62 protein-coding genes and 6 pseudogenes (1 of these 68 running past the window's edge) are annotated in these 56,384 nt (G+C 46.4%); 44 read left to right on the top strand and 24 right to left on the bottom strand.

What is annotated here, in order from left to right:
* Together K7397_RS12765 and K7397_RS12760 are read left to right on the top strand one after the other, a co-directional pair.
* Positions 1-348: the 3' portion of a GNAT family N-acetyltransferase gene (locus K7397_RS12765; protein ID WP_223068340.1), read on the top strand. The gene continues 99 nt to the left of window position 1, outside the view; only the last 348 of its 447 coding nucleotides appear in the window; its start codon lies beyond the left edge, outside the window; the stop codon is at positions 346-348.
* A gap of 91 nt (positions 349-439) precedes the next feature.
* A complete protein-coding gene (locus K7397_RS12760; RefSeq protein WP_237690895.1) occupies positions 440-1,087 on the top strand; it encodes an HAD family hydrolase in 648 nt (215 codons plus the stop codon).
* An 84-nt stretch (positions 1,088-1,171) separates the two neighbouring features.
* Here K7397_RS12760 and K7397_RS12755 read toward each other — a convergent pair whose 3' ends face one another.
* The 7 genes from K7397_RS12755 to K7397_RS12725 form a co-directional block, all read right to left on the bottom strand.
* Entirely contained in the window at positions 1,172-2,887 is a 1,716-nt protein-coding gene (locus K7397_RS12755; protein ID WP_223068339.1) for an adenine deaminase, read from the bottom strand.
* Between the two features lie 20 nt (positions 2,888-2,907).
* Positions 2,908-3,966: an ABC transporter ATP-binding protein gene (locus tag K7397_RS12750; protein ID WP_223068338.1), complete on the bottom strand. Its 1,059-nt coding sequence runs from the start codon at positions 3,964-3,966 to the stop codon at positions 2,908-2,910.
* Between the two features lie 15 nt (positions 3,967-3,981).
* Positions 3,982-4,770: an ABC transporter permease gene (locus K7397_RS12745; RefSeq protein WP_223068337.1), complete on the bottom strand. Its 789-nt coding sequence runs from the start codon at positions 4,768-4,770 to the stop codon at positions 3,982-3,984.
* A gap of 5 nt (positions 4,771-4,775) precedes the next feature.
* Positions 4,776-5,597, bottom strand: coding sequence for an ABC transporter permease (locus K7397_RS12740; RefSeq protein ID WP_223068336.1), 822 nt, complete (start codon positions 5,595-5,597; stop codon positions 4,776-4,778).
* 30 nt (positions 5,598-5,627) lie between these two features.
* A complete protein-coding gene (locus K7397_RS12735) occupies positions 5,628-6,560 on the bottom strand; it encodes a nucleoside hydrolase (protein WP_223068335.1) in 933 nt (310 codons plus the stop codon).
* A gap of 100 nt (positions 6,561-6,660) precedes the next feature.
* Positions 6,661-7,749 carry an ABC transporter substrate-binding protein gene (locus tag K7397_RS12730; protein WP_223068334.1) on the bottom strand — a complete coding sequence of 363 codons (1,089 nt, stop codon included), beginning with the start codon at positions 7,747-7,749 and terminating at the stop codon, positions 6,661-6,663.
* A gap of 289 nt (positions 7,750-8,038) precedes the next feature.
* Entirely contained in the window at positions 8,039-8,380 is a 342-nt protein-coding gene (locus K7397_RS12725; protein ID WP_223068333.1) for a DUF2294 domain-containing protein, read from the bottom strand.
* Positions 8,381-8,736: 356 nt separating this feature from the next.
* Here K7397_RS12725 and K7397_RS12720 point away from each other — a divergent pair, with 356 nt between their 5' ends.
* The 5 genes from K7397_RS12720 to K7397_RS22205 all read left to right on the top strand — a co-directional run bounded on the left by K7397_RS12720 (position 8,737) and on the right by K7397_RS22205 (position 11,042).
* A complete protein-coding gene (locus K7397_RS12720; RefSeq protein ID WP_223068332.1) occupies positions 8,737-9,324 on the top strand; it encodes a histidine phosphatase family protein in 588 nt (195 codons plus the stop codon).
* Entirely contained in the window at positions 9,321-9,713 is a 393-nt protein-coding gene (locus K7397_RS12715) for an ACT domain-containing protein (protein WP_223068331.1), read from the top strand. The genes K7397_RS12720 and K7397_RS12715 overlap by 4 nt, the downstream gene beginning before the upstream one ends.
* A 15-nt stretch (positions 9,714-9,728) precedes the next feature.
* Positions 9,729-10,055, top strand: coding sequence for a cupin domain-containing protein (locus K7397_RS12710; protein ID WP_237690887.1), 327 nt, complete (start codon positions 9,729-9,731; stop codon positions 10,053-10,055).
* A 118-nt stretch (positions 10,056-10,173) separates the two neighbouring features.
* Positions 10,174-10,935 (top strand): S66 peptidase family protein, encoded by a 762-nt coding sequence (locus K7397_RS12705; protein ID WP_223068330.1) that lies wholly within the window; start codon positions 10,174-10,176, stop codon positions 10,933-10,935.
* Positions 10,842-11,042: a S66 peptidase family protein gene (locus K7397_RS22205; protein ID WP_420488783.1), complete on the top strand. Its 201-nt coding sequence runs from the start codon at positions 10,842-10,844 to the stop codon at positions 11,040-11,042. The genes K7397_RS12705 and K7397_RS22205 overlap by 94 nt, the downstream gene beginning before the upstream one ends.
* Positions 11,043-11,096: 54 nt before the next feature.
* Here the strand turns inward: K7397_RS22205 and K7397_RS12700 are convergent, their stop codons facing one another.
* Positions 11,097-11,486 (bottom strand): tautomerase family protein, encoded by a 390-nt coding sequence (locus K7397_RS12700; protein ID WP_223068329.1) that lies wholly within the window; start codon positions 11,484-11,486, stop codon positions 11,097-11,099.
* A gap of 211 nt (positions 11,487-11,697) precedes the next feature.
* Here K7397_RS12700 and K7397_RS12695 point away from each other — a divergent pair, with 211 nt between their 5' ends.
* From K7397_RS12695 to K7397_RS12685, 3 genes are all read left to right on the top strand, one after another.
* Positions 11,698-12,711: an asparaginase gene (locus K7397_RS12695; protein ID WP_223068328.1), complete on the top strand. Its 1,014-nt coding sequence runs from the start codon at positions 11,698-11,700 to the stop codon at positions 12,709-12,711.
* Positions 12,712-12,910: 199 nt separating this feature from the next.
* Positions 12,911-13,837: an S-layer homology domain-containing protein gene (locus K7397_RS12690; protein ID WP_223068327.1), complete on the top strand. Its 927-nt coding sequence runs from the start codon at positions 12,911-12,913 to the stop codon at positions 13,835-13,837.
* Positions 13,838-13,894: 57 nt separating this feature from the next.
* On the top strand, positions 13,895-14,353 hold the full coding sequence (locus K7397_RS12685; RefSeq protein WP_223068326.1) for a DinB family protein: 459 nt from the start codon (positions 13,895-13,897) through the stop codon (positions 14,351-14,353).
* Between the two features lie 9 nt (positions 14,354-14,362).
* Here the strand turns inward: K7397_RS12685 and K7397_RS12680 are convergent, their stop codons facing one another.
* Both K7397_RS12680 and K7397_RS12675 read right to left on the bottom strand, forming a co-directional pair.
* Positions 14,363-15,622: an MFS transporter gene (locus tag K7397_RS12680; protein WP_223068325.1), complete on the bottom strand. Its 1,260-nt coding sequence runs from the start codon at positions 15,620-15,622 to the stop codon at positions 14,363-14,365.
* 27 nt (positions 15,623-15,649) lie between these two features.
* Positions 15,650-16,468 carry a MerR family transcriptional regulator gene (locus K7397_RS12675; RefSeq protein ID WP_223068324.1) on the bottom strand — a complete coding sequence of 273 codons (819 nt, stop codon included), beginning with the start codon at positions 16,466-16,468 and terminating at the stop codon, positions 15,650-15,652.
* 264 nt (positions 16,469-16,732) lie between these two features.
* Between K7397_RS12675 and K7397_RS12670 the strand changes: the two genes are divergently transcribed.
* The 9 genes from K7397_RS12670 to K7397_RS22035 all read left to right on the top strand — a co-directional run bounded on the left by K7397_RS12670 (position 16,733) and on the right by K7397_RS22035 (position 23,165).
* Positions 16,733-17,650 (top strand): ketopantoate reductase family protein, encoded by a 918-nt coding sequence (locus K7397_RS12670; protein WP_223068323.1) that lies wholly within the window; start codon positions 16,733-16,735, stop codon positions 17,648-17,650.
* Positions 17,651-17,680: 30 nt separating this feature from the next.
* Entirely contained in the window at positions 17,681-18,190 is a 510-nt protein-coding gene (locus K7397_RS12665) for a GNAT family N-acetyltransferase (RefSeq protein WP_223068372.1), read from the top strand.
* A 24-nt stretch (positions 18,191-18,214) separates the two neighbouring features.
* On the top strand, positions 18,215-18,775 hold the full coding sequence (locus tag K7397_RS12660) for a GNAT family N-acetyltransferase (RefSeq protein WP_223068322.1): 561 nt from the start codon (positions 18,215-18,217) through the stop codon (positions 18,773-18,775).
* Between the two features lie 17 nt (positions 18,776-18,792).
* Positions 18,793-19,278, top strand: coding sequence for a tetratricopeptide repeat protein (locus K7397_RS12655; protein WP_223068321.1), 486 nt, complete (start codon positions 18,793-18,795; stop codon positions 19,276-19,278).
* A gap of 516 nt (positions 19,279-19,794) precedes the next feature.
* A complete protein-coding gene (locus tag K7397_RS12650) occupies positions 19,795-19,980 on the top strand; it encodes a hypothetical protein (RefSeq protein WP_223068320.1) in 186 nt (61 codons plus the stop codon).
* Positions 19,981-20,022: 42 nt separating this feature from the next.
* Positions 20,023-20,952, top strand: a complete 930-nt coding sequence (locus K7397_RS12645) for a hypothetical protein (protein WP_223068319.1) — start codon at positions 20,023-20,025, stop codon at positions 20,950-20,952.
* Positions 20,953-21,757: 805 nt separating this feature from the next.
* Positions 21,758-21,922 carry a hypothetical protein gene (locus tag K7397_RS12640; protein WP_223068318.1) on the top strand — a complete coding sequence of 55 codons (165 nt, stop codon included), beginning with the start codon at positions 21,758-21,760 and terminating at the stop codon, positions 21,920-21,922.
* Positions 21,915-22,214, top strand: a complete 300-nt coding sequence (locus K7397_RS21535; protein WP_237690886.1) for a reverse transcriptase family protein — start codon at positions 21,915-21,917, stop codon at positions 22,212-22,214. Before K7397_RS12640 ends, K7397_RS21535 begins: the two co-directional genes overlap by 8 nt.
* Positions 22,215-22,259: 45 nt before the next feature.
* On the top strand, positions 22,260-23,165 hold the full coding sequence (locus K7397_RS22035) for a reverse transcriptase domain-containing protein (protein WP_337926723.1): 906 nt from the start codon (positions 22,260-22,262) through the stop codon (positions 23,163-23,165).
* A gap of 565 nt (positions 23,166-23,730) precedes the next feature.
* Here K7397_RS22035 and K7397_RS12630 read toward each other — a convergent pair.
* The 6 genes and pseudogenes from K7397_RS12630 to K7397_RS12610 form a co-directional block, all read right to left on the bottom strand.
* On the bottom strand, positions 23,731-23,880 hold the full coding sequence (locus K7397_RS12630) for a hypothetical protein (RefSeq protein WP_223068317.1): 150 nt from the start codon (positions 23,878-23,880) through the stop codon (positions 23,731-23,733).
* Between the two features lie 257 nt (positions 23,881-24,137).
* Complete coding sequence (locus K7397_RS12625; RefSeq protein ID WP_237690893.1) at positions 24,138-24,545, bottom strand: His/Gly/Thr/Pro-type tRNA ligase C-terminal domain-containing protein; 408 nt, start codon at positions 24,543-24,545, stop codon at positions 24,138-24,140.
* Positions 24,546-24,548: 3 nt separating this feature from the next.
* A pseudogene (locus tag K7397_RS21520) lies at positions 24,549-24,743 on the bottom strand (ATP phosphoribosyltransferase regulatory subunit); the annotation flags it as partial.
* A 498-nt stretch (positions 24,744-25,241) separates the two neighbouring features.
* Positions 25,242-25,718 carry a hypothetical protein gene (locus K7397_RS12620; protein WP_223068315.1) on the bottom strand — a complete coding sequence of 159 codons (477 nt, stop codon included), beginning with the start codon at positions 25,716-25,718 and terminating at the stop codon, positions 25,242-25,244.
* A gap of 130 nt (positions 25,719-25,848) precedes the next feature.
* Complete coding sequence (locus tag K7397_RS12615; protein ID WP_223068314.1) at positions 25,849-26,610, bottom strand: hypothetical protein; 762 nt, start codon at positions 26,608-26,610, stop codon at positions 25,849-25,851.
* On the bottom strand, positions 26,561-27,247 hold the full coding sequence (locus tag K7397_RS12610; RefSeq protein WP_223068313.1) for a hypothetical protein: 687 nt from the start codon (positions 27,245-27,247) through the stop codon (positions 26,561-26,563). The genes K7397_RS12615 and K7397_RS12610 overlap by 50 nt, the downstream gene beginning before the upstream one ends.
* A gap of 458 nt (positions 27,248-27,705) precedes the next feature.
* On the opposite strand from K7397_RS12610, the pseudogene K7397_RS12605 reads away from it, so the two are divergent.
* From K7397_RS12605 to K7397_RS21510, 3 genes and pseudogenes are all read left to right on the top strand, one after another.
* Positions 27,706-28,173: pseudogene (locus tag K7397_RS12605) on the top strand (Tn3 family transposase); the annotation flags it as partial.
* Positions 28,170-28,421 (top strand): hypothetical protein, encoded by a 252-nt coding sequence (locus tag K7397_RS21515; RefSeq protein ID WP_237690885.1) that lies wholly within the window; start codon positions 28,170-28,172, stop codon positions 28,419-28,421. The pseudogene K7397_RS12605 and the gene K7397_RS21515, both read left to right, overlap by 4 nt.
* Before the next feature lie 43 nt (positions 28,422-28,464).
* Positions 28,465-28,743: pseudogene (locus K7397_RS21510) on the top strand (tyrosine-type recombinase/integrase); the annotation flags it as partial.
* Positions 28,744-28,877: 134 nt separating this feature from the next.
* Here the strand turns inward: K7397_RS21510 and K7397_RS12595 are convergent.
* Positions 28,878-29,456, bottom strand: coding sequence for an ATP phosphoribosyltransferase regulatory subunit (locus K7397_RS12595; protein WP_337926719.1), 579 nt, complete (start codon positions 29,454-29,456; stop codon positions 28,878-28,880).
* 376 nt (positions 29,457-29,832) lie between these two features.
* On the opposite strand from K7397_RS12595, the gene glsA reads away from it, so the two are divergent.
* From glsA to K7397_RS12575, 4 genes are all read left to right on the top strand, one after another.
* On the top strand, positions 29,833-30,768 hold the full coding sequence (gene glsA, locus K7397_RS12590; protein ID WP_223068312.1) for a glutaminase A: 936 nt from the start codon (positions 29,833-29,835) through the stop codon (positions 30,766-30,768).
* Positions 30,769-30,861: 93 nt separating this feature from the next.
* Positions 30,862-31,587: a response regulator transcription factor gene (locus K7397_RS12585; RefSeq protein WP_223068311.1), complete on the top strand. Its 726-nt coding sequence runs from the start codon at positions 30,862-30,864 to the stop codon at positions 31,585-31,587.
* Positions 31,577-32,893, top strand: a complete 1,317-nt coding sequence (locus K7397_RS12580; RefSeq protein WP_223068310.1) for a HAMP domain-containing sensor histidine kinase — start codon at positions 31,577-31,579, stop codon at positions 32,891-32,893. The genes K7397_RS12585 and K7397_RS12580 overlap by 11 nt, the downstream gene beginning before the upstream one ends.
* A gap of 458 nt (positions 32,894-33,351) precedes the next feature.
* Positions 33,352-36,471 carry an MMPL family transporter gene (locus K7397_RS12575; protein ID WP_223068309.1) on the top strand — a complete coding sequence of 1,040 codons (3,120 nt, stop codon included), beginning with the start codon at positions 33,352-33,354 and terminating at the stop codon, positions 36,469-36,471.
* 71 nt (positions 36,472-36,542) lie between these two features.
* Here the strand turns inward: K7397_RS12575 and K7397_RS12570 are convergent, their stop codons facing one another.
* Positions 36,543-37,202 (bottom strand): TetR/AcrR family transcriptional regulator, encoded by a 660-nt coding sequence (locus tag K7397_RS12570; protein WP_223068308.1) that lies wholly within the window; start codon positions 37,200-37,202, stop codon positions 36,543-36,545.
* A 293-nt stretch (positions 37,203-37,495) separates the two neighbouring features.
* Here K7397_RS12570 and K7397_RS12565 point away from each other — a divergent pair, with 293 nt between their 5' ends.
* The gene (locus tag K7397_RS12565) at positions 37,496-38,335 is read left to right on the top strand and encodes an SDR family NAD(P)-dependent oxidoreductase (protein ID WP_223068307.1); all 840 of its coding nucleotides are present in this window, start codon (positions 37,496-37,498) and stop codon (positions 38,333-38,335) included.
* 11 nt (positions 38,336-38,346) lie between these two features.
* Positions 38,347-38,487, top strand: a pseudogene (locus K7397_RS12560) (acetyltransferase); the annotation flags it as partial.
* Positions 38,488-38,815: 328 nt separating this feature from the next.
* Here K7397_RS12560 and K7397_RS12555 read toward each other — a convergent pair.
* Together K7397_RS12555 and K7397_RS12550 are read right to left on the bottom strand one after the other, a co-directional pair.
* Positions 38,816-41,777 (bottom strand): annotated as a pseudogene (locus tag K7397_RS12555) (Tn3 family transposase).
* Positions 41,778-41,822: 45 nt separating this feature from the next.
* Entirely contained in the window at positions 41,823-42,677 is an 855-nt protein-coding gene (locus K7397_RS12550) for a tyrosine-type recombinase/integrase (RefSeq protein ID WP_223068306.1), read from the bottom strand.
* A 499-nt stretch (positions 42,678-43,176) separates the two neighbouring features.
* Here K7397_RS12550 and K7397_RS12545 point away from each other — a divergent pair, with 499 nt between their 5' ends.
* The 5 genes from K7397_RS12545 (at position 43,177) to K7397_RS12530 (ending at position 46,053) form a co-directional block, all read left to right on the top strand.
* Positions 43,177-43,788 carry a matrixin family metalloprotease gene (locus K7397_RS12545; RefSeq protein WP_223068305.1) on the top strand — a complete coding sequence of 204 codons (612 nt, stop codon included), beginning with the start codon at positions 43,177-43,179 and terminating at the stop codon, positions 43,786-43,788.
* Between the two features lie 19 nt (positions 43,789-43,807).
* Positions 43,808-44,476: a hypothetical protein gene (locus K7397_RS12540; protein WP_223068304.1), complete on the top strand. Its 669-nt coding sequence runs from the start codon at positions 43,808-43,810 to the stop codon at positions 44,474-44,476.
* 239 nt (positions 44,477-44,715) lie between these two features.
* Positions 44,716-45,048, top strand: coding sequence for a NisI/SpaI family lantibiotic immunity lipoprotein (locus K7397_RS12535; protein WP_223068303.1), 333 nt, complete (start codon positions 44,716-44,718; stop codon positions 45,046-45,048).
* A gap of 266 nt (positions 45,049-45,314) precedes the next feature.
* Entirely contained in the window at positions 45,315-45,449 is a 135-nt protein-coding gene (locus K7397_RS21870; protein WP_273545620.1) for a hypothetical protein, read from the top strand.
* A gap of 46 nt (positions 45,450-45,495) precedes the next feature.
* The gene (locus K7397_RS12530) at positions 45,496-46,053 is read left to right on the top strand and encodes a TraX family protein (protein ID WP_223068302.1); all 558 of its coding nucleotides are present in this window, start codon (positions 45,496-45,498) and stop codon (positions 46,051-46,053) included.
* A gap of 161 nt (positions 46,054-46,214) precedes the next feature.
* Here the strand turns inward: K7397_RS12530 and K7397_RS12525 are convergent, their stop codons facing one another.
* Entirely contained in the window at positions 46,215-46,421 is a 207-nt protein-coding gene (locus tag K7397_RS12525) for a DUF1657 domain-containing protein (protein ID WP_223068301.1), read from the bottom strand.
* 192 nt (positions 46,422-46,613) lie between these two features.
* On the opposite strand from K7397_RS12525, the gene K7397_RS12520 reads away from it, so the two are divergent.
* From K7397_RS12520 to spoVAD, 3 genes are read left to right on the top strand one after another with little or no spacing between them, the layout of a single operon-like run.
* The gene (locus K7397_RS12520; protein ID WP_223068300.1) at positions 46,614-47,474 is read left to right on the top strand and encodes a DUF421 domain-containing protein; all 861 of its coding nucleotides are present in this window, start codon (positions 46,614-46,616) and stop codon (positions 47,472-47,474) included.
* 10 nt (positions 47,475-47,484) lie between these two features.
* Entirely contained in the window at positions 47,485-47,958 is a 474-nt protein-coding gene (gene spoVAC, locus K7397_RS12515; protein ID WP_223068299.1) for a stage V sporulation protein AC, read from the top strand.
* 16 nt (positions 47,959-47,974) lie between these two features.
* Complete coding sequence (gene spoVAD, locus K7397_RS12510; RefSeq protein ID WP_223068298.1) at positions 47,975-48,985, top strand: stage V sporulation protein AD; 1,011 nt, start codon at positions 47,975-47,977, stop codon at positions 48,983-48,985.
* Positions 48,986-49,049: 64 nt separating this feature from the next.
* On the opposite strand, the gene K7397_RS12505 is transcribed toward spoVAD, so the two are convergent.
* The gene (locus K7397_RS12505) at positions 49,050-49,484 is read right to left on the bottom strand and encodes a DoxX family protein (protein ID WP_223068297.1); all 435 of its coding nucleotides are present in this window, start codon (positions 49,482-49,484) and stop codon (positions 49,050-49,052) included.
* A gap of 16 nt (positions 49,485-49,500) precedes the next feature.
* Positions 49,501-50,094 (bottom strand): TetR/AcrR family transcriptional regulator, encoded by a 594-nt coding sequence (locus K7397_RS12500; RefSeq protein ID WP_223068296.1) that lies wholly within the window; start codon positions 50,092-50,094, stop codon positions 49,501-49,503.
* A gap of 166 nt (positions 50,095-50,260) precedes the next feature.
* Between K7397_RS12500 and K7397_RS12495 the strand changes: the two genes are divergently transcribed.
* Positions 50,261-51,022: a MerR family transcriptional regulator gene (locus tag K7397_RS12495; protein WP_223068295.1), complete on the top strand. Its 762-nt coding sequence runs from the start codon at positions 50,261-50,263 to the stop codon at positions 51,020-51,022.
* A 152-nt stretch (positions 51,023-51,174) separates the two neighbouring features.
* On the opposite strand, the gene K7397_RS12490 is transcribed toward K7397_RS12495, so the two are convergent.
* On the bottom strand, positions 51,175-51,651 hold the full coding sequence (locus K7397_RS12490) for a hypothetical protein (protein WP_223068294.1): 477 nt from the start codon (positions 51,649-51,651) through the stop codon (positions 51,175-51,177).
* Positions 51,652-51,802: 151 nt separating this feature from the next.
* Between K7397_RS12490 and K7397_RS12485 the strand changes: the two genes are divergently transcribed.
* The 7 genes and pseudogenes from K7397_RS12485 (at position 51,803) to K7397_RS12455 (ending at position 56,213) form a co-directional block, all read left to right on the top strand.
* A complete protein-coding gene (locus tag K7397_RS12485) occupies positions 51,803-52,423 on the top strand; it encodes a class I SAM-dependent methyltransferase (protein WP_223068293.1) in 621 nt (206 codons plus the stop codon).
* A gap of 40 nt (positions 52,424-52,463) precedes the next feature.
* Positions 52,464-52,961, top strand: a complete 498-nt coding sequence (locus K7397_RS12480; RefSeq protein WP_420488781.1) for a GNAT family N-acetyltransferase — start codon at positions 52,464-52,466, stop codon at positions 52,959-52,961.
* 127 nt (positions 52,962-53,088) lie between these two features.
* Positions 53,089-53,727, top strand: coding sequence for a hypothetical protein (locus K7397_RS12475; RefSeq protein WP_223068292.1), 639 nt, complete (start codon positions 53,089-53,091; stop codon positions 53,725-53,727).
* Between the two features lie 252 nt (positions 53,728-53,979).
* A pseudogene (locus K7397_RS12470) lies at positions 53,980-55,065 on the top strand (tyrosine-type recombinase/integrase); the annotation flags it as partial.
* Positions 55,058-55,438, top strand: a complete 381-nt coding sequence (locus tag K7397_RS12465) for a DUF6262 family protein (RefSeq protein WP_223068291.1) — start codon at positions 55,058-55,060, stop codon at positions 55,436-55,438. The pseudogene K7397_RS12470 and the gene K7397_RS12465, both read left to right, overlap by 8 nt.
* A 136-nt stretch (positions 55,439-55,574) precedes the next feature.
* The gene (locus K7397_RS12460) at positions 55,575-55,775 is read left to right on the top strand and encodes a helix-turn-helix transcriptional regulator (RefSeq protein WP_223068290.1); all 201 of its coding nucleotides are present in this window, start codon (positions 55,575-55,577) and stop codon (positions 55,773-55,775) included.
* A 6-nt stretch (positions 55,776-55,781) separates the two neighbouring features.
* Complete coding sequence (locus K7397_RS12455; RefSeq protein ID WP_223068289.1) at positions 55,782-56,213, top strand: hypothetical protein; 432 nt, start codon at positions 55,782-55,784, stop codon at positions 56,211-56,213.
* Positions 56,214-56,384 lie beyond the last annotated feature (171 nt).

Genomic DNA, 56,384 nt, shown 5'->3' with positions numbered 1-56,384 from the left:
CAAAGACCGTCTGAACGGATTTTGAAATCGATTGAAACTTCGAAATGCTTCGGTGTGTACCATGATGACAGGCAAATAGGGTTTGCGCGAGTTGTCACGGATGAAGCCACAATTTTCTATTTATGTGATGTGTTTGTTTTGGAAGAATATCAAGGCTTGGGTATCGGAAAAAAATTAATCGAAGTCATTGTCAGCTCTGAAGAATATGCGGGAATGAAAGGAATTTTGGCTACTCGCGACGCGCATGGTTTATATGAGAAGTACGGGTTTGAAAAAGACCCGGAAAGTTATATGCGAAGAACAGCGTCAGGAAGCAAACCATCCTTGCCGGAAAATGAAAAAGGATGAGCGATACTCCTGGATACGACGCAAAAGCAGCGGGTTCCAGTGGAACGTGAATCTTAAATCATGATAAAGAGGAGAGAGCCGTTTGAGCAAGTTGATGTCATATACGCATATTTTATTTGATTTGGACGGTACATTGACGGATCCAAAGGTTGGCATAACCAAAGCGGTGCAATACGCATTATCGCAATTCAACATCATTGAGAATGATTTGGATAAGCTGGAACCGTTTATTGGACCGCCGCTTGCCAAATCTTTTGCCGAATACTATTCATTTTCGGAACAAGACGCTTGGACAGCCGTGGAGCATTACCGGGTTTATTACAGGGAAAGGGGAATGTATGAGAACGAAGTGTACAACGGCATCACGGAACTGTTAGCGCTTCTGCAATCCCAGGGGAAAGTTTTAATCGTAGCCACCTCAAAGCCTACGCTGTTTTCGAAGCAGATTCTTGAACACTTTGATCTGGACCAATACTTTACATATATTCACGGCAGCGAAATGGATGGTACAAGATCCGATAAGTCAGAGCTTATTGCGCATATTTTAGAAACGTACAATCTGGCCAAGGAACAGGCGATCATGATCGGCGATCGGAAGCACGATATGATTGGGGCCAGAAACAACAACATCGACACCATCGGGGTAGGCTATGGTTATGGCAGCGAGCTGGAGTTGAGAACAGAAAATCCTACCTATTACTACCGAACAGTAGAAGAACTCATAAAGGCATTCACGTGAAATTTCACAGCACGTAAAAGCCGCGCTTTCCAGACACCTCATCTGGTGCCAGAAGCGCGGCTTTTGACTTTATTTCATCGTTCTTTATTCGGCATCGATCAGCAGAGACACAATCTTGCCTTGGCCCACATCGATCAGGCCCTGGTCGGTAATCTTCAGCGCAGGGCTTACCGGCAGCGAATGGGTGCTGATCGACATGATCGGGTTGTAGTGTTTGTAGCCGAGCGACGTCATCGCCGAGCGGAGCTCCTGGACGCTTCGGCCTGCTTCTTCAAGCGGTGCTTCTGTCAGTATGCCGCCTACCGGCAGCTTCATCATGGCCAGCACCTGCCCATCCTCCACGACGCAGAAGCCGCCCTGGCTTCGGATCACCTCGTTGGCTGCAATCAGCATATCCTCAGGGTTTCGGCCGACCACGAGCAGGTTGTGGTTATCGTGCGAATAGGTTGTAGCCACAGCGCCGCGCTGGACCGTGTCACCGCCTATCAGTCCGTAAGCACGGTTCCCGTTCTTGCCGTAACGCTCGAACGTGGCGATCAGTCCGCAGCCGCTTTGCTGCCACTCCAGCTGTCCGTCCTTGACGTTTACGGGAACGTGACGTTCCTCGGTAAACGTGGAATTGTTCCGTACGAACATCACGCGGCCCGTATACTGTCCATCTTCTGAACTGACCTGAACGCGGAAATCGTCAAGCGAAAGCGGGTCAAGCCGCACGCTTGTGTAAAAATGCGCAGGGAACTGCTTCGAAGGCGCCAAGTGTTTGTACGGCTCGTTCTTGCTGTACGCCTTGCGGCCATTCTTGTATACCTCATCGATTTCCAGCTTCTCCAGATCGGACAGCAGCAGGAAATCGGCGATCTTATTCGGTGCGATGCTGCCCCGGTCGAGCAGCTTCATCCGCCGGGCTGACGTGAAGGTCGCGGCGTAAATGGCGTCTTCAGGCCTCATTCCCATAGAAATGGCTTTGCGAACGATATGGTTGAGATGCCCGGTTTCAACGAAAGCGTCTGTCATGACGTCGTCGGTGACAAAGCAGAAATGCTCGGCTACATCGTGTTCAAGCAAATAATCCATCACTTCGCGGGTCATCGATTTTTCCTGAATTTCTAGGAACATGCCTGCCGCAATGCGGGCCTCCATTCCTTGGACGCTCTGGTGAGTATGGTCCGAGTCGACACCGGCAGCAATGAGCTGATGCAGATCAAGATCGAGCAGCTTGGGGGTATGGCCCTCGATGGTCAGATCGGGGTAATTAGCGCGAATATGACGCAGAATGCGGTTCGTCTTGCAATCCGGATCACGGATGACATCGACATAGTTCATAATTTCGCCGAGGCAGATCATCCGCTCGGATTTGAGCAGCTCGTCCATATCTTCAATCTCAATCGAACCGCCTGTTGTCTCCATCGAGGTAGCCGGTACCGAGCTTGGAATCGCGTAAAACATGTCAGCCGTACATTCCTTGCTCGCTGCGATCATTTCCCGAACGCCTTCTACACCGAAGACGTTGGCCATTTCATGCGGTTCAGGAACGATCGTCGTCACACCGTTCTTGATCAGGCCGTAAGAGAAGGTAGCCGGGGTAATCATGGAGCTCTCGATATGCAGGTGGATGTCGACCAGTCCCGGGATCATCCAGCGACCGCCGGCGTCAATCACCTCACTGGCCGTAAACGTCTCTGTCCCGCGTTCTCCGATGTACAGAAATTTGCCGTCCGATACCGCAACATTAGCCTCTTCAAATCTTTTAAAGTAGCTGTTATATACTTTTGCGTTCACAATCAGTTGGTCTACATTCATCGTTTATCTCCTAATTATCCTTATTCTACCAATACCATTTTCTCTTTGGGGAAAATGAGGTTTATTCGTTGGCCGCTGAGATAGGGCGTATCCATTTCCTGGTTGACCGTGAATTCTCCGTATTCAGTCTCGACCGCATACTGGTAGCTTCGGCCCAGATACGTGCTGACCTTGATGATGCCCGGCAGCACATTGTCCGTCAAACGGTTCTCTTGCTCGGTAAGCGCGAGATCGTCAGGCCGGAATGCGCCTTTTCGTGCGTCTGGATGGGAAGTGCCCTGATGCTTGATCGCTTTGAATTTTTGCGATCCAAGCGTAAGCTCGATCTCCCCATCTGTGTCTTGGCGTTCCGAGAAGTGAAGGAAATTCTGAAATCCGATAAAACGGGCGACATACTCGGTCGCAGGGTATCTGAAGATCGTGGACGGAGCGTCAAGCTGCTCGATATTCCCCTGGTTCATGATCGCCACCCTGTCCGAGATCGAGAAGCATTCCTCCTGGTCGTGCGAAACGTATACAGTGGTAATTCCGAGCTCCTGCTGGATCCGCCGAATTTCTACCCGCATGCTGACACGCAGGTTGGCGTCCAGGTTGCTGAGCGGTTCATCGAACAGCAGCAGGTCGGGCTCAATGACGAGCGCGCGTGCGATCGCCACCCGTTGTCTCTGTCCTCCGGACAGCTCGCGCGGGAAACGCTTTTCAAAGCCGGCCAGACTTACGACCTCCAGAATGCGAAGCACGCGGCGTTTGACCTCGTCTTCCTTCATCTTGCGAAGGCGGAGCCCGAAAGCCACGTTTTCAAAAACGGACAGGTGAGGAAACAGCGCGTAGCTCTGAAACACAAATCCGAAATTGCGCTTATTGACCGGGACGCGGGTGTAATCCTTGCCGCCGAACATAAATTTGCCGTCTTTGGCGACAAGGAAGCCCGCAATCAGGCGCAGCGTCGTCGTCTTGCCGCAGCCGCTGGGACCGAGCAGTGAAACAAGCTGCCCTTGTTCGATGCTTAGATTGAAATCTTTCAGAATAAGCTGGTTGTCATACGCAACCGAAATATGATCCAAAGTCAAGAGCGACATCGTACCTAGCCTCCATTAACGTTTTGTAAAGTAGGACAGTCCCATCAGCCTTTCAATGACAAACATCAGCACCGCCGTCAGGATCATCAGCAGCATCGAGATGGCCGCGATGGTCGGGTCGAAATAATTTTCCACGTACGTCAGCATCTGGATCGGCAGCGTACTGATTCCGGGTCCTGTCATGAACAGAGAAATGTCGACGTTGTTGAACGACTCCAGAAACGCAATCAGCACCGCGGCAATGATGCCGGACCGGATGTTCGGCAGCACCACTTTAAAAAAGGTCCGCAGCGGACCTGCGCCAAGGCTGAGCGCTGCTTCTTCTATCGCAAAGTCGAAGCTGGACAGGCTGGACCCGATAACCCGGATGATAAAGGGCAGCATAATGACCGTATGCCCAATCAGCAGCCCCGTATAGATCGGCAGATGGTACACAACGATCAAATACTTGAGCATGGTGAAGCCGAGCACGATCCCCGGAATCAGAACAGGGGAGAGGAAAATGGCGTTAAGCGTATCCTTCCCGCGGAAGCTGAAGCGGCTGAGCGCGTAAGCGGCAGGCACTCCGAGCAGTAGCGCGAGCAGGTTGCCCAGCAGCGAGATGACGATCGAGGTTTTGAACGTCTGCGGGAACAGCTCCACCTTGAAAATATTCTGATACCACTGGAGAGAGAAGCCGCTCGGCGGAAACTTCAGCACGGTTCCGGGCTCGAACGAAGTTGCCGATATAATGAGAAGCGGGCCCAGCAGAAAAATATAGACCAGCAGACTGAACAAGCCGAGTCCGATGTGTTTATTCCGCATGTTGTCTACCCCTTCGGATTTAATTTATTGGACAGTTTGTTCATCAGACCGACTACCACAAAGGTGATGGCGATCATAATGGTGGCGATGACGGATGCCGAGAACCAATCGTTCAACGTCATCGCGTTCTGATACAAGAACGTCGAAATGACGCGCTGCTTGCCGCCGAGCAGAGCTGGGGTCGTATAAGCCGTCAAGCTGCCGACGAAGACAAGAATCCCGCCGATAATCAGGCCCGGCATCGCGAGCGGAAATACGACCTTGCGGAAAGCCTTCACCCGTGAAGCGCCGAGACTTTGGGCGGCTGTAATCAGATCGGAATCGATATTTTCCAGCACGCCAACCAGGGAGATGATCATCATCGGCAGGAAGAGATGCAGCATGCCGATCATCATCGCCACCGGCGTGTACAGAATTTCGAGCGGCTTGTCTACGATCCCGAGCCAGATGAGCGCGTTATTGATCAGGCCTTTTCGGCCGAGAATGACCATCCAGCTGAATGACCGAACGACCGGACTCGTAAGCAGCGGGAAAATCGCCAGCGCGAGCAGAACGCCTTTTCTGCGGGGCGCTTTTTGCGAAATGTAATAAGCCACCGGAAAACCCAGCAGCACGCTTAACAGGGTGCTTGCCACGCTGACCTCAAGTGTGGTCAGAAGAATTTTGAGAAAGTACGGGTCTTTGAAAAACTGCAGGTAGCCCGCAAATGTAAAGCTTCCTTCCTTAAAAAGAGTCGAGCCGATCGTCAGCACGATCGGTATGATCATGAACACCGCCAGAAACAACAGTCCCGGCAGCAGCAGCCAGTATAGGTACGTTTTCTTCATATTCAGCTCCTGTTCCACCTGATAAAGCGTCTAAGGGCGGTTTAAGGTATCGATGAACAGCCGCATAAATGCCTGTTCGTCCAAATCAAGGCACACATCCATGTTAGCCACCCGCTGCAGCCGGTTTTGGAAATCGCATACCGTTTGTCCGTCGCACAGCTCGCTCTTTGTTTCTACATCCACAAAGTGTGAAGCAGTGCCGACGATTGTACGGTCCAAAGCAACCGCAACCGCGAGCGGATCGTGCATGGCACAGGCACGGATGCCGTTTCTTTCCTCGTAGCGATTGACATAGATTTCTGTACTCTCCCGCACGTAGTTCCGGATTGCTTCATTGGTAAGGCTTGCAATATGTTCATCCCGCAGCAAAGCACGGCGGGTGACATCAAGACCGACCATCGTCAGCTTGGGGAACCCGGCCTGGAAAACGATCCGGGCTGCTTCGGGATCGGCAAAGATGTTGTACTCCGCCATCGGCGATACGTTGCCGAAGCTGGTGACCACGCCTCCCATGAAAATCACTTCATCCACTTGCTCGATAAGCTCCGGGCATTTGCGCAGCGCAAGCGCCAGATTGGTGAGCGGAGCCGTCATAATGAGCGTCACTTCGCCCGGATGGCGTTTAACGGTGTCAATGATGAAATCCGGCGCGAAGCCGTCATAGGGGCGCTTGGTCGGCCGCATGTCGGCAAGGGCGCCGCCGATTCCGTCACTGCCGTGAACGTGATGTTCAAACCGGGGCTGGCGCAGATAGGGCTGATTAGCCCCCCGGATAATCGGAATATCGTTCGCTCCGAGAAACTCGGCAATTTTGCATGTGTTGTCCGTCGCCTGCTGCAGCGATACATTTCCACTTACCGTCGTAATTCCCTCGATGTTAAATCTGCCGCTCTTAACCGCCAGCATAATGGCGATAGCGTCGTCGATTCCGGTGTCAACATCCATAATGATTCGTTTATTCATAAGGGCTCACGTCTCCATTTTTCAAAAAGAATAGAGTTGCATCCGCCGGGGTACGGCGGATGCAACGTGGAAGGGGTGTTCGATTATTCAAACGCATCCATTACTGGGCCAGTTCGCGGTTCCAGCGGTCTGTCCAATTTTTAATGTTTTCATTGACATATTTCATGTCAAGCTTAACAAGTTTATTGATGACATCTGCGCCGTATGTGACGCCTTCCGTTTCATCGCCAGCAAGCTGAACCTGCGTGTTTACCGGTGAATCGACTTTAGCCTTGGCTGATTTCTCCTGGACTTCCTTGCTCAGATGCCAGTTGATGAATTCCTCGGCCAGCTCTTTATTTTTGCTGCCTTTCACGATGTTGACCGTGTTCATGACCGCATACGCGCCTTCTTTAGGAGCGACGAATTTCGCGCCGGGAACAGCGGCTTTCAAATCTTTAAAGTACATTTCCATGATCGGTCCGCCGGCAATTTCTTGTTGGGAGAACATATTTACGAACTCGGAAGTCTTGCCGTAATATTTAACGACGCTAGGGTTGAGTTCCTTCAGCTTGGCAAATGCGGCGTCTTCATTGAGTGTTTGCTGACCTGCCACTTTGGAGGCGATGTCGATGATCATCGGTCCGGATGTAGTTGTAATGTTAGGCATGGTAACATTGTTCTTAAATTCCGGGCTCCACAAATCGCTCCACGATGTGACATCTTGTTTCACCATATCCGAATTATAGGCAATACCCAGACGGCCAATGGTGTAGGCTGGCCCGTATTGTTCCCCAAGCGGAGCCTTGGCGATATCGTAAATGTTATCGAGATTCGAGATTTTGCTGCGGTCAATCGTTTCGAACAGCCCTTCGTCAATGGCTTGCTGTGCATAGTAGTCGGACAGATACATAATGTCCACATCGGAGCTGCCCTGACGGATTTTGTTCAAGCGCTCGGCGTTGTTGCCGATCTCCGTTACGATTTTGACGTTGTGTGCTTTCTCGAAAGGCTCATACACTTCTTTCTTGAAAAAGTCTTCCGAGAATCCCCAGGTGGAAATGACGAGTTTGGTCGGTTCGCCCTTGGCATTGGAGTCGGAAGCAGATGCGGATGGGGATGCGCCGTTATCGGCTTTCCCGCCGCCGCAGCCGGCAAGTAGAACAGAAGCTAGTGTCATGGAGAGCAGTCCGCTCATCAGTTTTTTCATTGTTTTTTTTCTCCTTCTAAAAGTTTTGTGAAGCATAAGCTTTGGTTTTGTGAAGCATCAGGCGTTCTCTAATTGGTTCCAGTATGATCCAGCTTTTAACGCGAATTTCCTATTTCATGCACCCCCTGAATGGAATAGGAACATGCGTTCCTTTATAAAAAAAGAAAAGTATTCTTGTAAAAACAAGAACACTTTTCTTTGTAAACAAAGTAAAGCGACACCCGCTGCGATCGGTAAAGGTCTTCCTTTAAGATAGATCAAAAAGAAAAATCCTTCCTATTAGATTGTCTTAAGTATCGCGCAAAATAACGTTAGTGACTGCCCACTGCGTGGCCGCGTCATAGTCGCGCAGCACCGTTTCAATATCCAGCCCCATCTCTGAGAGCTTCTTGCGAAACTTTCTCTTGTAGAGGTGCGACATCCGGAAGTCCACTTCCAGCTTCAAGCCGGGCGCTTCATCTTCCAGTGCCGCCGAACGGGGAGAACGACGGTGTTTCGCATACAGGGTGGCGATATTTCCTTCTACGGTTACCCGCAGCAGAGTAGTGCCGAAACCGAACAGTTCCTTCGAAATTTCATTATAAATCTGGCACATCTTTTTCTTGCTTTCGTTACTGTCCAGAAGGGTCATACTACCACCATCCAGAATTCATCGGATCTTCGATAACGTTTGTTATTATATCTAATTTTTTGCGATTAGGCAACAAAATCATCTCGATTTCTACGAAATACATAATAGAAAACGAACGTATAATATGGATGTATATGTAAATGTACGGGTTTCCTTCACTATAGGATCCTGAAACGGGATCCGAATTAGCCGCTTCCGGCATACAAAATCAGTGCGGAGATTCTCTGCAGGTTGCATTGATTTTCAACCAAGGATTATGACATCGCCATATTATTTTAAATATTGACTTGCAAAAACCTGCCCGATTCTGGAAAATAAAGTTTCAGAAGGACACTTATCGCTGTGGAGATCTTTCAATGAAAACTACGATTTATATGGTAAGACATGCTGAGTCTCCTTTTAGATTCGGACAAGAGCAAACCAGAGGGCTCTCTGAAGAAGGATGGGCAGCTTCCATGAAGGTCGCCGATGTGCTGAGCGGAATTAAAGTGGATTATATCGCCTCCAGTTCTTATGCTAGAGCCGTGCAGACCTTGCAGTATTTAGCTGAGCAGAAAGGACTGCCGATCATCCAATATGAGGAGTTGCGAGAAAGGCCGATCAAAGGGCTGGAGCACGAGGCAGACTGGGCTGAAATACTGAAGGGCATAGAAGAATCTTTTGTAAACATCGACTTTGCGCTTGAAGGCGGGGAATCGACAAGAGAGGCTCAGGCCAGGTCCATCCCGGTTATCGAAACAATGCTGGAAGAATACCGGGGCAAGAACATCGTCATCGGAACTCACGGCAATATCATGACGATCATTTTGAATTATTATCATTCCGCTTTCGGATATGAATTCTGGAAGCGCAGCTCGATGCCGGACATCTATAAACTGACTTTTGATCAGAATCAACTGGAGAGCGTTGAAAGAATATGGGATGACGGAAAGGAGAAGCCATGAAACTATTATTGCTGGAAGAGAAATACGGTATTGTCAAATTAAGTCCAAACGAGGAAATCCCCCGGTGGGCTGCGGCTCCCGTTGGGGGATTGTTGTCGATCACCTATACACCTGACGAGTTGTCCATCGTATGCAAGGAAGAACAAATACCGGGAGAAGGACTGGAGCATATCGAAAAATCATGGAGCTGCTTTAAGGTTGAAGGGCCGCTTGATTTCAGTTTGACAGGCATTCTAAACATGTTAACCCGGCCTTTAGCCGAGCAAAATATAAGTATATTTGCTATCTCCACTTACGATACGGACTACTTGCTGGTCAAGACGGACAAGACGGAGCAGGCGATCCGGACGCTCGCCGATGAAGGCCATGAAATTTTACATAACCTATAGGAAGGTGGAAAAAGGATGCAACCAGCTAAAATGAACATTTATGAATGGACCAAGGGGATTCATGATTACGCCAATGTTGTGGTTGGCGAAGTGAACGATCATGTTGTCCGGGCTGCAGTCATATCGGGAGACTTTCATTGGCATAAGCATGAGGATTGTGATGAGCTGTTTCTAGTATTGGAAGGCGAGTTGTTTATTGATTTTGAAGATCAGGAGACCGTTTCTTTAAAGCCGGGCGATGTGTATACCGTTAAAGCCAATGTGCTGCATCGTACCCGATCGAATGGAAGAACGGTCAATTTGTGCTTTGAGAAGGCAGAGAATGACATAAACGGAGATTAGACCGAACTTTCAAAAACGTTAAGGAGCTCATCATGATGAAAGTTGCTTACTTGGGGCTGATTACTGTTTTATAAAAGAACGTGCCGGAAAACCGCCGCGTTAGGAAAGGAACTTTGCTATGGATCGAAGCTTTACACTTGCCCCAGGCAGCCAAGTGGGTTTGATCGCCTGTTCTGACGGGCTCAGGCCTGACTTCAAGCCTCAGCTGGATGAATTAATCCGTTGTTTGAACGGATTTGGAGTTAGACCCAAGTGCGCATCAACTTTAATGAGGAAAGACAGCTATTTTAGCGGCAGCCCGGCGGAACGCGCGCAGGAATTGAATAAACTGTTTTCGGACCCTGGCATTAGCGCGATTTTTGATATTTCCGGCGGCGATTCGGCGAATCAGATTCTGCCTTTTGTGGACTTTGAGGTGATCCGGGCAAGTCGGAAGCCGTTTTTCGGCTTGAGCGATTTGTCCGTCATCTTGAATGCTATTTATGCGGCAAGCCATGTGCCCGCCTTTCATTATCAGGTTATGAATCTGGTTTATGACGAGAGCGGGGAACAGAGGCGGCGGTTTTTCGGGACGTTGTTTGAGGAAAGCCGGGATTTGTACGATTTCAATTATCGCTGGATTCGTGGAGACCGGATGCAGGGGACTGTCATCGGAGGGAACATCCGCTGTTTTCTGAAGCTGGCGGGAACGCGTTTCATTCCAGATCCTGCGGAGACAATCATCTTTCTGGAGAGTTTGGGCGGACGAGCGGGCAGAATTGCATCTTTAGTGGGCAGCTCGGGCAGCTGGGCTATTTTGACAAGTGTAAAGGAATCATACTCGGCTCGTTCACCGAGCTGGAACAGCACGGGGAACTTCCGGTCGTACAGGAATATATAGAGGAAATGACCGCCGGAAACGAAATCCCTATTGTGAAAACGAACGAGCTGGGACACGGCAAAAACGGTAAATGTATTGTGATCGGGAGCAGGATTGAATTGGCGTAAAACTGCGGCAAAAAAATTAGGACAACCACAGGCGGCAGCCCTAATTTTATCTTTTCAAACGTCCACCTTGTAGTTTAACTGAAGTTCATCTCCAGGCAGCCCTCTTATTCCCCAATTGGATTTAGGCGTCTCAAAGATGGTGATTTCAATATCTTGCGGAGATATCTGTAATTCGCTGTGAATCCGTTCAAAAAGCAGGCGTATGAATTGTTTCTTCGATTCGGCCGAACGTCCTTCAAATATGCTGATTTCAATGATCGTATAGGCATCTGTTCGTCCGGGAGCGTAATAAAAATCGTCTTTATCCATTGCAAAAAAACGGTGAAACTTCTTATCTGGCGGGAAGTGGAAAGCTTCAACTACGCAAGAATGAATGATTTCCGAAAACCTTTCTTTTATGGGGTTCAGATGGTCCTTTAGACCAAAAATTTTGACTTGAGCCATGCTTCTCATCTCACCTTTCTCATCTCATCTCATTTTGACTAACGATTTTCTGTTTCACACTGATTTTAACATGATTTACCTGTAGGCGTATGCCTCTATTTTCTATTCGGTGTATAATCAAGGAACATACCGGAATTAAAAAAATATGCTGCAAAACTGTTTTCTTCCGAGAGACAATCTTACATAAGTCGGCAAAGGGGAAAATAAAATCATGTCCAAGGCGATTCAAGTATTTCGCGGTGATTATCTGGAAAGTACGCATGATATTCATGTGGCGGTGGTCGATTCAGGAGGCAAGCTGCTGTATTCGTACGGGGATCCGTACCGGCCAACATTTCCGCGTTCATCCATGAAGCCGTTCCAGGCGGTGCCCATTCTCGAAACCGGAACCGCGGAAAGCTTCGGCTACAGCATGGCGGACATAGCGCTCAGCTGCGCCTCCCACAGCGGGGAGCCTTTCCACCGGTCAGCTGTGCTTCATATTTTGTCACGGGCCCATCTTGGAGAATCGGCCCTGCAATGCGGAACGCACGTCCCCAGAGACAAGGAAAGCTACAAGCAGCTGATCCGGGAAGGCAAAGAGCTGACCCCTGTATTCAGCAACTGTTCCGGCAAGCATTCGGGCATGCTGGCGACAGCTGTTCACATGGGAGAGGACACTTCCACCTACCGGGAAGTGGCGCATCCCGTTCAGCAGCGAATCCTGCAGGTGATTTCGGACGTATGCGATATCCCGTTAGCGGATATTGAATTAAGCGTAGACGGTTGCGGAGTGCCGGTGCACCGGCTTCCGCTATACAATACCGCGCTTGGGTTTGCGCGATTGGCCCGGCCTGCTGGATATAGCGGCCCCGCTGAAAGAGCGAAAGCGCTGGACATGATCTGCAAAGCGATGATGCAGCATCCCGAAATGGTCGCGGGTACGCGCCGTCTGGACACGGATTTGATGCGCGCCTTTGGGGGCAATCTCGTATCGAAGGCAGGCGCTGAAGGCGTGCAGTGCCTGGGCGTCGTTGACCGGGGCATCGGCATCGCCATCAAAACGGAAGACGGAACCGCCAGAGCCGCCGGCGTTGCCGCGATGGAAGTGCTCAAACAGCTAGGCGTCGGTGACGCTTCCATATACGAAGCGCTAGAGACCTATGCCCACGCCCCGGTGTTCAATGCCCGAAACGATAAAATCGGCGTGATCGAGGCCAATTTCGTTCTGAATCCGGCTAAATAACAAGACAAGACCAGACCAGGGCCCTGATTTTTTGGATCGGGCTCTTTTTTATGCTTTTAACTCCTCTTTCGATTCTACTCTTCAAATCATGGAAAATGAATTGAGGGAAAATAGGCAAACTGCTAGAATAGGTTTGATCATTCTTCCCAAAATATAAGTTCGGCAGCAGGTATTCAAAAAATAGGAATGGGAGGCTCTTATGAAAAATAGTTTCGTTAGAAACTCCTCGGTAGCGGCAGCGGTGCTGCTTTCTTTAGCTCTAGCTGCCCAAATTGCTTCAGCGGCAGCGGTAACTTTCAAAGATGTTTCTGAAGCGCCTTGGGCACAAAAGTACATTGCGAAAATGGCTTTGGTGGGCATAATGATTGGAAACTCCGACGGTTCGTTTAAGCCGCAAAACTACGTTACGCATCAGGAAGCCGTCATGATGGCTATTAGGCTCATGGGCAAAGAGGATGAGGCGTTAACAGCGACTTCTGAAAGCCCGGCGTTAACGGCGGACACTTGGGCCATCCCTTATGTATCCTTGGCAATCAAAGACGGTCTGGTCCATGTTGACGAAGAGACTGCGGCCCAAGGAAAGTTATGGGGCCAGCAAGCCGCAAGCCGCGAATGGGCTACGCGGCTCATCATCCGCGCAATAGGACATGAAGCGGATGCCGAACGTTTGGCGGATGCCGTTACTCTTTTTACCGATGTCGGAGAGGATGGGACCGCATTGCGGGGATATATCAACGCGGCAGTCAGCCTTGGTATTGTTAAAGGCTTCACAGACAATACGTTCAAACCGGGTCAGCTTTTAACTCGCGCCCAAATAGCGTCGATTTTTAGCAATTCTCTTCCTTATGTGGCAGAGGAAGCTTCCGTGTCCTCCAAATGGAATGGTAACGTAACCTTCGGCATCTTAACAGCGATCAAGGGCGGCCAATTGACCGTCAAGCATGGAACCGCTTCTGAAACCCTTACTACTTCGGCGGATACTCAGTATTACGGCCCAAATTCCGCCAAGCCATTGACGATGAGTGCTCTTCAGACCGGCATCACCGTTACGATTATTCATAAGAATGGTGCCGCATATTTGATTGAGTCATTGCAGCCGCCGGCAGAAGGGGAGAACGGTCCGTAGGTTAGAGATTATTATTTTGATTGGGAAGGTAATTTTCTAAAAAAAGGCGGGATTGTTATGAAAAGTCAGTTCGTTCGGATGTTTGAGCACGCCGCTTGGGCCAATCAGCAGATTCTTCAGGCTTTACAGTCTATAAGCAGACAGCCGGAGAAGGTGGTAACTCTGTTTGCTCATGTGCTTTCTGCGGAAAAGGTGTGGTTAACCCGTTTATGCGAACAGGACAGCTCTAAAATGGCTATTTGGCCCGAGTTTAGTCTTGCGGAATGTGAAAAGCTGCTCGCAGAAAATCAGGCCGGCTATGCGGCGTTTTTGGAACAAATCACCGAACAGGACTTGATGAAATCCGTTGCTTACCGGAGCAGCAAGGGCCAGGAGTTTCATAACTCTATCCAGGATATTCTAACCCATGTCTCCCTGCATGGCAGCTATCACCGCGGCCAAATTTCCGCATGCCTTCGCAGCGAAGGTTTTGAACCGGTAAATACTGATTATATCGTCTTTACCTGGCAAACGTAATGATTTTAATCAGCAAGCGGAGCTTTGAGCTGCCGGGCAGCTCTCTGAGCATTGAACAGGCCGTACGGCCCGCCGGTCCAGGCTCATGCTCCATATCGTGAGCAGGAGGCCGATCAGCGTGACCAGTGAAGCTGTCCATGGCACTGCAGGCAAGCCCAGCGGACTATCGATCACCATTCCGCCGACGAATGCGCCGATCGCATTCCCCATATTGAATGCTGAAATGTTAAGCGTCGATGCCAGTTCCTGAGCATCCCCCGCTTTCTGCAGAACCCGCATATTGAGAGGCGCAATAATGCTGTAAGCGGCAACGCCCCAAATAAAGACGGTGACAATTGCGGCAGTTTGCCCGTGACTCGTCCAGGAAAATATCGCCATGGACGCCGCGAGCAGCGCCATGCCGCCAAACAGGGCAGGCAGCAGCCGTCTGTCGGCCAGCCTGCCGCCAAGCAGGTTGCCGATTACGCTGCCCAAGCCGAAAACAAGCAAAATGAGGGAGATGGAACCGCCTGAAAAGCCGGATATGTGCTTCAGAATGGGAGTGATATAGGTAAACGCGGCAAACGTGCCGCCGGCTCCGAACACGGTCATTAGAAGGACCAGCACGAAGGCGGGGCTGCTGACGGTGCGCAGCTGCTTGCTTAAAGATACGCCTTGGGCACGCGGCAAATCAGGAATCCATTTCAGCATGCCGAGCAATGTAGCAAGTGAAAGCAAGGTGACCGCCAGAAACGGCATGCGCCATCCAAGCCACTCGCCAAGGAGGGTGCCAAGCGGAGCGCCAAGGATGACGGCCAGGGTCAGTCCGGTTCCAACCATCGCGATGTTGCTTCCTTCCTTGCCGGGCTGAGCCAAATCCTTGGCCGTGACGACAATAATGCCGTACAGGGTGCCTTGCGCCAAAGAACTGATAATCCTGCCTGCGAACAGCACCGTATACGAAGGTGCAAACGTGCAAAGCAAGCCGCCAATCATAAATAATCCGAGGAAAGAGCCCATCACCATTTTACGGGACAGTCTCCCGGTCATCGCTGACAACACCGGCCCGCCGAATACAACGCCAAGCGCGTAGCCGGTCACAAGCATGCCGGCGGCGGGAATCGTCACCCCGGTTTCGCTCGCTATAGGCAGCAGCAGTCCCATCGGCAGCAGCTCGGCGGTGCCGATGGCAAACACGGCCAACGTTAAGAGCCATAAGGCTATCGTGTTTTTCCGGCTGGATCGTCCGTTTCTGCCGCCTTGCTTTTGATTATTTTGGACCGTTACCATTTGTTCATCATCTCCTTATTTCTTACTTTACGAACCCGCTCTTACAATCGGCATCTGACTTTCGGTCACATACATCGGTTCGCTGTCTTCGTTGGGCGATACATAGATTTCCCTGCTCGGCATTTCCGGGCTGATTTGGTAGCCATTCATTTCGATCCATGAACCAAGATCCATACTAATGGGCGAATCCGAATCCGGGCGGCTCAGATGAGTGACGGCTGCAACGGTCATTTCCGGGAGCACCTTGGTCTTAAACCTTGACGAAGCCGGCAGCTGATGCGAAACCTGACAAGCTACCTCCAGATTGATGTTCAATTCGCATTCCAGACAGCTGTGCCAAACCACCATATGGGAAACAGGCTGCGGCAGGCCGTTCCATGTTAAATATTCATCCATCTCTCTGAACAAGTCGGGGATAGCGGCTCTGCTTGTGGCCTCTTCAACCGATACAACCCTTAACGGGCCGATCCTTTTGACCAGAACCTCATGGCGGGGCATCCCGTCACCTCCGCGCTCGATTTGTTTCAGCCTCGCCTCGATCCGCCATAAACGCTCCATTTCCGCCTGAATCAACGACTGAACCTCTGCCTGCTTAAGCCGGAACATGCCGCGAATTTCGGCGGGGGACACGTTATCGTTTAGAAGCTGCTTGATTTGTTCAAGCGTAAATCCAAGATCCTTGAACGCGAGGATCCGGTGCAGATGAAGCAGCTGCTCGCTTGAGTAATAACGGTAGCCGCTTTGCTGATCCGTATAGGCTGGTTTGAGCAGGTCCAGCTGGTCGTAATACCGGATCGTTTTGGCCGGAACCTGGCTTAGCTTGGAAAATTCGCTGATTTTGAACATAAGATTCTTTCCCTCCCCTAATCCGGAAGAATTATTCTGTGTAATTACTATAAACTTTCCACATGAGGGGAAAGTCAAGCAAATTTAACAGCAATTTAACAGCAAATTGTGATCAGTAATCGAAAAGACAGCAGCGCCGTCCTGAGCCTGAGGATATTAAAGGCTTGGGGTTCTGTTCATTTTTTCCATATTAAAATATACTTATAGGAGTATCTTATCTCAGGCTTCGCACGATAGGGGTCATAAAGAAAGGGGCTTCAAACCATGAACAACGTGAAACGCATTTCCATTTTGGGACTTGGAGCAATCGGCTGTGCTTATGCCAGCAAGCTTTACGATATGGATCCGGATGCTGTACAAGTGATTGCAGGAGGGGAGAGGGCCGAGCGGTACAAGAAAGAAGGTTTCTTCATCAACGGGAAGCGGTATGATTTCAAGTATGTAAACCCGGAAGACGAGGCAGAACCGGCGGATTTAATCATCGTTGCGGTCAAGGCGAATCAACTGTCCCAGGCCATTCAGGATATGAGAAACCATGTCGGCGAGGGAACGATCATTTTATCTTTGCTTAACGGTATCACTAGTGAGGAGATCATCGGGGGACAGTACGGTTTGGAGAAAATGCTCTATTCGATGTGCATCGGCATTGATGCCAACCGGGAAGGCAACCGGGTTCGCTTTACCAGCTACGGAAATATCACCTTTGGGGAAAAGCTGAACCAGGATTATTCGCCTCGGGTGCTGGCGGTCAAAGACGTATTCGACCGGGCCGGCATTTCCTATATGATTCCGGATAATATGGAACGGACCTTGTGGTGGAAATTTATGATCAACGTCGGGATTAATCAAAGCTCTGCTGTGCTCAGGGGGAGATACGGCGTCTTTCAGACCGACGAGCACGCCAGAAAGCTGATGGATTCCGCGATGCGGGAAGTGATCCGAATTTCCGGGAAGGCAGGCGTCAACCTGAAGGAGGACGATCTCGAACAATGGTACAAAGTGCTTGAAACGATGAATCCGGCGAGCCGAACTTCCATGCTTGAGGACATTGAAAGCGGGCGGACAACGGAGGTTGACATATTTGCCGGTACCGTTTGCGAGCTTGGAGAGAAATATGGCATCGAAACGCCCGTGAACCGGGCATTATTCCATATCATTAAAGCAATGGAGAATCTTTTATAATCAAAGGCGGGTGTTGGCTTGAGACAGATCATGGAAACAGAGCGGCTTTATTTAAGGGAATATGAACCGGAGGATTTTACCGCATTGCATGACATTTTCTCAGATCCTGAAACGATGCGTTTTTATCCATCCGCTTTTACTCCTGACCAAACGAGGAAGTGGATTGCCCGTAATCAGGAAAGGTACATGGCGGACGGCTTTGGACTATGGGCCGTTTGCTTAAAAGAAACCGGTCAACTGATCGGGGATTCCGGCCTGATCCGGCAAAATATCAACGGCAAGGTGGAAGTCGAAATTGGATATCACCTGGATAAACGTGAGTGGGGCAAAGGATATGCCACTGAAGCAGCCGCAGGATGCAAGCGGTATGCATTTGATTTTTTAAAGCTGAACAAGGTCGTTTCGATCATTGACCCCGGCAACAGGAGTTCCATCAAGGTAGCGGAAAGAACGGGGCTGAAGCTGGAAAGGCAGGAGCGGATCTTTAATAAAATGCATTCTATCTATGCCTTGGAAAATAGCGCCGAATCCGTATCATGATGGATTGAATGAGGAGATGGAAGCATGGGTCATTTTGAACCTATAGGGTTTGCCGACAAACAAGGATGCAGCATAACATTACGAGCTGCGGCTCCGGACGACGCCGGGAAAGTATTAAATTACGTGTTCCAGATTCTAAGCATGGATCCGTTTATGCTGACAACGCCAGTCGAATTCAAAATGACGGAAGAAGACGAAAGAGAATGGATCGGGGACACGTTGAAGAAGGAAAATGATCTGATCCTGCTGGCCGAGGATGAGCATGGAGAAGTTGCAGGGTTAATAAATCTTCACGGAGGCCATAAACGCCGAATGGCGCATACCGGAAGTTTTGGGATAAGCGTGCGACGAGATCTCAGGGGACGCGGCATCGGAAAGGGCATGATTCAAGCTCTATTAGAGTGGGCAAACCGGAATCGCCAATTTGAAAAAATAACCTTGGAGGTATTCTCGACCAACCATGCTGCAATCGCGCTGTACCGTCACATGGGGTTTGAACAGGAAAGCCTCCAGAAACGGCAGATCAAACTGGAGGACGGGGAATATGTAGATTTAATAGGAATGGGTTTATTTCTAAAAAAATGATTCAATCGGAGGAGAACATGCAGTCAACTTTACAAGAGGCCATTGAGTTAAGAAATGCGGGCAGAGCGGAAGAAGCCAAAGCCATGCTGCTGGAATTATTGGAAGAGGATAAGGACAATCCCATGCTTCTGTATCAGCTGGCATGGACTCATGATTCACTTGGATTGGAAAGGGAGGCCGTGCCCTTTTACGAACAATCGCTTGCAAACGGGCTGCCGGAAGAGCAGAGACCGGGTGCGCTGCTTGGCTTGGGAAGTACCTGCAGAACATTGGGCGAATATGAAAAGTCAAAAGAAATTTTCGAAATCGCGCTTCGGGATTACCCGGCCATGAGACAGTTCCGCGTTTTTTATGCCATGGTCCTATATAACCTTGGAGAGCATGCTGACGCCATGAATCTATTATTGACGGATTTGGTCGACACGACAAGCGATCCGGGAATCTTGAAATATCAAAGAGCCATCAGGTTTTACGCAGACAAATTGGACCAGGTCTGGAAGTGAGCGCATTCATGAATCAATTGCAATCCGTTCGGTTAAAATTGCAGGGTACGCGGCGGCCTTTGTTTCTGTAATTCTTTGGATCATCTTGCTGTGGGCAAATCCTTATTTTGTCCAAAAGTGTGATGATGCTGACAGTATTTATATGCAGCCTGTCCTACATGTCGTCGGAAAATAAAGTATTACCATACCGCTGACACGGCACCATCTGATGATGAAATAAAGTTATTTCATGATAGACTGGCAACGGTGTTATTCTAACGGGCAGTTTAACGAAGTTGGATGGTCCTTAAAAGAAACGTTTTATAGATGGATGTGGTAATATATAGTAAAATATGAAGGAACCAGATGGATAAGGTTTTCGAAATTACTGAAAAGTCATGAGAAGTTAAATGAAGTAAATAAGAATTTGTGGGAACTATATAGACGGCACTAACTTTTCCACAAAAAAGATTCCGAGGCAGTCATGTCTAATTACTTCTCTAAAGGATTCGAATCGATTTAGAGGAGTGAAAGACCATGCCGAAAAAGATCGTTTTTGAAAATAGCGCAGAGCGTTTAGAAGTAGTAAAAGCAGCGATGCGTGAGACAACAGATAAGCGGTTATATGAAAGATATTTGTGCATTCACTTGTTGCTCATGGGCGAAAGCCAGTCCAATATTGCAAAGTTGCTAGATCGTGGTGCAGATACTGATAATATATGAGTCCAATATATGGATATCTTTTTAAAAAATAGGAGGGTTGACATGAAAAAGACATTATCATTAGTTCTCGCTTTTTTCCTACTCCTTGGTCAGACTGTATTTGCTCAGCAGGAAAACCCGCAAAACCAGAAACCAGAATACGATATTGTTAAGGCAAAGAAGGAACTTGCTGAAAAATACGCTGATAAGAAGAAAAGTTATCTTAGTGAAGAAGAGATGAATAAACGAACTAGAGAAGTTGAAAAAGTTTTAAATGAATTGGCGGCAGACATAGCAGCTGGAAAAAAAACCAAGGAAGATGCAAAAAACATACTTGAGAAGATGGAAGTTTATATTTTAGAGGAACCAGAGCAAAATGATATAAGTATCCTCTCTACGGGCACAGATTTAACCTTGAACCCAGTAATGATGACTTTTGATTCAAACACCTCTAGATGGACTCTGACAGGTGGTGGATACTGGAAAAACGACAATTGGTTCTATGATAAAACAGGCGTTTGGTGGGGGTACGTTGGCGAAACAAAGAACATGGGCGGCGTTGATTCAATCGGAATAACTTTATTCAATACAGGCGGATCTTACAAAACTTCTGTAGTCAGTTCTTTGGGTTCCGTTACTGACCATAATGGATGGACAGTATATATGTATAACCCTAGCCATGGGGATGGTAAATATGGTGTTGCTTTTGATTATCAGGACAAAATTAAATTGACTAAGGTAGATAGTTTTGGTCCTTATGATTCGAGTGATTTTACGTACTTTGGATCAGGATTTGCTGCTTCAGTATCATATGATTCAAATTTTGTTTACTACAATGGATATGCGAGAACAATGTACGCTCACACATGGGATACAACTACAATTAACAACATAGGGTTCTCCGGTAGTGGCGGCCAATATGGCGTTACTGTCAACTTTTCTACCTCATCAAACAAGTTTCTCATCTTTAATAATTACGATACTACTTTCTAAAGTGGGGTGCTTACCCTGATATGATATATTCAAATATTTTAATTCCTATACTACTTCTTATCAATTTCATCATTTGTTGGGCACTTTTTAAAAGTTTTAAGAGGATTGAAAAATTACACTTTATTCTCTTAGGAGTGCAGTTAACCATCCTTGGATTCTTCCTACTAGTGCTGTGGAAATTAATTGAAGATGGCACTGGAATACTTTTATATTTTTCTCTTTTCTTCAGTATATTAGGAAGTGTCTTATCTATTGCATCTACTTTCAAAAAAAGCTAGTCTTTATGACCTGTTTCAATGCAGTACAAAGCATTTCCAGTCATTAATTTTCTGGCCATGCAGTCTAATACTATCTTTTCTTTTTGACTAAGCCGACCCCCTTTAATGGTCGGCTTTTCTGCGTGCGCCACGCATGGCGATTAACTAGGCGGTGAAAGTCCGCTGTGGGGGCAGGTAGTGGCCAACCACTAGCCAAGAGCAAGGGTGTCCATCGTGAGGTGGAATCTGAAGGAAGCTGGAGGCAAACTTCCGGCCCGAGGAACACGAACATCATCAGGCACAAGGAATGGGATGAGCTTGCGCAACAAAGCAAAGTCCAATACACTACACAGACATTCCAGTGTAAATGGTGCGGGTAGATGGAAGGAAAGTGAATCGTCTTACCGTGGGAGGTCTCATGGGCGTGAGGAGATAGATTTCGAATCACGGTTGAAACAAGATTTATCATGAGAAGTCAGCAGAGGCCATACTACCTCAAGCAGTCGACGGCTAGAGGGAAGGGCTGAACCTTAGGAGGTGTAGGTCAAATGAAAGTTACCAAAACAGGAGTCAAGGGCAGCCAACTTCCATGGGAAGGCTCTACGCAGAAAGTACGTGCGGAACACGAAGGATATGCGGGAGCGCACATTCCTGCGAGGATACCCGAAACGGACAACACCAACGCAGGCCGAGTCGAGGAATGGCTTGCTTGAGAAAATCGTGAGCAGAGACAACATGAACGAAGCGTTCAAACGGGTCAAAGCAAACAAAGGATCTCACGGAATCGACGGGATGGGAGTAGATGAACTTTTACCATATCTCAAAGAGAACGGAGAAACCATCAAGCAATCCATTCTGGACGGAACCTACCGCCCGAATCCCGTTCGAAGGGTAGAGATACCCAAAGAGAACGGAAAGAAGAGAAACCTGGGAATTCCAACGGTGGTGGATCGAGTCATCCAGCAAGCCATATCCCAAGTCCTGACACCGATCTATGAGAAGTAATTTTCGGAGAACAGTTTCCGGCCGAAGAGAAGTACACACGACGCCATTCGGAAAAGCCAGATAAACATTGAAGAAGGGTATAAATATGTGGTCGACATGGACCTGGAGAAATACTTCGACACCGTGAATCAAAGCAAACTGGTAGAAGTACTATCCCGAACCATAAAAGACGGACGGGTCATCTCGCTCATCCATAAGTACCTGAAGGCTGGAGTAGTCGTGAAGCACCGCTTTGAGGAAACGGAAATCGGCGTGCCGCAGGGTGGGAACTTAAGTCCAATTCTCAGCAACATCATGTTGAACGAATTGGACAAGGAACTGGAGAGCCGCGGGCACCGATTCGTCCGATATGCGGACGATCTGCTGATCTTCTGCAAAAGCAAACGGAGCGCCGAGCGGACGCTGGAGAACATACTTCCCTTTATTGAGAAGAAACTGTTTCTCAAAGTGAACCGGGAAAAGACGGTGGTGGACAAAGCGACGAGAGTGAAGTTTCTTGGGTTCTCATTCTACAGAAGCAAAGGAGAAGCACGGGTCAGAATTCACCCGAAGTCCATCGCGAAGATGAAAGCCAAAATAAAAGAACTTACATCGAGAAGCAATGGAATGGGAAATGCTGAGCGAGCAGAGAAGCTTAGACGCTATATCATGGGATGGATTAACTACTTCAAGATAGCGGATATGAAGAGTCTGCTTCAATCTACGGATGAATGGATGAGAAGGCGGATTCGCATGGTCTTCTGGAAACAATGGAAACGAGTGAGGACGAAATTCGAGAAACTGCAATCGCTCGGAATCCAAAAGCAGAAGGCATGGGAGTACGCAAACACAAGAAAGAGCTACTGGAGAATCTCCAATTGCCCTGTTCTCTCCAAATCCCTCGGTAACAACACCCTCAAAGGACTAGGATTTCTCTTCTTTTCAGATTACTATCGACAAGTCACTGCGTGAACTAAGGAACCGCCGTATACCGAACGGTACGTACGGTGGTGTGGGAGATCGGCTACTCAATTAATGGGTAGCCTCCTACCCGATTCTGTGTCAATCTGGTTTATACTGGTTTTTAACCTACAATAAACAAAAAAAGAGTAGGAATCGTTCTTATGAAGAAAAAAATTAAAATCATCTCAGTTGTCTATTTTTACAAAATCGGACTTTTCTGTTACCGGTCAAAACATGAAAAGGATACAATGTAGACACGTGAACTTTCATGATCAGGCCTATTTTCACTTTTAGATCATGCAATGATGTCGTGTAAGAACCGATACTGACTAAAATTGATGACGACGGTATTCATTTTCGTGAACCTCAACTTGGATCAGTTACGTTTCTTAAGTCACTTTTAACTAACCCAAATATTAAAACATCCTTAAATTAGGAATCCAAAGGCGTATTGTGTTGGCGATTTGTCATCCAATAGGCCATCAGGTTTTACGCAGACAAATTGGACCAGGTCTGGGAGTGAGTATGTGAAATTAGAATACTTTCGCACGATATCGGTACATCGCATGATGTATCAATATTTGCCTAAATTGTTGACCTGCACATCCTTGAGCAGATCAAAAGGAACGTCATCAAGCTGTCCGATCCGGATGCCGTGTTTGAAATACGGCTGAGCGATTATTTTACTGTTATGGACATGAGCAAGGACCAGCTGTCGCAGCAAGTAAAAGAAACCTTTTCGGAGCTGCAGAAGGCTCCGGGATTAACCAAGCAAGCCTGAGAAAAATGGTTGAAGCCAAAATGGACGAAAGAGGATCACATGATGCACAGACTCACTAGTTTGTTGCGGAAAAGAAAACGGCTCTTTTCGCCCGCGGCAGCCGCCGGACGGAAAAAAGCTAAAGAGGAAGCCCGCGCGGGCTTCCTAGTGCTGCTGTGTTCGTCCTCGTATAGCTTATTCTCCGGTCAATTTCCGTATTTCTATTTCCAATCCTCGGACCATTCTTTATAAGTATTTCCTTTTACTTCCTCTGGAATGGTTGCACTAAGCCCAAGATTGGGAACATGATCAGAAAGGATGCTAATGGCTTCCTGGATGGTCAGCACTAATTCTGTCTTCTGAATCATATCTTTCAAACGTATTTTTCCGATCCTTTCCTCATTTTCACCGATCAGAATCACATATCGAATTCCTTTAGATGAAGCTGCTGCCAGCGATTTTTTTAATTTCCTTCTACTTGTGTCTATGCTTGTACGAATACCGCTAGCTCTTAGCATTGCTGCAGTTCTAAGTACTTCTGAAACCGATTCCCCAATCGGGATAACAACAACGGAAGCGCCAGGTATTTGAACCGGGCGATTCTTAAGCATTTCCATGATGGGTTCCATTCCAAAAGAAATTCCTACGGTGGGATATTGAATATCATCTCTGCCGACTAGTCGTCCAATTATGGAATCATACCGGCCTCCGCCGCCCAAGCTTGAAGTGAACGAGTTAGAAGCATCCAAGATCTCATAAACCGTTCCTGTGTAAAACGATAATCCTCGTGAAAGAAAGGGGTCTAAGGCCGTAATGGAAATCAACATCGGACAACTTGATATTGATAAGCTCGCTTACCCGAACACCGATATATAGCAGCGTCTTGACGATCATCATGTCTTGAAAGTTCTTCGTTTGCCAAACCGCATCGTAGTAGCGTTTAAGAAGTCTATTTCTCATTGTATTAATATAAAAGCAAGAGAAAAATCAAGTATCTGGGCAGCAGCAAAATATAAATGCAGCAAACAGATTCTATCACCCAGCTTGGCGTTAACAAAAGTACGAACAACCCCGATCTTAACGGAGCCCCTGGTAACAATATCGATATCCTAATTTAAGCGTTCAAACAAAAATCTCCCGGACTTGTTGTGTCTAGGGATTTGTTTTTTACCAGGTGACCAATCAAATTTCTGAAACTTTAGATATGAAAGATGAGCAAAACTTCTTTGTTTGAGTGTAAATCTCGTCAATGCCGCTATCATTGGCTCGAGTACGAATGATATTCTAAAGTCGAACTATTTTACCTGCTTTGACTACCCATCAATCTACATATGCTTTAGCATAAAATCTAACCGCGACCTTGATACGAAATACAAATAAGATGAATCGGTTGTTTGTATATAAGCCGCTCCATTCCATTTTTCATCTATAGGAAAAAGGATAGATGTGAATTTTATTTTGTCGATTTTACCATCACCGTTATTAATCTGTATGGAAATTGGTTTATTATAGATATACTCAACTGCAGATTTTTTCATCTCATTGACTTCTTCTTCTGATAATGGAGGATTTCCTCCTGACATCATACCTCCTTTTTCAAACACAATTAAACGGAGGATCTGATCGAAAGATTGCGGCTGCTCTACTTTTGTAACCTGACTTTGTTCTTCGTTATAGTAAAGATTAATCTTATCCGGAGTCCACTTCTCATGTTCACCAATTGGTTTCATGTACCATCCAAATACAAATCCTAAAGTAACTGCGATGAGCAACATAATGGGGATTGATTTATTGATTTTCATATCGTTAATTCACCTCTCTCCCACTTTGTTTAACGAACCGGTCACGATAAATGTTTCAAGGCTAAAGCCGGGGAAAACTTCCCCGGCCCCTTTTTAGTATATTCGACTATTAGATCAAAAGCACAAATTATTATTCGGATGCTGTATAAGAAAGAGTGAAATCCTTGGAAATTGGAGTGGTTGAGTAATCCTCATAGTTGAAAACATCAAATTTCAATTGTAGATTGCCGGTTGTGCTTTTTGAAGATCCATTCCCCTCATAATTAAGTACGACATGATAAGTAAAGTAATGGCCGTTTTCTGTTTGCCCGCCATGATCGGTACATTCCTCTAACTTGTATTTACTAGCGAGCTTTTCACCTGCAGCGGAGACAGGGGAACCTGATAAGTCCACACCTTGACTGCCAAGTGTTACTTCTCCTCCTCCAGAAACTGCGGTGTTAATATACCCCAACACATCATTAATAGTGCTTCCATACGGAACGGCGCTTAAAGTTTTCTTTATAAGGTCAGCAGCTATCTTATCGCCGGTTTTTTTCAAGCCACCAAATGTTGAAGTATCGTAAACTCTTCCTTGTTGAAAAGTCCGAATCATCGTTGAATAATCGCCCGAACCAAAAGCAATTTTTAGGTTTTTATATTCAAAAACATTGTTGCCGTAATAGGTGTAGTTGCCGACTTGCGTATGCTCTGCGACCTTAAATTGAGCAATCCAAGTCGAGTCTTGTGATGTTACATTTACGTGTTTGTAGCTAAGATATGGCAACGACCAACATTGTGTATAATCGGATCCCACGTAAAACGATGTGTAATAGGTTGTGGGGTTAGTCCATGTAGAAAAGCTACCTAATGCCATCGGTGTTGCCGGAAACCTCAGCAATCGACGTTTCACTTGTAGGAATCTCCGTAACTGATTCAGGCTTTGCTAATCCTTTAAACCAGAACATTTCCTTTTTGTTATCTTCAACTTGAGCAAAAGAACTCGCATCCAGTTTGCTCAATGCTTCAGGTACATCCGTTTCGAAAATAAGGATATTACTATCGCTGTCGAGCAAATACAGCTTTAAATGCGGCTTTGCATTCAGGTTGTGATTAACCAAAAGGTTATCATCTTTGGTATCGTTGAAGATTTCGAACAGCAATACTTTAAAATTGCCGGTTTGATCCGCTAAATCTCCTACGATACTGTTCATATCATTTTGAACTTTATAACTCGCATGCAGGGGGCCGGACAATGAAATGGCTGTTTCACCAACATTTGCATCAAACGAAACATTTCCATCCGTTAACGTTAAATCTCCGATCTGCAAATCAGTATTTTGTAAAGACTTTTGGCTTCTAAGCGATTTTCTTTTCTCTTTTTTACCGACTAACGTTTGATTAAAACCATCAACGGTCAGTGAAACCCCCTTGTCCTCAATAATCGTGTTTGTAATTTCCGGTGTGCTTTCAGCTGCAAAAACGCTTGTTTGAAACAGTGATCCAGCAAGAGCGACGACAGCTAGTACGGATAGATTCAGTTTTTTCAAAGTTAGCCCCTTCACCTTTCTCAAGTTTTTTGGATAACACTTTGTCAACTATGTTCTACCTGTGTTTACTAAAATTTACCAATCATCTTAATGCTGGTTTCATTTTTTCCTCATTATCCCTCATCAATTACCCACCTTTAAATTCCCATATTTATATAAGATATGGTAGTTCAGTTACAATGTATCATGGCTTTATTGAATTACTCAATCCAACTTTATTACCAAATAAATCCCAACAAAATATTTATTTTTTGAATTTTGTGCAAAATAAATGACGATAAGTGTCGGAAATTGCCGTAGCACACTAATTTCAGAAAGAACGTTGTTCTGTATCTTTGCCAAGCACATCATGAAGCTCTCCATGAGGGGGGCTAATAGGCTAAGCAGAATTTGATTATCATTTATCCGTCCTTGATACCCGATCCCTTTTGACTTGTTCTTTGGCCTCAAAAGGGGACATTGCCGAAACAGAAGCAATCTTGAAACGATTTACCCGTAATAGTTTAAAACATCCGACCTATCAAGCTTTGGGGGAACTCGGCAAAGCAGTCAAAACGATATTCCTGTGCGTTACCTGCACTCGGAGGAGCTACGTCGCGTGATCAATGAAGGCTTGAATGTCGCGGAAAATTGGAATTCGACCAATAGTTTTATTTTTTACGGCAAAGGTGGAGAAATCGCAACCAACCGGCTAGAGGATCAAGAGTTGGCCGTATTGTCTCTTCACCTTCTGCAAAACTGCCTGGCGTACATCAATACCATTATGCTTCAAAGCATCCTATCCGACCGTAAATAGGGTCGATATGATGACTCCAGAAGATTTGCGGGCGCTTACCCCGCTGATTTACACACACATAAATCCTTACGGCACATTTAGGCTGAACATGAGTGAACGCCTTCCGTTGGAAGAAGGTGTTATCGCGTGAGTGAAAGGCGCATATCCCCTAAACGCAAAGCGAAAGAGTTGGCCAAGTATCTCCGGGGGGAACGGCCAGATTATGCCTATCTCAAAAGCTTGTTTCAGCATCTTCGAGCAGAGTTGGAGGTAGAGGTGCCCAAAACAGCGAAGAAGCTCCCCTATGTACCTACAGAAGAGGAGCTTAAGCGCTATTACGATGTGGTTTGGCAAGCGAAGAACTTTCAAGACATGATGATCGTCAAGACGCTGCTATAGACCGGCGTTCGGGTAAGCGAGCTTATCAATATCAAGCTGTCCGATGTTGATTTCCATTAATGTCAAATCAGGATTAATAAGGGAAAAAGGGAATAAGGATCGCATTGTCCCTTACCCTCAATCGTTCAAGGAAATGCTGGCCATGCACGCCGATTCAATGAAAAAGAAGCAGGAAGTTTACCTGTTCGAATCATCGTGGAAGAAAAAATATACGGATCGGGGAATACGAAAAATTCTGGCCAAATATTCGGAGGAAGCCGGTCTTGTACAAAACTTGTCGCCTCAAAAGCTACGACATTTCCTGTTGACATGGCTTAAAAAGCAGGGCACCGATGACGCACTCATACAGCCTTATTCGAGACACGAAAGTCGTTGGGAGACTATTCAAAACTGGCAATCACTGATTCCCAGCAAGAGTACAACGACGTCATTAATAAATTCCCCATTTAATTACATCTACTTTGCGGGTGGTGTCAGCTTCGCTGGTACTACCCCGACAGAAAGCTTTTCATCGGACGGTACCCCAATGGATTCAAGAATTTCCCCCAAAAAACGTCGATTATTCCAACTAAGAATTATGGGAATATCGAGCTTCTTGAAGACTTCAACAGCTAGTTGCATTAGCTCGGCTTCAGCCTCCGGGCCCTCTATTCCAACAATATCAACATCACACTGTAGAAATTCACGCAGACGTCCTCGTTTAACGGGACCATCCCGAAAAACTTTCCCTATTTCATATCTCTTGAAAGGAAATTCAATGCCGGGATTTAACGCGATCACCTTAGCAAAAGGAATTGTGAGGTCGTATCGAAGTCCAAGGTTTCGCTTACCTTGATCGGTTAACTGATACATTTCTTTCAATATTTCATCTCCGCCCGCATACTTCGATGTCAAAAGATCGAGTTCGTTCAATATGGTGGAATCCATTCCATCAAAATCATACAACTCAAATACTTCTTGAAGCGTAGATTGAACTTTCTTTCTAAGCGACTGCTCCTTTCCAAAGAAATCGTAGGTACCTTTTACATTTTGCACATGAATCATTCCTTTCTTTTTGGTAAAACAAAAAAACGCGCCGGACCTCTTGGTCCTGCGCGTTCAGGTATGCCGCAGGGAGGCCAACGCGAGAAGCGTTAGCCCACCCTGAATATTAACAGGTGTGCTAACGCTGTTTGTGATGATGAAGTTGACTCAGCATGATTCTCTTCATGGGTATCAATTCCTCTTCAACACTGGGTTACAACGATTATAACGGGTCGCTTCAGGTTACACAAGACTTATTCCAGGCAATGCGAATTAACATAGCATTTGAAAAAAGGAAACCGGCTATTTCCTAGCAATCAAGTTGTGAGATAATAAAATTATAGAGATTAGAAATACTAGACTCGCACTGGATGGAGGGAATAAAGAGATGAATGAAATGGACAAACTCGAATCCATTCTGCCCGAATGGTTGGAAACAAGCAGGCTTCAAAGCGCCGATGGAACGGTAGCCACCTATATTCCCGAGTTATCCAAAGCGCCGCAGGATTTGCTGGGGATTCAAATCATGGACAAAAGCGGGAGGGCCGTTTCGGCGGGCGATACGGATTTTTCTTTTACATTGCAGAGCATTTCCAAGGTGTTCACCTTAATTCTGGCCTTAATGGATCACGGCGAAGATGCAGTGTTCTCCAAAGTCGGAAAAGAGCCGACGGGCGACAATTTTAACTCCATGATGAAGCTGGAGCTCATTCAGCCGGCCATTCCGTTTAATCCGCTGATTAACGCAGGGGCTATCGTCGTTTCTTCCCTGATCAAAGGGGACACAGCCGAGCATAAATCGGCTCGTATTTTGGAATTTTTCCGCGAGCTGGCTGCAAATCCTGAACTTGATTACGATCTGGGCGTTTATCATTCGGAGAGCGAAACGGGACATCTGAACCGCTCAATGGCCTATTTCTTGTTGGATAAAGGGATTCTGCAGGGGAAGGTGGAAGAGGTGCTGGACGTTTATTTCCGCCACTGTTCCGTAAAGGTGAACTGCGCCGATCTCGCCCGGATGGCTCTGGTCATGGCTAACAATGGTACAGATCCGCTGACGGGCAAGTCGCTGATTCCAAAGCGCTATGTGCAAATTGCCAAATCCTTTATGATTACGTGCGGCATGTACAACGGTTCGGGAGAGTTCGCCATCGGTGCGGGCATGCCGGCGAAGAGCGGCGTCTCGGGCGGGATTTTGACCTTTGTACCCGGGCGGTTTGGCATCGGCGTGGTGGGCCCGGCCCTGAATCCGAAAGGAAACAGTATTGCGGGCGTTGATCTGATCGAGCGGCTTTCGCGTGAATTCGAATGGAGCCTGTTTTGATCGTGAAATCCCTATTTTTCATATTTCGTTTAGGATTATTTCATAACCGTGTGGTAATCTGATGTCATCAGATTCCAGGCAGGTGAGGAGATAATGACGAGAACCATATTGGTGGTCGATGATGACCGGGATATCGTGAGACTGATCTCGGACAGTCTGCAATACGAGCAATTTTCCGTTATTCCGGCATACTCGGGACAAGACGCGCTTAACACGGTGGAACGCGAGGACATTGACTTTATGATCCTGGACATTATGATGCCCGGACTAGACGGGCTTGAGGTGTGCCGGAAAGTTCGGCGGAAATTCAATGTGCCGATCCTGATTCTGAGCGCAAGGGACCGGGATATCGATAAAGTGATCGGGCTTGAAATCGGGGCGGACGATTATATGACCAAGCCGTTCAGTCTGGAGGAGCTGACTTCAAGAGTCAAAGCCCACTTTCGCAAGCTGGAGCGAATGCACAGCGAATGGAGAAGCAAGGAAGCGGAGGCTTTATCAAGCCTGCCAGGCCGTTTTTCAGTTGGTCTTTTGCAGCTTCAGGAGACGACCTATGAAGCTTTTCTCGAAGGCAGCAACCTGGATTTGTCGGTAAAAGAATTTCAAATTCTATCCTATTTGGTCAGGCATCCCAACCAGGTATTAAGCCGTGAGCAGATTTACGAAAGCGTTTGGGGCGACGAGTTCGGGGATATCAACACCGTAACGGTTCATATCAAAAATATTCGCAAAAAAATGGGCAAAACATATGATTTTATCCGAACCGTATGGGGGATCGGCTACAAATTTTCTCCAGAGGGCTGCGAGAATGAAGCTTAGAGTAAAGCTGCCCCTCCTCTTTTCCTTTATCGTGCTCGGGCTTGCGCTCATTATCGCCCTGTATGTCAGGGCGTCAGTCATTGAAAGCATTACAAGCCATATTCGTCAGGACTTTGCGAATAAGAATGCGGAAATAGCCAGGCGTGCAGGAGAACTATATCCGGATATGGACGCTGTATCCCGTTATTTGGAGAAAATATCGGAAGAAGAGAACATCACGGTTACGCTCTACCGCAAGGATTTTACGCCTGCGGGCAGCTTCAATGCTGCTGCAAATGATAAAAGCGCCGTGGAGGCCTGGGATGAGGTCAAGGACGGTCAGGGGAATACGGTGCTGCTGCTCAAATTTAACCGGTCGATGAATAACAGAAACGTTGTGCTCCGAATGGCGCTTACGAGAACCTTCACTTTGCTGTTCGTCGCGCTGGCCTTGATTTTTGTTGTGTTAACCTTATATTTCAACCATTTCATTACCAAACCGATACAGCGGTTGAACCGCAGGCTAGGCAAAATAAAAGGGACTCCCCTTCCCAGCAAGCTGACCGTTTCGCGCAGAGACGAGATCGGCGAGCTCTACCGGCATGTGAACCGGATGGAAGAGCGGCTTATACAGGCCAACAAGGAACAAATCGACATGGTTGCCGCCATCGCCCATGACATCAAAACGCCGCTGACCTCGATCAACGGTTTTCTGGAATTGCTGCTGACGAAGGACTCTGTGACCGAACAAGACAAGAAGGATTATTTGCAGCTCATTTCAAGGAAGGCCAAGCATCTGTCGGAGCTGATGGCGGAGTTTTCGAGATATACGAAAGACGAGGTGCTGCTGCCGTCGCTCGACTTTGGGACCGTACATGTCAGGGAGCTGTTTGAGAGTGTGGCTGTGGAATATGAGGCGGAGCTCGCCGGGTTTGATTTCACTTTGATCCGGCACAACGGCTTCAAGGCGGACGACCATATTCTTGCGAACGAGCCGATGCTGCGCCGGGTGTTTGCCAACCTGATCAGCAATGCCGTCAGGTATGCTTCGGCACCTGATCTGGTCGTTGAAATGAGGGGGATTTCCAAGGAGGGCCAGGCTATTTTTACAATTGAAGATAACGGGGTTGGGGTTCCGGAAGAGGCCATTCCGAGGCTGTTTCAAAGATTTTTTACGGTGGATCAGTCCAGACAGAGCCGGGAAGGCGGAACCGGACTGGGACTTTCCAGCTGTCAGTCTATAGTAAACCGGCACGGCGGCGAAATTTATGCTTCCAGGTCACCGCTTGGCGGACTAAAGATAACGTTTACCATTCCGCTGGCATGAAGGGGAAACTGCATAGGTTTGTTAAGAGCTCGTTCTTAGGGACGGGCTTTTGTCTTGCAGAAGTTCTTTTGTTTGAGACCAAGAGACAGAAAATAAATTCGAAGGAGAAAAGGCGTACTTTCCTGACGTCAAGCGCATCTACGACTATGAAAATAAGAACAATAAAATGGATTGTTATGATTAATAATTCAAAGCGTCAATGCTCGATTGAGTCTTATGCGAAACTTTCCCGTCACTGTAATTTTTGCAGATGAATCCCATGTGAAGTACGTTTAAGTACGTACTGGAGATGGAGAGTGGGGTCAGCTTGATCCCTCCGAACCTGTATCAAAAGAAGGTTACTCCTATAAACATTATGAATACGGAACTCTAACATCTTTATCATGTTTTATTTTTGATTCATTATTATTTTATTTCTTCCTGCTAGGATGGGAGCAACAAGAAGCAGGAGGAGAAGCATGAAACACATCTTAAAAAACAAATGGTTCAACATGGCACTTTGGATCGTGCTGGCAGGCTGTTCCATCATCTCTATGCCGAATATGGACAATCTGCTCAGGGAGAAGGGCCAGGTTTCCATTCCCGAACAGTTCCCATCCTATCGGGCGGATGAACTGCTAAAGGAGTTTAATCACTCCAAGGAAGAAAAAGATATGGCGGTTCTCATCGTTTTCCATGAGGATACCGCGCTTGGCAGCCAGCAAATGAAAGAAATCGAGCGGGGAATTCAGAAGCTGGAAGCCGGGAAAGACAAGCTCGGAATCACCAATATTCTGGCCCATACCAAGAGTGAGGAGGTCAGAAAGCAGCTGGTTTCCAAGGACGGGACGACCGTGCTGACTTCCGTATCCGTCCACCGGGGAGACCGCACCCGGCAGCAGGTCAGCGATGAATTGTCGACCGTACTGAAAGATATTCCGGTTGCCCACTCGCTTACAGGCCCTGAGCTCATTACCGAAGACTTTATCAAAACGACGCAATCCGGCGTGAAAAAGACCGAGGGAGTAGCGGTCGTCTTCATCATCATCGTCCTGGTCGCGATTTTTCGTTCGGCTGTTGCGCCTGTCGCCTCCCTATTGACCGTTGGGCTGACCTACATCGTTTCACTCGGCGTGGTCACGCAGTTGGTCGACAAACTTGATTTTCCATTCTCGAATTTTACGCAGATCTTTCTTGTGCTGATCTTGTTCGGCATTGGCACGGATTATATTATTTTGCTGTTTACCAGGTTCAAGGAAGAGCTGGGCAAACAGGAGACGAAGCGGGATGCGATTCTTCACACCTACAAGACAGCGGGAAAAACGGTGCTGTACAGCGGTATCGCCGTCTTTATCGGTTTCAGCGCATTGGGGCTGGCCCAGTTCAAGCTGTTTAAATCCGCTTCCGCTGTCGGCATTGGCGTCGCCGTGCTGATGCTTGCCTTGTTCACTGTCATTCCGGCATTAATGATGCTGCTGGGAGGAAAACTGTTCTGGCCATCTAAGAAAATAGCCGGCCATGGCGAGAATAAACTGACTTCTTCCATCACACGTTTTGCCGTCCGCCGGCCGATCATAGGCCTGATTATAGCGCTGTTGCTGACGATACCGGCTCTCGTTCTCTACAAAGAGCAGTTAACCTATAATTCCGTGAAGGAAATCAGCGATTCCTACTCTACCGTAAAAGGGATCAATCTGGTGTATGAGCACTTTCCTCCAGGTCAGGCTTTGCCGGCAGCGTTGGTACTGAAGGATGATCAATCCCTGGACTCCCAGAATGCCCTGAAGTTTATAGATCAGGTAACCGAGATGATCGGCAAAACGAGTGGCGTAGAGAAGGTGTACAGCGCTACCCGCCCAAACGGAGAGAAAATTCCCGAGCTGTATACGGATGACCAGAATGCAAGCCTGAAAGAGGGGATCGGGAAAGCGAACGACGGGATCCAAACGATTCAGAATGGACTCAGCGAAGCAGAGGATAAACTGGGCGAGGTCCCGGAAAAGTCATTTTCGGAAGTGGATAGGCTCATTACGGCAACAATGGATATTCAGGGAGGACTTGATCAGGCGGTTCAAGCCTTAAATCAAATCGACAAAGGCATGCAGCAGGGCGTACAGGGAGCGGAGGATTTGCATAGCGGTCTGGTCAGCCTGAATCAGAACCTTTCCAAGCTGACGTCGGCAACGGATAATCTTTCTGAAGGGTTGTCCGGTATTCACGCCGGCTATGATCAAATCGCGGAGCAGTATCAAACGATCGAAACCTCCTTGCAAGGGTTGGTCCAGGTTTCGAACAAGATGAACGGATACATTTCGGCCTTGGAACAATCTATTTCCGGAATCGGGCAAAATTCTGATTTTGCCGCCTTGAAGCAGTCAAGTCTTGCTCTCTCTGAGCAACTGAACAAACTGTCAGCCGGAATGAGCCAGCTGAACGGAACATTTGAGGGGGCAAATCAGAAGCTTGCCGAGCTTGATCAAGGGATGAAGCAGATTCAGGCAGGCCAGCAGCAATTAATCGCGGGAGCAGGACAGCTGGAGTCAGGCGCCCTGAAGCTGGAGGACGGAATCAGCCGGGCCAGCAGCGGCCAGCAGCAGACGATCGCTCGTCTGCCTGAGATGTCGAACGGTCTGGAGCAGATCAATCAGGGTCAGCAGCAGCTTGATCAAGGGCTTAGCAAGCTTGGTGGGCAAATGACCGAGCTGGAAAAAGGACTGGGCGAAAGCGCAGATGGACTTGAGGAAATATCAGGCGGCCTGGCAAGCGCGCAAAGCTATTTGAACGAGGTAACCGGTACAGGCTCAGCGGACTCCTTCTTCATTCCCGAAGAAGTTCGTACCGGGGAAGAATTCTCCGCAGCGCTGGATCAATATTTGTCGGCGAATCGTCATCTGGCGAAATGGACCATCGTCTTGTCGGTGGATCCATACTCGAACGAGGCAATGGAGATTATAGATTCCATTCATGATCAGTACAAGGAAATGGTGAAGGGCGGCAGTTTTGCCGATTCGCCATACGGCATAACGGGAACTTCCGCACAGAACAACGACCTGAACGAGATGAGTACCGGTGATTTTACGAAGACAGCCGTTATCATGCTTACAGGCATCCTGATTGTCCTGATGGTGATTACCCGCTCCTTCAGGCTTCCAGTTGTCATCATTGCTTCGCTTGTGCTTGCATATTATACGGCGCTGGCCGCCACAAGACTCATATTCGCGACCTTTACCAGTAATCAGGAGCTGACCTGGACCACGCCGTTCTTCTCCTTTATTATGATCGTGGCCTTAGGGGTGGATTACAGTATCTTTCTGATGATGAGATACCGCGAATACGACCATCTAAGACCGGGTCAGGCGATCACCGAAGCTATGAAGCATACCGGCAGCATAATCGTTTCGGCAGTCATCATTCTGTGCGGGACCTTTGCGGCTATGTATCCATCCGGCTTGCTGACGTTGACCCAACTGTCTACAGCGGTAATTACGGCGCTCGTTCTGCTGGTGCTCGTGATGCTGCCCCTGTTTCTACCGGCACTCATTGCGCTGGGCGACAGGAGCAAGCCAGAAGCAGCAGCCGAGCAGGACTTTGACCAATAGCGATTGGGGAGAATCTTTTGCGGAAGTTGGGAGCTCTTTGACGTCTATAGAGGAGCGCGGCATCTGAATCTTTAGGAGCTTTGATTTGGAAACAACGAGCCGACAATCAAAGTTAGCGTGTGCCTGTATACGGCATGGGCGGATTGGACGTCTCCCAAGTGTCCGCCCATGTAAAGATGAATAACGCCATGGAGTGACGCCCAGAATATACGTATTACGGTTTCCGTGTCATACGGGCCGGGAATCAGTCCTTGCTCTTGCGCATGGCTGATCACAGTCATTAGTTGCCGCATGGCTGTTACGGTGCCGTCCATGCTTTCCTCGTCCGGTTTGAAATCCGCGAAGGCTCCTCCGAACATCAGCTTATAATAACTGGAGTAACGCTGCCCGAATTCCCAGAAGGTTTCGCCCAGATTCAGCAAATGCTGTGCCGGATCGTCAGCGTGCGGCGTTCCCTCGAATTCGTTAGCGAGAAGCTTGCAACCATCGAGATACAACTGCTGAGCCAAGCCTTCTTTATTGACAAACAAGCTGTATATGACCTTTGTCGAGCAATCCATTTTCTGAGCAACTTTACGTACCGTAACGTTTTCCGGTCCTTCTTCTTGAAGGAGTGTTGCAGCAGCATCCACAACGAGCTTGCGCAAATTTTCTATATTTTGCAAGCGTGCTTCTTGGTAAGTCTTCAACTTTCGTGTGTTCTTATTTGAGGAACTATCTTTGTTGTCCATATTCATCACCTTCGGTTAATGCGTTATCGTTAGGAAACAAAGTTTCCGAACATCATAACAAAAATTTTATACAGTTGTTGGACAGTTGTCAATGTGACGATGGCTGTCTCAAATCATGTTCAAATAACGATATTGACTTTCTGAAAAAGCGGGGTTACAATGGGTTTCATCGGAAACAGTGTTACCAAAAAGCGCGAGATTCTTAACTCATGCGGGAGTTGGGAATTATTTTTGAGAATTTGGTAACAACGTTTCTTAAATAAAACATGGAATCCAAAAAGGAGAGTTGCACGATGAACATTCAAGGGAAATGGGCACTCGTCACGGGAGCTTCTTCCGGAATTGGGGAGCAATTCGCAAGACAATTGGCCAAGCAAGGCGGCAACTTGATACTCGTAGCCCGATCCAAGAACAAGATGGAGAGCCTGGCGTCAGAACTCAAAAAGAAGCATGGCGTCAAAGTGGAGATTATCGCTATCGATCTTGGGAAGGAGGGCGCGTCCAGCGAGGTGTATCAGCAATGTCAACTTCTGAAATTGGATGTCGAAGTGCTGGTCAACAATGCAGGCTTTGCTACGCACGGGTTGTTTGAACAAGTATCGGGAGTACGTCAGCATGATGAGGTCATGCTCAATGTGACCGCTGTTGTCGATATGACCCACTTATTCCTGCCGGATATGCTGCGCAGAAGCTCGGGTACCATTATCAATGTGGCTTCGACCGCCGGATTCCAGCCCCTTCCCTATATGGCCGTTTATGGGGCGACGAAAGCTTTCATCCTCTCGTTTACCCAAGCGTTATGGTGGGAAAACCGCAAACGCGGCGTTCAATTCTTCACGTTGTGCCCCGGTGCGACGGACACCAGCTTCTTTAATGTCGTAGGCGCGGAAGAAGCCGCCGTCGGCAAGAAAGACACTCCCGAGAGAGTCGTGCAAGCTGCGCTTCGCGCGTTGAATGATGGGAAGCTGTACGTCGTTCCGGGTACACAGAATTATTTGGGGACTCAATTAGGACGATTCATCACCAAAAAACGCGGACTTCGGTTTGTTGGCGGCATGCTTCGTCCGCGCGACGGATCCGCTCACAATAAGAAGACGGTCAATTCATCCGATCTTGCAGGGAGGACATTTTAATGAAAGCTATACGCTCGGTTATCAACCCCGGCGTAAAGATAGGCAATAATGTGGTTATTGCTTTTGGAGCAGTTGTTACAAAGAATGTCCCTGATAACGTGGTTGTAGGTGGTAATCCAGCTAAGGTCATCAAGCAAATTGACAATGGTTAGGCAAAAAGGGGTTGAGTCAATATGACAGCTTGTAAAGCAAACGGGAAACGATAGCTCAATCAAGCAGCGGCAGTCAAGGGCTTTATTTTTCAAGTCCTAGTTCGCCGCTGTTTTATTTTTAGGGCAAGTCTTTCCGGGAGACATTAGGAAAAAGTCTGCTTGGCATCTACCTACATCTCATAATGTTAAATTTTCTTGTATAGAAAAATTGAGGCGAGCTCCGTGGTCACTCAGGCGTTTTGCCCAGCTTTTTTCAGCGCCTTATCCGATGGGGGTACAGCCGACATACGCTCCAAAATAGGAATTAGGCTGGATGAAGATACCATAATTACACGATAGGTACCGAAAGCTCGCTTTCCAGAGGTTGAGGAACGTTCCCAAGGTCGAAGTAGTAGTCCCCAAACCGTTTGATGTGACGGGTTAGATAAGGACTCAGGGCAGCCAAGTCATCTCGGCTGATCTCGTACCCTTCACACTGTAGTTCCCGTATGATATGAGTCATATCCACGACGTTCTGAAAAATAATTATGTTAGCCACCAGATCCTTGTACTTGATACGCTTCTCTTGCTCTTCAGGATCGTTCTCTGCAATTACACCTTCACCGCCGAAAAACGACCACTTCGAAAAACCGTTATATGCCTCCACTTTGTTGGTAGTGGCGCCAATCTGCTCCCTGAGCTCTATATCGGAAATGTACTTCAATAGAAACACCGTGCGAACTACACGGCCAAGTTCACGGAAGGCCCGGTAGAGCCGATTTTTACGGCTGTTGTTGCCAAGCTTCCGGAGTAGTGTTGAGGGTAGTACCTCGCCTGCCTTTATGGAGAGAACTACCTGGATTAGGTCTTGCCAATGGTTTTCGAGCAACTCCCAGTTCACCGGTTCATCGAAAAGTGGGTCAATATATTTATAGACGGTATCCTTGCTGGGGCGGAAAAAATTAAGGTCTTTCCAATTGCGAATGCGCGGCATCAGATTGATACCCAGTAAATGAGACAGCGCAAACACCGGCAATGACTGACCTTGAGTATCTGCGTGAACAGTATCTGGCTCGATCTCCGATTTGTTCTTGAGCAGGCCGTCTATGATATAGACAGCTTCCCATACACCACAAGGGATGAAGTGGCTGAATAACGCGATATAAGTGTCAGAGACGTGATGGTAAGCGATTCCGCCGTATCCGCCATAGCGAATATGATACTCAGAAATCAAATTCTCTTCGTACAGGTCGAACTTAGTGCCATCAGCTGCTGCAGATGACCCGTCACCCCATATTTTGGGTAAGCCAAATCGATTATATTGATTTACTACGTCTAGAATCGCCTGGTTTAGGTTCTCAGCTGTAACGTGGCGACGGTTGGCGAACGAAATCTGGTGCGGAGTCACCTTACTCCTCATATGTCGGGCAGTTTGAGCAGGTCCGACATTACATCCATAGGCAAAAGTAGTAATAATGTAACGCTCCAAGGCGTTTTCCAGCTTCGGGTCTGATCCAGATAACGGCCCAAAGTGACGGGACCAGTTCGTATAGTGTTGAACATTGCACAGAATATCGATGATATTCCTCTCGGGCATGCGTTCCAGAATTGCGTTCTCCAGAACCTTAGCGTTCTGCGACAGGTCTTTGCGTGTGATACGCTTCAGAACCGGTTCTCCACTTTCACTGATGACGACCTGACCATTCTCTGGATAGTTGCGATCAACTTCCTCGGCCGTTTGTGTCAACCAGTCCCGCAACTGCTGTACAAAACCGGCAGCGGTCGGTTCAAAACCTAGTTCTCGACAGTAATCGGCTACCATAGGCTCACATTCGCTCCAATTAAGTAACTGATCCCGATAGTCAGCGAAGCTTTCAGATCCCTTCACGCTGAGATCCCCACTTTTGAGTTCGGATGCCACACAGCTGAACACGCAAACTTCCAAGTGACGGCGATTATAGACGATATCCCCGTTTTGCCTTACCAAGATGGTCCGAATCCATTGCTCGCTTGCGAAGGAAAGGTCCAAATCACCACTGATGAACTCACTACGTCGGTTCTCGTTCTGCAGTAGAAAATCCAGAGCATCTGTAAGGGAGTGGTCCTGCGAAGTGGAATCGATGTCCAATAGGCGGACCATACGGAAGAGTTCAGACCGATGGCTCTTGTAGAATTTCCAAAGCAAGGGCAGGTAGTTATTTCCGCTGTAAGCTGAGATCGACTCACACTCATCGAGCAAGACGTTGGCACCTCCCTGGGCAGTCAGGAGAGCTTTCAAGCTACGCCCAAGGGTCTCATCGTCATCCTGGTGACCATCCGCGGTTTGCAAAACTTCGGTGAAAATAGAAATAAGGCGTTCAGTTTTCGCTCGGTGTTTCTCCTGCAACTCAGCCAGAGCCTGCTTACCTTTGTTATGAATAACTCCGATTCGCTTAAGGAAAGTCTCCACCAGATTATCACGAGCCGTAACCCGCGCCTGATGTACCATGGCCAGCAGGAGCGTATAACGTTTCGATTGGGTAAACTTCCGCATTTCCGTCGCGTCTAAAGCTCCAGCCTCAGCGGCAAAGTGCTTAATCTTTGCGTTCGGGATTCCTTCTATCAGCCTCTCAACATCTCCCATGGTCAACAACCAGGAGAACCGAGCCTGTAAATCGCGCATGTGACTTAAAGTAGCGCTTTTCGGTGTCTCCTTCAGATAGTTGAAGTCGCTTTTATGACGAGGTTTTTCTACGTTGAGCAATTGGTCCAGGCGGTGCTGTTCCATCTCGCTCAGTTGGCTGAATACGTAGTTGAAGAACTGACGATTCACCAGAATTCGAATGCGTCGAGCCAGACGATCAAGGGTACTGTACCCAGGTAGCTCACAGCGCTCTTTAACGAGTTCCTCGATGGCTACGTTGATCAGGTCAGCAGGGTTGTCCATAACTTGAGCTGATTGGTACAACGCCTGCATACAGATACGTTTAGCGTGTTTCCCAAAGGGGATGATCTCCAGGTATCCCCGAACGGCCTCGTGGTGTTTATAACGTGGTTCTTGGAGTGACATCAGGTTGGAGCTCTGGCGGGAGGGACAATTGTTGCCGGATATGGTTGACGATTGATACCGGTACATCACTTATAGACGGAAAGTACCCCAACCGCTGGAATGCCTTCAGCATGACCAACAGATGAAGCAAAGGTTCAGCCCCGCGTGCAGCACTGTAGGCAAACTGGATCTCCTGTGGTGTCGGTGAATAAACATCTTGAAGTTCCTTTTGTGTCAGGTTGCGTTTGAATCGTGGGTAAGCAGTACGTTCAATAGATGCCATGTTACGAACTTGCCTCCTCTCGCAAAGGTGGCAGCACAGTTTCCATTATAGAAGTTCCATTTTGTGCTTCAGCTTGGCCTTATCGGGATTCGTATAGAGTAGGGTCGTATTGATGTTAGAATGTCCTGCCTGATTGGCAACTTCATGGATGCTCAGCCCTTTTTCAATGGCGTTTGTGCAGAAAAAGTGCCGCAGTTGATGAGGTGTTATTTTCGGACTGAACTTTTGAAAAATGCGGTTAACTACCGTTCTATCCAAGCTGCCTTTCTTTTTGCTGACAAACAGATAACTCGATTCCTCCGCCGCGGTGTATTTTATACGTTCTTTGAGATAATCCCGGAGTGCGTGAATGATTTTTGAGTTCAGGAGCACCGTCCGCTGCTTTTCCCCTTTACCGTTGCGAATGATGCATTCACCGGTTTGGAGGTTGAAGTCACTCAGACGAATTGAAAGAGCTTCAGAAATCCGCATACCCGTGTAAGCCATCAGCGTAACGATGGCATAATTTCGTTTGTCTTTGCTTTCCAGTACCCGTTGTAAAAATTGTTTGACTTCCAGTTCCGTCACTTGAGTTGGAGAAGCGTACTCGGTCTGTATCTTGAGCATGTCGGATTTATCAATGACCATATCGTTCTGAACTTTTTCTTTAATTAAAAATTCGTTATAGCTACGCAGGCTGCTCAGTTTATGATTAATCGTTTTGGCGTTATTCATTTTGATGATTTTAAGGTAGACGATGTAGTCAAGAACATTTTGTCGGTAGAGTTCGGTACATGGTTGTCCAAAAGATTCTTCAAACCATTTTAAGTACTGACTCAGATCAAAAATATATCCCTTGATGGTGTTTCGGCTTTTACTGCGTTCTTGCAAATAAGTAGCGAATTCATTGAGTCGATTCATGCATACCACCTACCGCGGAGATTAGACCAATAAATTGTGTTGCATTAAAAAGTGAACGAAACTTTGTAAATTGTGTTGCATATGTGGTCAGATTATACCATTTACTAGAGTCTAGTACAACACAATTTATATTGTGCTGCATTTTAGTATTATGAAGCGCGTGATATTCGATTGAAGAGATTCCCATTCAGTTGATGGTTCAAATTACCAGTATAATTCAACTGTATTCGACATTTTTCCTGATAGACGGACGTTACAATATTTTCTATAATGAGAATATGTTTCAAATTAATTGTTTGTAATAAAAATGTAAGAAGAACGGTAGGAAGGGGGATTCATTTAACTCAGCTGCATTTTCCGACAAAGCACTGTCCAAGTCTATGACGGGCGGGGTGAACCAAGCATAGACAGATGTTGTGAATGATCTTTTGTCCCATGTAGTGATAAGGCACGCATTAGTTAATCTCCACAGTTAAAAGTAATCTTGGAGGGATTTTAAATGTCATTGTTAAGAAAATATAAAACTATAGCATTAGTATCCACGATAATGTTATTTAGTTTTGTTTTTGGCGTATACTCGGCTTTTGCATACAATATAGGACATGATGGTGGATTTAGTCCAACACCTACTGTTGTTCGTCCATTAAGTACGTTTGCCGCGGAAACAAAAACAGCTTTGAGTAATGCAGCATCTGCGTGGAACGGTGTTGGTTTAGGGACCCTAGTTACGAGGGGGACTGACACGAGTAATACGACTTACCCAAATGATAATGATATAAATGAAGTGACTAAAGGGTATAGAGGAACAAATACTTATTTAATGCAGGCTACCTACGTTACCCAGGAGTATGTATGGAAGGATAATAATCTTTATTGGTGCAACACAGAAGTGGATATTGATGTTAATATAAGTTATCCTTGGTCAACCACTGGTACATCAACCGCTTATGATTTACAAAGTGTTTTTACTCATGAACTAGGTCATTTACTTGGATTAAGCCATTCAAATGTTTCGGATGCAACAATGTGGCCAACGATTTCTAAAGGTGATACTTCCTGGAGGACGCTTGCAACAGATGACATTAATGGTATCACCGCCATACATTGGTGAGATAAGGGGACGATAAGTGATGATAAAGAAGAATAAGACAATCTTGTGGGTAATTTTATCAGGGACTATTTTTTCCTTTATCTTAGGCGTTGTTGTATTTAACTTTATCACTAAACAAGAAACTGCCTATACTGAAGGTGCAATTGCAGAAAAGAATCAAAGAACCTTAATTAATGATTCTTCAGTAATTGTTAAAGGAACTGTGAGGGAAATCTTGCCGAGTAAATGGAGTAATCCAAATTTTGAAAAGGGCAAAGATGTCCGAAATATTATTCAAACAGATATACTAGTTAATGTCGAAAATGTTTATAAAAACAAACCTTATGACGATAAGGTTATAACTGTAAGAATAGATGGAGGAACTATAGGTAACAAAACATTGGTTTCTGAAGGATTTCCCGATTTTGTTGAGGGAGAAGAAGTAGTCCTATTTTTATCAGAAGATGACGGAGATTTAGCAAATCCTAATGAAAACTATTATGTGTTAACCGGAATGTATCAAGGGAAGTTTTCATTAAAAGAATCAAAGAGCACCGACAAAATTTTCTCGAATACAAAGGATAGTTACAAACTCTCAACCATACATCAAGAGATTAATAGTGTACTTGAAGATCTCAAAAAGAATCCCATTCCAAAAATGACAAAAGAGGAAATAGCTACACAAAATGAGAAGTTGTTTGGAAAATAAACGTTGTCTACTATACTAGAGTTTTAAGTATAACAGATCAAATCTATCATAAGAATACCACTTAATATGATAGTGATGAACATAAGGGCCGTCCAGCAGGGTGGCCCTTTCATTTGAGTCAATATTCATAGGCGACGCTAGGATGGGCAGCGAAACGTTCTTCAAAAAGACAGTGCGGAGTAACTAACAAAGCAACTATTTTCAATTTTTCTCGTCTGATATTTAGGAGGTGTACAGAAATGAGATTACTGCTTATCATGTTGCTTACAATTTTTGTATTAGCGGGATGCTCTGCACAAAGACCCGAAGGAGGTTCATATCCGAGTACCGTTGTTTTGAATAACATCCAATATGGCTTGTCGGTGGAGAAGGTCACACAAGATAAAATCGGGAATCAGCTCGGTGTAGTGAAACGTATAGTTCAGCCAATGCCTAAAGAAAATGAAGAATCTAATGAAGCACCAGTTGGAAGCAAATTATACGAAATCAAAGGAATAGAACCAAACGAAGCAATCGCAGTTGAAATAAACGGAGAATACCGAAAAGCATATAAAAACGGACCTTCAAAATAAAGTCAAAAGCTTGGCAAATTGCTAAGCTTTTTTGTTCAACTTTGCTCTCATTCAATATCCCAATTTTGTTGTCATTTGGACACTTTGCACCTGCAATTTCTCGATACTTGATCATTCCATGACCTCCCATTGGTATTTGTGCCCTGATGTTCAGAGGCACATTTCTCAAAGTGAGCTTTCGGTACCTATCGTGTAATTATAGGTATCTTCATCCAGCCTAATTCCTATTTTGGAGCGTATGTCGGCTGTACCCCGATGCTATAATAATGGAACAGGAAGGAGAGCTCGGCGCAAAGGCCATTGTTCAGGGACATGGCGGCTCCATTGAGGCCTATAACGCTCCTTCGGGCGGGGCTGTCTTTTCCATCGGCTTGAACATGGACGACCAAGGTTATCCGTGATAAGACAAAACGGACTCCGACATTCACGAACCATAAGGAGGAAGGTATGCAAATCATAGCGATGTTGACGATGCTCGTCGATCACATTGGCGCCGTTTTTTATCCGGACATGCTTCCATGGCGAATCATCGGCAGGATCGCATTCCCTATCTACGCTTATTTGATCGTCGTGGGGTACAGGCGGACAAGCGATTTAAAGCGTTATACGCTCAGGCTGCTGGCGCTTGCAGCTGTTTCACAAATTCCGTTTATGCTTGCTTTCCAAACAACGGGAATCAACGTGATCGGTACGCTTTTTGTGTGCATCCTCGTATTGTATGGACTTGACCACTGGAGCAAGACTTTGTCGATCCCCGCGACTATTGTTTTATCCGCCTTTATGGAGCTGCTGGATTTCGATTACGGTATTTACGGCCTTTTGTTGGTCCTGATTTACAGGTATATGAGCGGCCATGCGATGATCGGAAGCCACTTGGCTTTAAATCTTCTATTTGTAGTGATCAAACGATGGGACGTCCAGATCTTCAGCCTTCTTACGACGATGGGAATCGTCTATTTTCCGCAAGTATATCGTTATCTGGAACGCAGAATGGTTCCGAACTAGATATGGAGAAGCTTTTATCCGGTCCATTTGTCGGTGATTGCATTAATCAATCTGACCAAATAAAGGCCCAGCGGATGATGAAAATTCAAATAAGGTCCCGAACTGGTGGAAGAAAGCACATCAGCAGGGACCTTATTTATTGATATCTCAGGCGAATGGGTTTAGAAGCCTTTATATTGAGGCTCTTCGTTCTCCAGCTGTTGAACGCGAGTTTGAACCTGATCGATAATCGCTTGCGTTTGTTGAGCTGCAGTTGTGAAAAGGTTTTTCGCTTCTTGATTTTGAGTGCTGAGAGCAAAAGTTTCCAGGTTTGCTTGGGCGCTTTTCAGCGAAGCCATGCAAGTTTTGACATCAGAAGCAACGGTCATGGATTTTTTCACCTCCTTAGAGTAACAACGTTTAATAATTTGATTCTTCATACCGCAAAATATACATACCGAATCATAAAAAATTCGCTTCCCCTGCCCAAAGGCTGTTGGCATTTTGTGGCTGTATAAAAAAATAGATACAGGCAATAATTCCAATGATCTTTGTTCATTGCATTTAAAGGAGGCTGACCCATGCCGCATTGGCTTGAGATCATCATAAGGACTTTAGCTGCTGTTGCCTTTCTGTTCCTGCTCACAAGACTGCTTGGGAAAAGGCAAATTTCCCAACTGTCTTTCTTTGAATACATTACAGGAATTACGATTGGCGATTTGGCGGCCAGTATATCGCTTGACTTGTACAGAAGCTGGTACCTTCCTGCAATCTCTCTAGCCGTTTGGGCGCTCGTCTCCCTCGGGATTGAATTTGTCCAGATGAAAAGCAAACGGCTGCGCGGCTGGATCGACAGTAACGGAACCGTGCTGATCAAGGATGGCAAAGTGATGGATGACAATATGAAGAAAGAGCGCCTTACCAACGAAGAACTGCTTGAACAGCTCCGGAAAAAGGGTATTTTTCGTGTATCCGAGGTCCAATTTGCTGTTATAGAGCCGAGCGGTGAAATCAATGCTTTGCTGAAAAAAGAACATCAGCCGCTTACGCCTTCCGCTTTGGGAATCAAGGTAGCGCCCGAAAGTGAACCCCAGGCCGTCATTCTGGACGGCAAAATTCTTGACGAGCCGCTAGCGACAAACGGCTTAAACCGCAAATGGCTCAACACAGAACTTGAAAAGCTCGGCGTATCGGTGGATAACGTCTATATTGGTCAGGTTGACAGTTACGGACAGCTTTACGTCGATCTGTTCGATGACAATCTCAAGGTTCCTGATCCCATGGAAAAGCCTGCTCTCCTTGCTCAGCTTAAGAAATGCGAAGCCGATCTGGAAATGTTCGCCCTTTCCACCGACGATCAGGAAGGGAAGACGCTGTACGAGCAAAGCTCCAAACAACTGCTTAAAGTGATCGAGGGCATCAAGCCTTTACTGATCAGGTAGGAGGGTAGAAATGGCGGATCAGAAGAAGAAAAAATTGACTCCTGTCCAGCAGGAGTACCAGGTACTTGCCAATAAGATCGAGCCTAAACGCACGATTGGCGTCAACTGCCTGCGCGCCTTCATCTCCGGAGGACTAATCTGTGTCCTGGGTCAAGCGATTGAGGAAATGTTCGTCAGATGGGGCGGATTCACCCATAAAACGGCTGCGAGCCCTACGGTGGCGGTTCTGATTATCCTTTCCGTCATCCTTACCTGTTTCGGGGTATACGACAAGATTGCCCAGTGGGCCGGAGCCGGCAGCGCAGTCCCGGTTACCGGGTTCGCCAATTCCATGGCGTCAAGCGCCATTGAGCACCGCAGCGAAGGTTTGGTTCTCGGCGTAGGGGCAAGCATGTTTCAGCTCGCCGGCTCGGTCATCGTTTACGGAGTTGTGACGGCTTTCATCGTGGGTGTTGTGCATATCATTCTGGATACCATTTCATGATAGGAGGGACTTATCGATGCTAAAAGGACATCAAAGCTGGGTATTTGAGAACAAGCCCTCTATTCTGTCTACGGCAACTATCGTTGGACCCTTTGAGGGCCAGGGACCGCTTGTCGAAGATTTTGATATCATTCACGGCGATCTTACCCTGGGTCAGGAAAGCTGGGAGAAGGCAGAGAAAACGTTGATCGAAGAGGCGGCGAATCTCGCCGTGGAGCATGCGGGGCTCACAAAAGAAGAAATTCATTTCTTCTTCGGCGGCGATTTGATGAACCAGATCATCAGCAGCAGCTTTGCGGCGCGTACGCTCTCCATTCCGTATTTTGGTCTGTTCGGGGCTTGTTCGACTTCCATGGAAAGTCTGGCCCTTAGCGCATATGTCGTCAATTCCGGAGGAGCGGAGTATGTGTTGGCAGCTACCGGGAGCCATAATGCGAGTGCGGAGAAGCAGTTCCGATACCCGACGGAATACGGATCGCAAAAGCCGCCGACGGCCCAGTTTACGGTTACGGGGGCTGGAGCGGCGGTCATTTCCCGCCAAGGCGCCGGCCCCGTCGTGACCTCCGCAACGATCGGCCGGGTTATGGATATGGGGATCACTGATCCGTTCAATATGGGTGCGGCCATGGCGCCGGCTGCTGTTGACACCATTCAGGCGCATTTTCGCGACATGCAGATTGAACCGGGCTATTATGACCTGATTGTAACGGGTGACTTATCCAAAGTTGGCTATGAAATCGCCAATGCGTTGTTTAAAAAGCATAATTTCCCGATTGAACAGACCGTGTACAAGGACTGCGGAATGATGATCTACAACTATGAGAAGCAATCGGTTCAGGCCGGGGCAAGCGGCTGCGGTTGTTCCGCGGTTGTCACTTACGGCCATCTCTTGAACCGCATTCGCAGAGGAGAGCTAAAGCGGATATTGGTCGTAGCGACAGGAGCCCTTCTGTCGCCGCTGTCTTACCAGCAGGGAGAAACGATTCCAAGCATTGCGCATGCAGTATCTATTGAGGCTGGGGGATAACGAGGGTTTAACGATCGAAGCCGGAACCGCCGGGTATTAGGAGCGGGTTCCGGCTTCATCATTTTTACGCTGCAAACAGAATGGCGCCTATAAACACAAGCTGCAAAACCGTTCGCAGAAGTAGATTAGGTACGGGTTTACCGTTGATGGTCAAGCGTTCACGGGCAGCTTTTACATTGGCCGGAAACATTGCAACGAGCAGGACGATCAGGCCAATCGATGCGACGCGGGAAGTAGCGGGAAACAAAATGCCGATTGCCCCGGCAATCTCAAGCCACCCGGTAACCGTTACGATCCAGTCGGGTTTAGGGAATACTGCCGGAACCATTCGGATTAAATCGGGCCGTCTTTTTCCCCAGTGGGCGGATGCAGTCAGAAGGAACATGGCGCAAACCGCAGCCTCTAGGGAAGGGTGCCAATGATCGAAATAGCTTAAGCCCAGCCAGCCCACGAGCCGAAATAACAAAAAAGAACCGAGCAGCGCAATGAATGGTGCCATCTTCAGACCCTCCGTATCATTTGGATTTCAAAACACCGGCAATAAATTCGGAAAAGCTCTGAGCCGAAAAAGAAACTTTTTGAAGCGGAAAGGAGGAACGGACCCGCATTCCCAGCCCCAGCAATACAAACATCTCCGCCGTGGCAGCCGTGTCCACGGATGCCGGAATGACTCCATGCTGCTGCCCCATTCGAATCCACTGCGAGGAAAAATGAACGGAATTTTCATAGAATTGTTTAAGCGCCGCCGCGACCGGAGGCTGATCCTCCCTGCCCAGCAAATAAGCCAGCACTTTATTCGTTACATCGCGGGGATCGTCAAGCAGCGCAAGGCTTTCAGCAATTTTCTGCATTGGCGAGTCAAATGAACGGTTTCCCTGCTCAATCTCGGCGTTAAACCGGGCATTCGTCTTTTCAAGCTGCTCCTGCAGAATCCAGGCAAAAATTTCGTCCTTGCTCTGGACATAGTGGAAAATCGCTCCTTTGGACAAGCCGGTTCTTTCCATAATGTCCTTCATGGTGATGGACTGGCAGCCTTTCTCCATAATCAGCTCTTTGGTTGCATCAAGAAGAAGCTGAAGGGTATGCTGTCTTCTTTCTTCCTGCTTCACGGGGGACGACTCCTTCATCCGAAAATTTAATATCCTCAATTTAAAGCTTATGAGATCATTATATAAACCGACCATCGGTTTGTAAATATAAAATAACTATTTTTCTCGGCATGTTGACATTGACGTTACGTTAAGGTGTACATTCATATTGTCAGGAGGTGAGCATATGGAATACACGGTGCAGAAGCTGGGCAGGCTGGCCGGAATCAGTACCAGAACGCTTCGGTACTACGATGAGATAGGCATTCTTAAGCCGGCAAGAATGAGCTCGTCGGGATATCGAATCTATGGTGAGGCGGAGGTGAACCGGCTGCAGCAGATTTTATTTTACAGGGAACTCGGGCTTAAGCTGGACAGAATCAAGGAAATCGTCACCTCGCCTTCTTTTGACGCGGCCAAGGCTTTGAAAGAGCATCGTGAACAGCTCCTGAACAGAAGAAAGCAGCTCGATCAGCTGATCGCCAATGTGGAGAGAACGATTGCCTCAAACGAAGGGAGAACGAAGATGACCGACCGGGAAAAATTCGAAGGCTTCAAGCAGCAATTCATAGACGATAACGAGAAAAAATATGGCAAGGAAATTCGCGAGAAGTACGATGCAGATACCGTAAACAAGTCGAACGAAAAGCTGAAAAACATGACACAGGAACAATATGAAGAAGTAACGCGCTTGGCTGAACAAGTCAATTCCACGTTGGGTGAGGCGTTTAAGACGGGCGATCCGGGGAGCGAACTCGCACAAAAAGCGGCAGACCTGCATAAACAGTGGCTTTCTTATTACTGGCACGAGTACAGCAAAGAAGCCCATGCCGGGCTTGCCCAAATATATGTGGACGATGAACGGTTCAAGGCTCATTATGATGCCATTCAGCCCGGCACAGCCGAGTTTCTGAGAGACGCCATTTACATTTATACGGGAATGAAGTAATAGAGAAAGCATCCTTTTGTCCTCATACTGGGAAAATATTAAAAAGGCGGCCGTTTTTCGGACTTTACCGGAAAGCAGTCGCCTGATTTTTTGGGGATTTACTCCGATTTGCAATGAATTTTCTTACCGGTCCGCTGATTCCCATAGTATTCTTATTTAAATACATTTTCAAGGGAGTCCGGGCTGAATTCATTGGTTATTTTATATGAATTATACTTATTTTTTCTATTATCATAATCAAATATGGATATATTCTTTTTGTCGTAAACAGTCATTCCGAATCTTAAACTACTGACTCTTGGTCTGTCTACTTCTATGTGCATAATATAATGATATGATTCATTAGGATTAAAATCGTGATTACGTGATTTTCTTAGCTTAATTTCAGAAAAATCATTTATTATATTATTTATTACGTGCTTATCTGTCACAACGATTTCTTTTTCTTCATAGGGGTCTACTGATACTGATGTTCTTGTAATATGAATTGATGTAATCTCTGTTCCATTCAACCGATCTAAGACAACTTTTTTGAATGAAGTATTCATTTGAGATCTATGAACAATTTCAAAGACAGCAATGATACATACGATTATAATGACAACTATATATTTTTTATTTATTTTCAATAATCTTCACCTCACATTTCACGATGAAATGGATCTTGAACCGATCAGAACAGGGAATAGAATATGCTCCTTCCTAAGTGTATACCCATATTTTTACACCTGTCAATTTTATGCGATCATTGATAATTGATAAAAGAAGAGAGGAACCTAAATGAGCACCTATTGGGATCAAAGGTTTATCCAGCAAGGAATGGTCTGGGGCAAGGAAGCAAGCGAAACCGCTTGCCATGCCAGGACGATATTTACGAACAACAAGGTCAAAACATTGCTTATTCCAGGCGCGGGGTATGGGAGAAACAGCAAGGCGTTTTCCTCCACGTTTGAAGTGACAGGGATCGAATTATCCGGCGAAGCCATCAGGTTGGCGGCAAAGTGGGACCCGGGTACCGCATTTATTCATGGATCGGTTCTGGATACTGTTACGGAAAAGAAATTTGATGCTGTTTACTGTTACGATGTATTGCATTTGTTTTTATTGGCGGAACGGAAGAAACTCATTCAGAATTGTGTTGACAGGCTGAACGAAAAGGGAATGATGTATTTTACTTGTTTTTCCGATCAGGATCCTCATAAAGGACAAGGAAAAAAGCTGGAAGAAGGCACATACGAGTATATGGAGGGCAAGCATGCCCACTTTTTCACGGAAGAAGATTTAAGATTGCATTTTAATGGGCTGGAAATCATCGAGACAGGGACGGTCGCCGAAGTGTTGAAATACGAGAAGGATCAAAAGAAAGAGTATATGCTAAGATACATAATAGTAAAAATATAAGCGCAAGAAGCTTGAAAGGATGAGTTAACTGGGGAACCAAATGATGATTTCAGAAGTGAAATTCATGGAGCAGAGATTGCTGAATGGATTGTCCAAGTTATTGATTCGGGTTGTTGAGGACGGGGCATCCATCGGTTTCCTCCCGCCGCTAAGCGATGAGGAAGCAGCCGGTTACTGGAAGCAAGTGCTTGAGCCGGGCGTTCATCTTTGGATTGCCGTTCAGGATGGTACAATTGTCGGAAGCGTGCAGTTGCAGTTGGCCCTGAAGGCCAACGGTTCTCACCGGGCAGAAGTGGCCAAGCTGATGGTCGACCCGGACAGCAGAAGAAAAGGCATTGCAAGACTGCTGATGCAAACGATGGAAGCGAAGGCGAAGGAGGAGGGCAGATCGCTGCTTGTATTGGATACAAGATCGGGCGATCCGTCAAACAACCTGTACCGTTCCCTGAATTATTCGGAAGCAGGACGGATTCCGCGGTATGCCCGTTCAGCGAACGGGGATCTGGACGAAACGGTTTTTTATTACAAAGAATTTTGACCTGCGGACTTCTCTGCAGGTTTTTCTTATTATTAGACAATAGTAAAGATATAAAACGAAATGGTATAATCAGGAATAAGCGTTTTAAGGATGCAAAATGAAGGTTAAATCTTGGGAGGCGGCATTCGTGAAGAAAAGCTTGATTTCATTGCCCTCTGCATGGGGCAGGAACGTGGAGCATAAATATTTTTCAGGAAGCGAAAAATCGCTGGCCGTATTTTTTCCAGGCAGCCATTATTCCTGTGACCGTCCGCTCTTGAATTATGCCAGTCAGAGCGCAATTGAACATGGCTATGATCTGCTTCAGCTTGAATATGGATATCAAAGTGCAAGAATACCGTTTGATTGGAAAGATCTCAGTATATTGGTCTTTGAATGCAAGCATGCGATTGACCAAATCAGGGACAAATACGAAACCATCTCATTCGTCAGTAAAAGCCTGGGTACGCTGGCCGCCGGACAGGTTGGTGAAATTATCGGGAGGGATAAGGTTCGCCAGCTCTTTCTCACTCCGATTAATAATACGGTTCCTTATATTCGCGAATCCGATTGTACCGTTATCTATGGTACTGCTGACCCGCTTTTCAGTTCGGAGAACGTAGATTACATTCACAATCTGGAGCACGTAAAGGTCCGGCCGATTGAGCATGCCGATCACAGCCTTGAGCTTGAAACGCTGGAGAAGTCCATCGTTCTGCTTCGGCAGATTACAGAGATGTTTGCCGATTTCTTTAGCGATGTGCCGCCGAATAGACGAAGGGACTGATGTAATTTGCTGACCCGACTGGTTCGCTTGATTCCTAATCGCTGGCTGGTCTTTATGTATTAGCATTTTCCAAGAAAGTTATTGGCGGATATTTTGCAGAATTCTTAATGGGGGTCTTGTCAAGAGCAAGAATATTTCTATAAACCATTCGTACGATACAGCGTGGCAAGAAAAGGGGAGGCTGCATGATGAACTACAAGACGATATTATTCGATGCCGATGATACATTGTTCGATTATGGGAAGTCGGAATTTTCCCGATGATAAACCGAAAATCCGTAAAAAATCTATTGATCAAATTGACTATATTCCTGACTATGTATTGGAGCAATTATTCACTCATATCAATGACTTGCATAAAGATTGTCAACCTGTTGTTTGGATAGCGTTTAAAACAGGACTTAGAATATCTGATGTACTTGGGTTAACTTCTGATTGTTTAGTCAAACTCAATGGTCATTATTACATTGAAACTGATATTGAAAAAACATACGTAAAAGGGCATCGGATTCCGATTGATGATGAGTTAGCAGATATATTTGCCGTTTTGATTAATATATCCAAAGAATTGAGCAACCAAGACAACAACCCTAAAGGGTATATTTTCGTTCGATATCGTGGTCAACGCAAAGGAAAACCATTTAGTCAAGGTTTTTTTCAAGGTCAACTAAATATATTAGCAAAGCAAAAGAACATTACCGATGAAAGTGGAAACTTATTTCATTTCAAAACTCACCAATTCCGACACACCTACGGTGTAAAAATGTTAAATGGTGGTGCGGATATTCTTACGGTACAAGAGTTATTGGCTCACGCATCCCCCGAAATGACATTAAGATATGCCAAACTATTAGATGATACGAAAAGAAAAGCGTTTGAATCAGTGGTACAGCAAGGAGTTTTTAGTTTCAACTTAAACGGTGAGGTACAACAAATTAAAGCAGGAGAAGATATACCAACAGACATATTAGATGCCTTATGGCAAGATCATAAGCTGAATGCGATGGACAACCCTTATGGAACGTGTCACGCTCGTTTGAATGGAAATTGTCCTCATATGGAAGCACCACCTTGTCTAACTTGTGGTGACAATCAAACACCATGTAAAGACTTAGCAGTGGGATTCTCCGAATTAGACAAGCAAAAATATGAACTTCACATTAAAACCACTACGAAAGCAATTGAAATAGCAAAACAAAGAGGTCGAGAAGATATTGCGGAGAAAAATGAAAAGAATGTACAACGCTACCAAAACATCTTAAATACCCTCCAAGAAGGAAATGTTATCTTTGGTAGACAAGATCGGATGAAAAGAAAGTTAGGTGTTAAAAATGGATGAATATGACCGTTCTGCCCATTTGAAAGCGATTCATGCCAAACGAAAAGTAAATACCTATCAGAAAGTAGATGAAGCCATTAAAAGGCTCATAAAGGCTAATGAAAAAATAAACTTTAACAGTGTAGCCAGTGAAGCTGCCGTTTCAAAAGCAACGCTCTATAACAACAAGGACTTTCGTTCGAGAATTGAAACATTACGAAATCAGCAGTCACAAGTGCCTACACCGAAACAAGTAAAACGAAAAATGAATGAAAGCAACAAGGATGCTCTTATCGCCTCTCTAAAAAGGAAGAACAAAAAATTGGAGGAAGAAAACAAGCAACTCAAAGAGCAACTGAAAGTAGCCTATGCAGATGTTTACAAAAAGTTATGAAGGAGAACAACGTTCTCCCTTTCATCTTCAACTAAACGTGGCAGTTTACTTAAAGATTAGCTCTATTTTAAATGCAATATATATATTGAATAATGCAATATATATGTTACAATAAATTCGAGGAGGGATACAACATTTGGAGAATAAAGTTAAGATTGCTCGTACTCAAGTAAGTTTGACACAACAACAACTGGCAGAAAAGATAGGCGTCACTCGCCAAACTATTAGTTTGATTGAGAAGGGAAAATATAATCCAACCCTCAAGTTGTGTCTGGATATTTGTTATGCAGTTAATAAAACATTAGATGAAGTATTTTGGGTAGATAAAGGAGAATGATTACAAATGAAAAAAATTACAGATGAACGTTTAGTATTACAGAATTTAAAAAACATCGGCATTGCATATATCATTCAAACTGTTGGTATTCTTGGAATTTTAGGAAATGACTTAGTTACAAAAGGGTTAGACGGTATGCGAGAAAATCCCTTATGGCTTGTTTTTATGATTACCACAATTATTTCCGCATATTTATCAATGAGTATTAGTGCAGACCACGAAAGTAATAAAGTTAACCCACAAAAGAGTCTAAGTATTTCACTGGTTGTGCTTATTTTAATTTCAACAGTTGTTGGATTTTTTGTATCTCTCACTGATGGCTTTACTATAATCAATGGGGTAATTATGGGTGGAATATTATTTATTTGCGGTCTTATTCCAATAGTCTATATCTATAATCTACGAACAAAGCGACAAGATGAAAATATTGAAGAATAAAGGGGAAATCTTGTTCACGAATAATAAAGTCGTTTAAAAAATAAGGCTCTACACAAAACGTAGTGCTTGAACCCCATAGAACGTTATGCTAGGGAACATATAGAAAAAACATCTGCATATCCCGTAAGATGGTTGTGCGACCAATCCATCGAAGAAGGAATAAACAGATGC

The organism is Paenibacillus caui, assembly GCF_019904135.1.
Taxonomy (GTDB): Bacteria; Bacillota; Bacilli; order Paenibacillales; family Paenibacillaceae; genus Fontibacillus; species Fontibacillus caui.
Note: the sequence above shows the minus strand (reverse complement) of the source record. Positions and strands in the feature narration are given on the sequence as shown.

Excerpts from the sequence above, each read along its gene's own strand:
- K7397_RS12730 (WP_223068334.1), bottom strand. The coding sequence starts at position 7,749 with ATGAAAAAACTGATGAGCGGACTGCTCTCCATGACACTAGCTTCTGTT.
- K7397_RS12750 (WP_223068338.1), bottom strand. The coding sequence starts at position 3,966 with ATGTCGCTCTTGACTTTGGATCATATTTCGGTTGCGTATGACAACCAG.
- K7397_RS12530 (WP_223068302.1), top strand. The coding sequence starts at position 45,496 with ATGCAAATCATAGCGATGTTGACGATGCTCGTCGATCACATTGGCGCC.
- K7397_RS12480 (WP_420488781.1), top strand. The coding sequence starts at position 52,464 with ATGATGATTTCAGAAGTGAAATTCATGGAGCAGAGATTGCTGAATGGA.
- K7397_RS12680 (WP_223068325.1), bottom strand. The coding sequence starts at position 15,622 with ATGGTAACGGTCCAAAATAATCAAAAGCAAGGCGGCAGAAACGGACGA.
- K7397_RS12710 (WP_237690887.1), top strand. The coding sequence starts at position 9,729 with ATGCAACCAGCTAAAATGAACATTTATGAATGGACCAAGGGGATTCAT.
- K7397_RS12745 (WP_223068337.1), bottom strand. The coding sequence starts at position 4,770 with ATGCGGAATAAACACATCGGACTCGGCTTGTTCAGTCTGCTGGTCTAT.
- K7397_RS12540 (WP_223068304.1), top strand. The coding sequence starts at position 43,808 with ATGATAAAGAAGAATAAGACAATCTTGTGGGTAATTTTATCAGGGACT.
- K7397_RS12535 (WP_223068303.1), top strand. The coding sequence starts at position 44,716 with ATGAGATTACTGCTTATCATGTTGCTTACAATTTTTGTATTAGCGGGA.
- K7397_RS12715 (WP_223068331.1), top strand. The coding sequence starts at position 9,321 with ATGAAACTATTATTGCTGGAAGAGAAATACGGTATTGTCAAATTAAGT.
- K7397_RS12570 (WP_223068308.1), bottom strand. The coding sequence starts at position 37,202 with ATGGACAACAAAGATAGTTCCTCAAATAAGAACACACGAAAGTTGAAG.
- K7397_RS12640 (WP_223068318.1), top strand. The coding sequence starts at position 21,758 with ATGAAAGTTACCAAAACAGGAGTCAAGGGCAGCCAACTTCCATGGGAA.
- K7397_RS12740 (WP_223068336.1), bottom strand. The coding sequence starts at position 5,597 with ATGAAGAAAACGTACCTATACTGGCTGCTGCTGCCGGGACTGTTGTTT.
- K7397_RS12495 (WP_223068295.1), top strand. The coding sequence starts at position 50,261 with ATGGAATACACGGTGCAGAAGCTGGGCAGGCTGGCCGGAATCAGTACC.
- K7397_RS12655 (WP_223068321.1), top strand. The coding sequence starts at position 18,793 with ATGCAGTCAACTTTACAAGAGGCCATTGAGTTAAGAAATGCGGGCAGA.
- K7397_RS12620 (WP_223068315.1), bottom strand. The coding sequence starts at position 25,718 with ATGAAAATCAATAAATCAATCCCCATTATGTTGCTCATCGCAGTTACT.
- K7397_RS12575 (WP_223068309.1), top strand. The coding sequence starts at position 33,352 with ATGAAACACATCTTAAAAAACAAATGGTTCAACATGGCACTTTGGATC.
- K7397_RS12670 (WP_223068323.1), top strand. The coding sequence starts at position 16,733 with ATGAACAACGTGAAACGCATTTCCATTTTGGGACTTGGAGCAATCGGC.
- K7397_RS12650 (WP_223068320.1), top strand. The coding sequence starts at position 19,795 with ATGCCGAAAAAGATCGTTTTTGAAAATAGCGCAGAGCGTTTAGAAGTA.
- K7397_RS12665 (WP_223068372.1), top strand. The coding sequence starts at position 17,681 with ATGGAAACAGAGCGGCTTTATTTAAGGGAATATGAACCGGAGGATTTT.
- K7397_RS12675 (WP_223068324.1), bottom strand. The coding sequence starts at position 16,468 with ATGTTCAAAATCAGCGAATTTTCCAAGCTAAGCCAGGTTCCGGCCAAA.
- K7397_RS12580 (WP_223068310.1), top strand. The coding sequence starts at position 31,577 with ATGAAGCTTAGAGTAAAGCTGCCCCTCCTCTTTTCCTTTATCGTGCTC.
- K7397_RS12545 (WP_223068305.1), top strand. The coding sequence starts at position 43,177 with ATGTCATTGTTAAGAAAATATAAAACTATAGCATTAGTATCCACGATA.
- K7397_RS12585 (WP_223068311.1), top strand. The coding sequence starts at position 30,862 with ATGACGAGAACCATATTGGTGGTCGATGATGACCGGGATATCGTGAGA.
- K7397_RS12565 (WP_223068307.1), top strand. The coding sequence starts at position 37,496 with ATGAACATTCAAGGGAAATGGGCACTCGTCACGGGAGCTTCTTCCGGA.
- K7397_RS12690 (WP_223068327.1), top strand. The coding sequence starts at position 12,911 with ATGAAAAATAGTTTCGTTAGAAACTCCTCGGTAGCGGCAGCGGTGCTG.
- K7397_RS12705 (WP_223068330.1), top strand. The coding sequence starts at position 10,174 with ATGGATCGAAGCTTTACACTTGCCCCAGGCAGCCAAGTGGGTTTGATC.
- K7397_RS12645 (WP_223068319.1), top strand. The coding sequence starts at position 20,023 with ATGAAAAAGACATTATCATTAGTTCTCGCTTTTTTCCTACTCCTTGGT.
- K7397_RS12720 (WP_223068332.1), top strand. The coding sequence starts at position 8,737 with ATGAAAACTACGATTTATATGGTAAGACATGCTGAGTCTCCTTTTAGA.
- K7397_RS12520 (WP_223068300.1), top strand. The coding sequence starts at position 46,614 with ATGCCGCATTGGCTTGAGATCATCATAAGGACTTTAGCTGCTGTTGCC.
- K7397_RS12755 (WP_223068339.1), bottom strand. The coding sequence starts at position 2,887 with ATGAATGTAGACCAACTGATTGTGAACGCAAAAGTATATAACAGCTAC.
- K7397_RS12465 (WP_223068291.1), top strand. The coding sequence starts at position 55,058 with ATGGATGAATATGACCGTTCTGCCCATTTGAAAGCGATTCATGCCAAA.
- K7397_RS12685 (WP_223068326.1), top strand. The coding sequence starts at position 13,895 with ATGAAAAGTCAGTTCGTTCGGATGTTTGAGCACGCCGCTTGGGCCAAT.
- K7397_RS12485 (WP_223068293.1), top strand. The coding sequence starts at position 51,803 with ATGAGCACCTATTGGGATCAAAGGTTTATCCAGCAAGGAATGGTCTGG.
- K7397_RS12455 (WP_223068289.1), top strand. The coding sequence starts at position 55,782 with ATGAAAAAAATTACAGATGAACGTTTAGTATTACAGAATTTAAAAAAC.
- K7397_RS12525 (WP_223068301.1), bottom strand. The coding sequence starts at position 46,421 with ATGACCGTTGCTTCTGATGTCAAAACTTGCATGGCTTCGCTGAAAAGC.
- glsA (WP_223068312.1), top strand. The coding sequence starts at position 29,833 with ATGAATGAAATGGACAAACTCGAATCCATTCTGCCCGAATGGTTGGAA.
- spoVAC (WP_223068299.1), top strand. The coding sequence starts at position 47,485 with ATGGCGGATCAGAAGAAGAAAAAATTGACTCCTGTCCAGCAGGAGTAC.
- K7397_RS12725 (WP_223068333.1), bottom strand. The coding sequence starts at position 8,380 with ATGACCCTTCTGGACAGTAACGAAAGCAAGAAAAAGATGTGCCAGATT.
- K7397_RS12505 (WP_223068297.1), bottom strand. The coding sequence starts at position 49,484 with ATGGCACCATTCATTGCGCTGCTCGGTTCTTTTTTGTTATTTCGGCTC.
- K7397_RS12700 (WP_223068329.1), bottom strand. The coding sequence starts at position 11,486 with ATGGCTCAAGTCAAAATTTTTGGTCTAAAGGACCATCTGAACCCCATA.
- K7397_RS21870 (WP_273545620.1), top strand. The coding sequence starts at position 45,315 with ATGGAACAGGAAGGAGAGCTCGGCGCAAAGGCCATTGTTCAGGGACAT.
- spoVAD (WP_223068298.1), top strand. The coding sequence starts at position 47,975 with ATGCTAAAAGGACATCAAAGCTGGGTATTTGAGAACAAGCCCTCTATT.
- K7397_RS12735 (WP_223068335.1), bottom strand. The coding sequence starts at position 6,560 with ATGAATAAACGAATCATTATGGATGTTGACACCGGAATCGACGACGCT.
- K7397_RS12660 (WP_223068322.1), top strand. The coding sequence starts at position 18,215 with ATGGGTCATTTTGAACCTATAGGGTTTGCCGACAAACAAGGATGCAGC.
- K7397_RS12695 (WP_223068328.1), top strand. The coding sequence starts at position 11,698 with ATGTCCAAGGCGATTCAAGTATTTCGCGGTGATTATCTGGAAAGTACG.
- K7397_RS12625 (WP_237690893.1), bottom strand. The coding sequence starts at position 24,545 with ATGGAACCCATCATGGAAATGCTTAAGAATCGCCCGGTTCAAATACCT.
- K7397_RS12550 (WP_223068306.1), bottom strand. The coding sequence starts at position 42,677 with ATGAATCGACTCAATGAATTCGCTACTTATTTGCAAGAACGCAGTAAA.